The organism is Collinsella aerofaciens, assembly GCF_040926265.1.
In the GTDB taxonomy this organism is placed as follows: Bacteria; Actinomycetota; Coriobacteriia; order Coriobacteriales; family Coriobacteriaceae; genus Collinsella; species Collinsella aerofaciens_BB.
Map to the genome: position 1 here is coordinate 1 of NZ_JBCOIL010000008.1, position 41,609 is coordinate 41,609.

42 protein-coding genes and 1 riboswitch are annotated in these 41,609 nt (G+C 60.6%); of the genes, 6 read left to right on the plus strand and 36 right to left on the minus strand.

The features are described 5' to 3' along the window. Positions 1-107: 107 nt before the first annotated feature. Both tyrS and AB5767_RS03485 read right to left on the minus strand, forming a co-directional pair. A complete protein-coding gene (gene tyrS, locus AB5767_RS03480; RefSeq protein ID WP_195503621.1) occupies positions 108-1,319 on the minus strand; it encodes a tyrosine--tRNA ligase in 1,212 nt (403 codons plus the stop codon). Positions 1,320-1,415: 96 nt separating this feature from the next. Continuing rightward, the gene (locus AB5767_RS03485; protein ID WP_368131305.1) at positions 1,416-3,374 is read right to left on the minus strand and encodes a U32 family peptidase; all 1,959 of its coding nucleotides are present in this window, start codon (positions 3,372-3,374) and stop codon (positions 1,416-1,418) included. A 162-nt stretch (positions 3,375-3,536) separates the two neighbouring features. Here AB5767_RS03485 and AB5767_RS03490 point away from each other — a divergent pair, with 162 nt between their 5' ends. Then, a complete protein-coding gene (locus tag AB5767_RS03490) occupies positions 3,537-5,759 on the plus strand; it encodes a transglycosylase domain-containing protein (protein WP_368131304.1) in 2,223 nt (740 codons plus the stop codon). A 189-nt stretch (positions 5,760-5,948) separates the two neighbouring features. On the opposite strand, the gene AB5767_RS03495 is transcribed toward AB5767_RS03490, so the two are convergent. The 24 genes from AB5767_RS03495 to yqeB all read right to left on the minus strand — a co-directional run bounded on the left by AB5767_RS03495 (position 5,949) and on the right by yqeB (position 22,159). Beyond that, positions 5,949-6,386 (minus strand): arginine repressor, encoded by a 438-nt coding sequence (locus tag AB5767_RS03495; protein WP_006235280.1) that lies wholly within the window; start codon positions 6,384-6,386, stop codon positions 5,949-5,951. Positions 6,387-6,518: 132 nt separating this feature from the next. Next, positions 6,519-7,517, minus strand: a complete 999-nt coding sequence (locus AB5767_RS03500; RefSeq protein WP_138375096.1) for a glycosyltransferase family 2 protein — start codon at positions 7,515-7,517, stop codon at positions 6,519-6,521. A gap of 203 nt (positions 7,518-7,720) precedes the next feature. Beyond that, positions 7,721-8,545 carry a tRNA pseudouridine(38-40) synthase TruA gene (gene truA, locus AB5767_RS03505; protein WP_368131303.1) on the minus strand — a complete coding sequence of 275 codons (825 nt, stop codon included), beginning with the start codon at positions 8,543-8,545 and terminating at the stop codon, positions 7,721-7,723. A gap of 92 nt (positions 8,546-8,637) precedes the next feature. Continuing rightward, a complete protein-coding gene (rplQ, locus tag AB5767_RS03510; RefSeq protein ID WP_055287451.1) occupies positions 8,638-9,105 on the minus strand; it encodes a 50S ribosomal protein L17 in 468 nt (155 codons plus the stop codon). Positions 9,106-9,135: 30 nt separating this feature from the next. Next, on the minus strand, positions 9,136-10,077 hold the full coding sequence (locus AB5767_RS03515; protein WP_006235276.1) for a DNA-directed RNA polymerase subunit alpha: 942 nt from the start codon (positions 10,075-10,077) through the stop codon (positions 9,136-9,138). A gap of 32 nt (positions 10,078-10,109) precedes the next feature. Continuing rightward, positions 10,110-10,706 carry a 30S ribosomal protein S4 gene (gene rpsD / locus AB5767_RS03520; protein ID WP_006235275.1) on the minus strand — a complete coding sequence of 199 codons (597 nt, stop codon included), beginning with the start codon at positions 10,704-10,706 and terminating at the stop codon, positions 10,110-10,112. Between the two features lie 19 nt (positions 10,707-10,725). Then, complete coding sequence (gene rpsK / locus AB5767_RS03525) at positions 10,726-11,130, minus strand: 30S ribosomal protein S11 (protein WP_006235274.1); 405 nt, start codon at positions 11,128-11,130, stop codon at positions 10,726-10,728. A 14-nt stretch (positions 11,131-11,144) separates the two neighbouring features. Further along, complete coding sequence (gene rpsM / locus AB5767_RS03530; protein WP_022094275.1) at positions 11,145-11,519, minus strand: 30S ribosomal protein S13; 375 nt, start codon at positions 11,517-11,519, stop codon at positions 11,145-11,147. Between the two features lie 14 nt (positions 11,520-11,533). Continuing rightward, positions 11,534-11,647: a 50S ribosomal protein L36 gene (gene rpmJ / locus AB5767_RS03535; protein ID WP_006363204.1), complete on the minus strand. Its 114-nt coding sequence runs from the start codon at positions 11,645-11,647 to the stop codon at positions 11,534-11,536. A 150-nt stretch (positions 11,648-11,797) separates the two neighbouring features. Beyond that, positions 11,798-12,016, minus strand: coding sequence for a translation initiation factor IF-1 (infA, locus tag AB5767_RS03540; RefSeq protein WP_035137443.1), 219 nt, complete (start codon positions 12,014-12,016; stop codon positions 11,798-11,800). A gap of 232 nt (positions 12,017-12,248) precedes the next feature. Beyond that, positions 12,249-13,037: a type I methionyl aminopeptidase gene (map, locus tag AB5767_RS03545; RefSeq protein WP_271737717.1), complete on the minus strand. Its 789-nt coding sequence runs from the start codon at positions 13,035-13,037 to the stop codon at positions 12,249-12,251. Continuing rightward, on the minus strand, positions 13,034-13,660 hold the full coding sequence (locus AB5767_RS03550) for an adenylate kinase (protein ID WP_368132412.1): 627 nt from the start codon (positions 13,658-13,660) through the stop codon (positions 13,034-13,036). The genes map and AB5767_RS03550 overlap by 4 nt, the downstream gene beginning before the upstream one ends. Before the next feature lie 18 nt (positions 13,661-13,678). Beyond that, positions 13,679-14,965, minus strand: coding sequence for a preprotein translocase subunit SecY (secY, locus tag AB5767_RS03555; protein ID WP_368132411.1), 1,287 nt, complete (start codon positions 14,963-14,965; stop codon positions 13,679-13,681). After that, positions 14,959-15,408: a 50S ribosomal protein L15 gene (gene rplO / locus AB5767_RS03560; protein ID WP_006235267.1), complete on the minus strand. Its 450-nt coding sequence runs from the start codon at positions 15,406-15,408 to the stop codon at positions 14,959-14,961. Before rplO ends, secY begins: the two co-directional genes overlap by 7 nt. A 3-nt stretch (positions 15,409-15,411) precedes the next feature. After that, positions 15,412-15,594 carry a 50S ribosomal protein L30 gene (gene rpmD / locus AB5767_RS03565; protein ID WP_006235266.1) on the minus strand — a complete coding sequence of 61 codons (183 nt, stop codon included), beginning with the start codon at positions 15,592-15,594 and terminating at the stop codon, positions 15,412-15,414. Between the two features lie 2 nt (positions 15,595-15,596). Continuing rightward, complete coding sequence (rpsE, locus tag AB5767_RS03570) at positions 15,597-16,121, minus strand: 30S ribosomal protein S5 (protein WP_006235265.1); 525 nt, start codon at positions 16,119-16,121, stop codon at positions 15,597-15,599. A gap of 14 nt (positions 16,122-16,135) precedes the next feature. After that, positions 16,136-16,504 (minus strand): 50S ribosomal protein L18, encoded by a 369-nt coding sequence (gene rplR / locus AB5767_RS03575; protein ID WP_006235264.1) that lies wholly within the window; start codon positions 16,502-16,504, stop codon positions 16,136-16,138. A gap of 75 nt (positions 16,505-16,579) precedes the next feature. Continuing rightward, positions 16,580-17,116, minus strand: coding sequence for a 50S ribosomal protein L6 (gene rplF, locus AB5767_RS03580; protein ID WP_006235263.1), 537 nt, complete (start codon positions 17,114-17,116; stop codon positions 16,580-16,582). 33 nt (positions 17,117-17,149) lie between these two features. Then, positions 17,150-17,548 (minus strand): 30S ribosomal protein S8, encoded by a 399-nt coding sequence (gene rpsH / locus AB5767_RS03585; RefSeq protein ID WP_006235262.1) that lies wholly within the window; start codon positions 17,546-17,548, stop codon positions 17,150-17,152. 119 nt (positions 17,549-17,667) lie between these two features. Further along, complete coding sequence (locus AB5767_RS03590) at positions 17,668-17,853, minus strand: type Z 30S ribosomal protein S14 (protein WP_022094280.1); 186 nt, start codon at positions 17,851-17,853, stop codon at positions 17,668-17,670. A 79-nt stretch (positions 17,854-17,932) separates the two neighbouring features. After that, complete coding sequence (gene rplE / locus AB5767_RS03595; protein ID WP_006235260.1) at positions 17,933-18,490, minus strand: 50S ribosomal protein L5; 558 nt, start codon at positions 18,488-18,490, stop codon at positions 17,933-17,935. A gap of 307 nt (positions 18,491-18,797) precedes the next feature. After that, positions 18,798-20,111 carry a uracil-xanthine permease family protein gene (locus AB5767_RS03600; protein WP_368132410.1) on the minus strand — a complete coding sequence of 438 codons (1,314 nt, stop codon included), beginning with the start codon at positions 20,109-20,111 and terminating at the stop codon, positions 18,798-18,800. 200 nt (positions 20,112-20,311) lie between these two features. Next, positions 20,312-21,355: an XdhC family protein gene (locus AB5767_RS03605; protein WP_368132409.1), complete on the minus strand. Its 1,044-nt coding sequence runs from the start codon at positions 21,353-21,355 to the stop codon at positions 20,312-20,314. 9 nt (positions 21,356-21,364) lie between these two features. Beyond that, on the minus strand, positions 21,365-22,159 hold the full coding sequence (gene yqeB, locus AB5767_RS03610; protein ID WP_368132408.1) for a selenium-dependent molybdenum cofactor biosynthesis protein YqeB: 795 nt from the start codon (positions 22,157-22,159) through the stop codon (positions 21,365-21,367). A 102-nt stretch (positions 22,160-22,261) separates the two neighbouring features. Between yqeB and yqeC the strand changes: the two genes are divergently transcribed. Beyond that, positions 22,262-22,996 carry a selenium cofactor biosynthesis protein YqeC gene (gene yqeC / locus AB5767_RS03615; protein WP_368132407.1) on the plus strand — a complete coding sequence of 245 codons (735 nt, stop codon included), beginning with the start codon at positions 22,262-22,264 and terminating at the stop codon, positions 22,994-22,996. A gap of 125 nt (positions 22,997-23,121) precedes the next feature. Here the strand turns inward: yqeC and hydA are convergent, their stop codons facing one another. The 5 genes from hydA to dpaL all read right to left on the minus strand — a co-directional run bounded on the left by hydA (position 23,122) and on the right by dpaL (position 29,507). After that, positions 23,122-24,489, minus strand: coding sequence for a dihydropyrimidinase (gene hydA / locus AB5767_RS03620; RefSeq protein ID WP_368132406.1), 1,368 nt, complete (start codon positions 24,487-24,489; stop codon positions 23,122-23,124). 9 nt (positions 24,490-24,498) lie between these two features. Next, positions 24,499-25,113, minus strand: coding sequence for a nucleotidyltransferase family protein (locus AB5767_RS03625; RefSeq protein WP_368132405.1), 615 nt, complete (start codon positions 25,111-25,113; stop codon positions 24,499-24,501). Positions 25,114-25,263: 150 nt separating this feature from the next. Next, complete coding sequence (gene ygeW / locus AB5767_RS03630) at positions 25,264-26,466, minus strand: knotted carbamoyltransferase YgeW (RefSeq protein WP_055252229.1); 1,203 nt, start codon at positions 26,464-26,466, stop codon at positions 25,264-25,266. 201 nt (positions 26,467-26,667) lie between these two features. Continuing rightward, positions 26,668-28,053, minus strand: coding sequence for a YgeY family selenium metabolism-linked hydrolase (locus AB5767_RS03635; protein WP_368132404.1), 1,386 nt, complete (start codon positions 28,051-28,053; stop codon positions 26,668-26,670). A 239-nt stretch (positions 28,054-28,292) separates the two neighbouring features. Next, complete coding sequence (dpaL, locus tag AB5767_RS03640; RefSeq protein ID WP_117583046.1) at positions 28,293-29,507, minus strand: diaminopropionate ammonia-lyase; 1,215 nt, start codon at positions 29,505-29,507, stop codon at positions 28,293-28,295. 277 nt (positions 29,508-29,784) lie between these two features. On the opposite strand from dpaL, the gene AB5767_RS03645 reads away from it, so the two are divergent. The 3 genes from AB5767_RS03645 to AB5767_RS03655 all read left to right on the plus strand — a co-directional run bounded on the left by AB5767_RS03645 (position 29,785) and on the right by AB5767_RS03655 (position 32,304). Next, complete coding sequence (locus tag AB5767_RS03645) at positions 29,785-30,438, plus strand: helix-turn-helix transcriptional regulator (protein ID WP_349091912.1); 654 nt, start codon at positions 29,785-29,787, stop codon at positions 30,436-30,438. 124 nt (positions 30,439-30,562) lie between these two features. After that, on the plus strand, positions 30,563-31,549 hold the full coding sequence (locus AB5767_RS03650) for a hypothetical protein (protein ID WP_368131885.1): 987 nt from the start codon (positions 30,563-30,565) through the stop codon (positions 31,547-31,549). A 233-nt stretch (positions 31,550-31,782) separates the two neighbouring features. Continuing rightward, a riboswitch (SAM riboswitch) is annotated at positions 31,783-31,873 on the plus strand. An 8-nt stretch (positions 31,874-31,881) separates the two neighbouring features. Further along, complete coding sequence (locus tag AB5767_RS03655) at positions 31,882-32,304, plus strand: hypothetical protein (RefSeq protein ID WP_368131884.1); 423 nt, start codon at positions 31,882-31,884, stop codon at positions 32,302-32,304. A 110-nt stretch (positions 32,305-32,414) separates the two neighbouring features. Here AB5767_RS03655 and AB5767_RS03660 read toward each other — a convergent pair whose 3' ends face one another. From AB5767_RS03660 to AB5767_RS03670, 3 genes are all read right to left on the minus strand, one after another. Further along, a complete protein-coding gene (locus AB5767_RS03660; RefSeq protein WP_368131883.1) occupies positions 32,415-33,149 on the minus strand; it encodes a 3'-5' exonuclease in 735 nt (244 codons plus the stop codon). A 457-nt stretch (positions 33,150-33,606) separates the two neighbouring features. Next, a complete protein-coding gene (locus tag AB5767_RS03665) occupies positions 33,607-34,812 on the minus strand; it encodes an ATP-binding protein (protein ID WP_368131882.1) in 1,206 nt (401 codons plus the stop codon). Positions 34,813-35,087: 275 nt separating this feature from the next. Continuing rightward, complete coding sequence (locus AB5767_RS03670; protein WP_368131881.1) at positions 35,088-36,479, minus strand: ATP-binding protein; 1,392 nt, start codon at positions 36,477-36,479, stop codon at positions 35,088-35,090. A 468-nt stretch (positions 36,480-36,947) separates the two neighbouring features. On the opposite strand from AB5767_RS03670, the gene AB5767_RS03675 reads away from it, so the two are divergent. After that, positions 36,948-37,946 carry a hypothetical protein gene (locus AB5767_RS03675; RefSeq protein WP_368131880.1) on the plus strand — a complete coding sequence of 333 codons (999 nt, stop codon included), beginning with the start codon at positions 36,948-36,950 and terminating at the stop codon, positions 37,944-37,946. A 419-nt stretch (positions 37,947-38,365) separates the two neighbouring features. Here AB5767_RS03675 and xdh read toward each other — a convergent pair whose 3' ends face one another. Together xdh and AB5767_RS03685 are read right to left on the minus strand one after the other, a co-directional pair. Continuing rightward, complete coding sequence (xdh, locus tag AB5767_RS03680; protein WP_368131879.1) at positions 38,366-41,143, minus strand: selenium-dependent xanthine dehydrogenase; 2,778 nt, start codon at positions 41,141-41,143, stop codon at positions 38,366-38,368. A gap of 12 nt (positions 41,144-41,155) precedes the next feature. Further along, positions 41,156-41,609: 4Fe-4S binding protein (locus AB5767_RS03685; RefSeq protein ID WP_368153305.1), on the minus strand; the 454-nt coding region annotated here is incomplete at its 5' end.

A 41,609-nucleotide genomic window follows, 5' to 3' on the forward strand; every position in this document is an offset into this window, starting at 1 on the left:
ACGAAAGGGCGCTGACCTTCTGGTCGCGCCCTTGAAGTTGAACGTCAGATTGTCCAAATGCGGCCCGCGCAGCGTCGGCCGGTCCGCCGTTCGGTAGAACGGCGGAACTAAATCAACTTGAAGCCCTTGCGCTTACCCACAGAAAGGGTGTCGCCCAGCTTGAGGGCGCTGGGATCGATGTTGTAGCTCTTGGGAGCCACGGCCTTGCCGTTGATCTTGACGCCACCGCCGTCGATATCGCGACGAGCCTGGCCGGCGCTCGCCGAAAGGCCCAAGTTCTTGAGCAGGCCGGCGAGGTAGATCTGGCCCTCGTCGTTGACGGTCAGCTCGACATGCTTCTCGGGGAAGTCGGCAAGCTGGCCCTCCTTGAACACGCGGTCGAACTCGGCCTGAGCCTCGTCTCCGGCGCCGGCGCCGTGGTAGGTGTCGCACAGGTCGCGGCCCAGAGCGCGCTTGAGCTCGTAGGGGTCGGCAGAACCATCGGCCAGGGCGGCGTCGATCTTGTCGACCTCGGCCGGGGTGAGCGAGCTGGCCAGACGATAGTACTTGCCGATCATCTCGTCGGGGATGGACATGGTCTTGCCGAACATATCCTTGGGAGCGTCGGTCAGGCCGATGTAGTTGCCATAGGACTTGGACATCTTGCGCACGCCATCGGTGCCCTCGAGCAGCGGCATGGTGAGCGCGATCTGCGGCTCCATGCCCATCTTCTCCATGAGCTCACGGCCAGCGAGCAGGTTGAAGAGCTGATCGGTGCCGCCCATCTCGACGTCGGCCTTGATCTGCACGGAGTCGAAAGCCTGCATCACGGGATACAGGAACTCATGCAGGGCGATCGGCGTCTGAGACTGGTAGCGCTTGGTAAAGTCGTCGCGCTCGAGGATGCGGGCGACGGTGAACTTGGAGCACACCTGCAGCAGACCGGCCAGATCCATCGAAAGGATCCAGTCACCGTTGTGCACGATGGTGGTCTTCTCGGGATCCAGGATCTTCATGGCCTGGCTCACGTAGGTCTCGGCATTGGCCTCGATCTGCTCCTGCGAAAGCTGCGGACGGGTGGAATTCTTGCCCGAAGGGTCGCCAATCAACGCGGTACCGTTGCCGATGATGAGGGTGACGTTGTGGCCCAGGTCCTGGAACTGACGCATCTTGCGCAGCGGCACGGCGTGGCCCAGGTGCAGGTCGGGGCTGGTGGGGTCGACGCCGAGCTTGATGTTGAGGGGCTCGCCCTTCTCAAGCTTCTTGCGAAGGTCGGCCTCGGGAACGATCTGCGCGGCGCCCGAGGTGATGATACGCATTTGCTCGTCAACAGACAGCATTGGGTATCCTCCTTTTGCTATAGCACCCTCGCCGAAAACGGCGGTGCTGGAAGTCCATAAACTCTCTTATGATAACAAACTGACGCGACGCAGCACCTACGACAGGAAAATCCTCGTCCTGCCGCATGCGTCAATGGCAACTGGCAGACGTGTACCGTCACGCTTGACCAGATAGCGTACCTGCCGACGACGCAAGCAGTCGCGGCAACGAACCTGTCCCGTCGCATCGGTGGCGCAGACGCCCTCGGCGGTCAGCAGGCAGTGCTCGCACACCATAAGCTCGGGACGGTCGGCGTCGACCGGACCCAAGACGCCGGGTTCAGCGGCCAGTTCGGCAATACGCTCCGCATCATTGCCGAGCAACTCCGCCGGCAAGCACACCCGCCCCGCACCGAGTCCGCGCAGCCAGGTAAGCGTGGCCCGATTCGCGCAGAACACCGGCGCCGCCACGTCAAACGTCACGCCCAGCTCGCGAGCGATCACCACCTGTCCCAGGTTGCGGCAGACGACGCGCCCGGCACGCTGTATCAGTGAGCGGGTCCAGTCAGCGTCACCCGTGCGGCACACCTCGTCAAGCACCACAACGGCGTCGGACAAATCAAGTTCTCCGCGCGGGTCGGCATCCATCAGCTGCCAAGCAAAAACCATGCGAGTGGGAACCGCGCACTCCACCAACTCCGTGGACGCACCGCCATCCACCGCAACGTCCTCAAAGGGCAGCACCTCAACGGCACGCGCAACGGGCGCAATCGCATCCGCCTCGGCCCGCATGCGCTCCAACACCGCCGCCGTCTGATCCAACACGCCGGCGCTGCGAATCAGGTACACCTCGCAGCCCGTGTCAACCTTACGCTTGCAATGCACGACGACGCGCTCCCCCGCTGCGGCATCCACCGGACAGGGCACCTGCGGCCAGCGCTTGGGCACATCGGGACGCGCGTCGGCACCCGGATAAAACCGGATCTCGAGCGTGTCACCCGCCGCCACGGCGGCGTCGAGCTCAACGGTCACCTCTTCGTGGCCCACAGCGACCAAGCGCCCCACGCGCACGCCCTGGTTAATCGCACGCTCAAAGCTCATCAGCTCGGCACCCGAACGCCCTCGCAGGTACGCATCGGTAAACCCACGGTTAAACGACCTTCCCAGCTCGCGCTCAAGCTCTTCCACGGCACCGGGGTCCCACGCGCCGTCGTACAGCATATCGAGTGCCCGGCGCCACACCCGCACCACGTTGAATACGTAATCGGGGTTCTTCATGCGCCCCTCGATCTTGAGCGACGCCACGCCGGCATCTACAAGCTCGGGCAGATGTGCAATACCCAGATAGTCGCGCGGGCACAGCAGGCGATCTCCCTCGACGGCGACAACGCTCTGCCCCGCCTCGTCCACCAGGTCGTACGCCAGACGGCACGGCTGCGTGCAGTCGCCGCGCATCGCCGAGCGCCCACGCCGCAGGGCCGAGAACTCGCACGCCCCCGAATAGCCGATGCAAATCGCACCGTGGCAGAATACCTCGATGGGCACGCCCGTGGCACATAGCGCCGCAATCTCGTCGACCGTCAGCTCGCGTGCCGTCGTCACGCGCTCGACCCCCAGCTCATCGGCGGCAAGTCGCACGGCGCCTTCGCTATGAACGCCCGCCTGCGTGGACAGGTGAATCTCGACCCCGGGAATCGCCGCGCGCAGCGCGCAGGCCAGCCCGGCATCGGCGACAATCAGAGCATCGGCGCCCAGCTCCAGTGCATGAGCTCCCAACGCCACCGCGTCGGACAACTCATCGTCAAACACGAACACGTTGAGCGTCACGTACACACGCACGCCATGGGCATGCGCCACGGCGCAGCCGCGCGCAAACTCGTCGTCGGTAAAACCGTGCGCACTCACACGGGCGTTAAAGCCGCCCAACCCCGCATAGATGGCATCGGCGCCCGCGGCGATGGCCGCAAACATCTGGTCGAGCCCGCCCGCCGGCGCCAGCAGCTCGGGCAGCGCCGCACCGGCAGCATCCAATCCAGTCTTGTGTTGTCCGCTCGGCCCCATCGCCCGAATCGCCATCGGCAAACTCCTTACCAAGGTATGCATTCACTCTGAAAAATGCCGTCTTCCAGCATACACGAGGCCTCGCGCGCCCCGTTTGGTTTATCGTGTAATAACTTATGTCCATCCTGCCCCGACGGCACATCCGCCGTCCGGCACGACATACCTGGAGGTCAATATATGGGTCCTCGCCAACGACAGGGACGCAGCCGTTCAAAGACGCATGCCCTGCCCATAATCCTGCTCTCGTTTTTGGGCTTTTTGCTGATTGCGGGCGTGGCATTTGGCATCGGCATGGTCGGCAACGTCAACCGCTGGCTGTCCGATCTGCCCGACTACACCGACGCCAACGCGTATCTGGTGAGCGAGCCCACCGAGATCGTCGACTGCAACGGCAACAAGATCGCGAGCTTCTACACGCAAAACCGCAAGTCCATCACCAAGGACAAGGTCTCCCCCTACGTGCTACAGGGCACCGTTGACGTCGAGGACGAGCGCTTCTACGAGCACGGCGGTATCGACCTGTGGGGTATCGCGCGTGCTGCGGTGGCAACCCTCGGCGGCGGGCACGAAGGCGCCTCGACTATCACCCAGCAGCTGGTGCGCAACACCATCCTGCAGGAGGAGCAGTTCGACTCGACCATCGAGCGTAAGGTGCGCGAGGCCTACATCGCCGTAAAGATGGAGGACATGTACTCCAAAGACGAGATCCTCATGATGTACCTCAACACCATCTATTACGGTCACGGCGCCTACGGTATTGAGGCCGCCGCCGAGACCTACCTGTCCAAGAGCGCCGCAGACCTCACCCTGAGCGAGGCCGCGCTGTTGATCGGCCTTCCCAACTCGCCCTCGCAGTACGACCCCACGGTCAACCCCGACCTGGCGCTGTCCCGTCGCAACAAGGTCCTCGACAACATGCTGCGCCTGGGCCACATTACGCAGGAGGAGCACGATGCCGCACAGGCCGAGCCCATCACCCTCAACGTGACCGAAATCTCGGGCAGCGGCGTTGACGTATACTCGCAGCCCTACTTTGTCGCCTATGTTAAGCAGCTGCTGGAGCAGGAGTTCTCGACCGACGTGCTCTTTAAGGGCGGCCTGACCGTCAAGACCACCATCGACCCCACGATGCAGCAGGTGGCAGAGAATGCCGTTCGCGAGCAGCTCGACACGCTCTCGCTCGACGGCCTGGACATGGGCATGGTCGTCGTCGACCCCAAGACCGGCTACATCAAGTGCATGGTGGGCGGCTACGATTACAACGCCGACGAGAACCACGTAAACCATGCCACGGCCAAGCGTCCCGTCGGCTCCACCTTTAAGGCCTTTACGCTGGCAACTGCCATCCAAAACGGCATGAACCCCAACGTCACCCTCAACTGCAACTCGCCGCTCAAGGCCAAGGGCACCACGACCGAGGTCCAAAACTACGCCAACCATAGCTATGGCAACATCACGCTTAAGCAGGCGACGGCATACTCCTCCAACACCGGCTACATCCAGGTGGCGGAAGCCGTCGGCAACAGCAAGATCATCTCGCTCGTCAAAAAGCTCGGCATCGATCCCGCCAAGGACAACATCGAGGACGTTCCCGTCATGACCCTCGGCACCGGCTCGATCTCGCCGCTCGAGATGGCCGCCGCCTACGCGACGTTTGCCAACGGCGGCTACTATCGCCAGCCGATCGCCATCACCGAGATTGACTCTCGTACCGGTTCGGTGCTGTACCAGCACACCGACAATCCCTCACAGGTACTTACCGAGGGCGAGGCCGCCGCGGTCACCGATGTTCTGTCCGGCGTCATGAAGGGCGGCGGTACGGGTGCTGCCGGCGCCCTGAGCGTCAACCAGCCCTATGCCGGCAAGACGGGCACCACCGACAACACCACCAACCTGTGGTTCTGCGGCTATACCCCGCAGCTGGCGTGCGCCCTGTGGACCGGCTATTCCGCGGGCGAGATTCCCATCCAAAAATACGGCACAGACCTGCTGGGCGACAGCACCAACCTGCCTGTCTTTAAGCGGTTTATGAACACCGTTCTGACCGGTACCGAGCGCGAGGAGTTTGCGACCGGAACGGCGCCCACCTACAAGAACAACAGCGTCTGGAAGTTCTACGGCACCAACAACACCAAGAAGACGGAGAACGACGACAAGGACGAGAACGAGGACGAAGAGGAAACCACCACAACGACTACCACGACGACCACGACCACCGAGACCACGGGCGGCGACACCACCGGCGGCACCGGTACGACCGGTGGCTCGACGGGCGGCTCCACTGGTGGTTCGACCGGCGGCGATGGCGGCACGCCTACGCCTACGCCTACGCCTACGCCTACGCCTACGCCTACACCCACTCCCGACCCCTCGCCCACGCCTGACGATACGGTTGGCTAGAAATTCATCCGGCCATTAGCAACAAGGCCCCCGAGCAGCTTATTAAAGTGCTCGGGGGCCTTTTAGTTTAAAGCGACCTGGTGGACGGCCTTTATACCGGCAAACAATATAGGGGGTACCGACCAACGTCGATACCCCCTTACAAGCCACCATGTCACGCACACAGTGCCGAGCGCACGACCCGCACGCCTACTTGCGAGAATTGCTCAGCTTATTGATCAGCGCCTCGAGACGCTCGCCGTCCTCGGCCGTCTGGGCAATAACCAAAATCGTATCGTTGCCGGCAAGCGAGCCAAGCACATCGGGCAACTCTGCCGCATCAACGGCGGCGGCGATGCCGGAAGCCGTACCAGGCTGAGCCTTGATCATAACCAGATTATCGGTGCGCAGAACGCCCGTTACGAGCTCGGAAACCATACGCTGCAGGTGCAGGTCCTCTGCCAGAACATAGATACCCTCGGGGAGCTTACGCAGCCCCATATCGGCAATATCGCGAGAGACAGTCGCCTGCGTGCAATCAAAGCCCATAGCGCGGAGCTCATCGACCAGCACGCGCTGCGTGCGGACGTCCTTATTGCGCACAATATCTCTAATGGCATCCTGGCGCCCATTGCGTTTTTTAGCCATACAAACCCTCTCTCCAAAAGATGGCGGAGACAATCAATCAGTGACTGAATAGTTTAACGCTATTTGAAGGCTTTTGTGTATAAGAACGCATTTCGAAACAATTCTATGCAAATTTGTTTCGAAATGAGCCGTTTAGGCGGTTTTTGCGCCCGTCCGGTTAAGAAAAGCTGCCAGATGCGTACACATCACGCAGCGCGCGGGCTTGGCGCTGGCGATCGGCCCAAACAACAAACCGAGTCCCCGATGGTTATCCTTGAGCGCGGCGACCATCTGACGGGTTCGAGGCGCCTCGAGCATATCACGCATGCGGGCGGAACGCTCGATTGACGACACTCCATGCGGGCTAAGACACAAATTCTCGATGCAGGCGACCAGTCCGGCAAAGTAGAACTTTTGGCTTGCCAGCTTGAGCCGACCACCGCTATCTGCTTCCGAGAGTGAGTCCGCAAGCTCGTCGAGCGCTCGAGTGTCATCGGATATCCTGGCATACATGGTGGGATCAAAGGCATCTGTAAGCTTAGGTGCCACCGCGTGGAAACAAGCGTCGCCGCAGCCGGACACGAATCGTGCCTGCGAGAGCGCATAAGCCATAAACTCAACCGTACGGTACGCCTTGCCGCGCGACAGGCATGCCTCAAACAGCGGACGGCTATACATCACGCCAGAGGTCTGAGCGACTAGGCCGCCCAAAATCAACTGGGGCAGCCCAGTCACCATAGAAGACTCGTCTTCTATGGCAATAGAGGCAGCATCCAAGACGCGCGAATGGCGTTCTCGATGTGCATCATAGCGGTCGAGCGACACCGTGGGGAACACTATGTCTGCCGCAGTATCGCACGCGATATCGACCATCTTGGAAAGGGACTGCGGAGCAAACCACTCATCGGCGTTCATAGCGATGATTTGAGAGCCGCGCGAGACAGCAAAACCGGCACGAAGGCAAGCGCCGCGCTTCGCGTCCTCGACGTCAATCAAATCAATATGGATGTCCCTGTCGGCAGCAACTTGAAGCGAATGGCGCACACCGGGCGCAGCATCGCGGCAAACAACGACAATCTGCAAATCGTAGAGGTCTTGGTTCTGGATACTCTCGAGCGCACGCATCGCATAGCTGGGCGAACCTTCTACCACAAGGATCACCGAAAGTCGCGGATGCGAGCCACGTCGAACCAAGTTATCCGTCCTCTCGACAGCAATGAATCAAACCGTGGTTCATGGTACACCCCGGCAATAAAAGCAATGAGACACCGGTTGTATTGCACGCCAAGAACAGATGTTGCACACGCGCAGCCCACAGATAATGGGTGTCGACGCACGACGCGTCGAGCCCTCCCCTAGTCGAGCACGACGAGCTCGGCGGGATCGTAATCCACGCCCATAAACGTAAGGCCGCAGGCAGGAGCCGTGGGGCCCGCAGCGGTACGGTCGCAAGCATCGATGACCTCGCGCATCCACTCGGGTTCACGGCGATGCATGCCAATCGCGACAAGCGTGCCAACGATCGTACGGACCATCGAATGCAGAAACGCATTGCCCTCGATGGTAAACGTCAGGATGTCCTCGCCAAACGCAACCTCATGGCCAAACTCGGCGCGCATTACGCAGCGGTGCGTAGGTTTGCCCACGGCAGAAGCAACCTTGCAAAAGCTTTTAAAGTCCTGCTCGCCCAGCAGCGCGGGGCAGGCAGCAGACATAGCCTCAACATCCAAGGGATAGCGATGCCACCACACCGCACCGCGGGACAGCACGGGGCGCGCATCCCGATCGGCAATACGGTACGTATACGTACGGGAACGCGCGTCAAAACGTGCAGAAAAGCCTTTACGGGCCTTGTAGACCTCGTTGATGGCGATATCTTTGGGCAGCAGGGCATCCATAGCCCGCAGCCACCTACGGCGCGTTAGGGCGAGCTCAGCGTCCGTTACGGGCACGCTGACGTACTGAGCCACGGCATGCACGCCGGCATCGGTGCGACCCGCGCACGTCAGATCGATCGGACGGCGAAGCAGCGTCTCGATGGCTCGACGCAGCTCACCCGCAACCGTCGTCTGTCCCGGCTGCTCGGCAAAGCCGCTATAGGACGAGCCATCGTATGCCACGCGGAAAACGAGCGTGGCATCGAGCTCTGGAATCGAATTGAAATCAGACGGCGCGGTCATGGGCGCTCCCAACAAACAGGCAATGGCATTTCGACAAAAAAAGAGGGGTACGCGAACGTACCCCTCGAATATAGCCTATGCAGACGGATTGTCTACTCAGCGGTCTCCTCAGCAGGAGCCTCCTCGGCAGCCTCGACCTTCTTGGGAGCAGCGGCCTTCTTGGGGGCCGGAGCAGCCTTCTTGGCCTTAGGCGTGCAAGGCTCGGTGACGAGCTCCATGATAACGATGGGAGCGTTGTCGCCCTTGCGGTTACCGAGCTTCATGATGCGGGTATAACCGCCGTTGCGATCCTGCCACATACCCTGGGCAGCCTTGTCGAAGATCTCGGCAACGAGCTGCTTATCGCCGAGCTTGGCGATAGCCAGACGACGAGAGTGCAGGTCGCCCTTCTTGGCCCAAGTGATGATCGGATCGACGACCGAACGCAGCGCCTTAGCGCGGGTCTCGGTGGTCTTGATGCGGTCGTTCTCGAAGAGGGCCTTAGCAAGGCTCTTCTTCATGGCCTTGGTGTGGCTCGCATCGGTGCCGAGCTTCAGGCCCTTCTTAACGTTGTGACGCATGGTCTAGTTTCTCCTCAAATATGCGAAGCATTAAGCCTTCAGGCTCAGGCCCATGGACTCAAGCTTGTCCTTCACTTCCTCGATCGACTTAACACCGAAGTTACGGATGTTGAGCAGATCGTTCTCCGAGAACTCAACGAGCTGACGGACCGAGTGAATGCTGGCGCGCTTAAGGCAGTTGTAGGAACGGACGGAAAGGTCCAGATCCTCGATCTGCTTGTCCAGCTCGGCGTTGTCGTTGGTGACCTCGGGAGCGAAGATCGAAGCCTCCTCCTCGACCTCGGGGGTCTCGGCAAGGTTCATAAAGGCGGCCATATGCTGGTTGATGATATTGGCAGCCTGGACCACGGCGTCGCGCGGGGCGATGGAGCCGTTGGTCTCGATCTCGAGGACAAGGCGGTCGTAGTCGGTGTGCTGACCGACACGGCAAGCCTCAACGAGCTTGGCGCAACGGGAAACCGGCGAGTACAGCGAGTCGACGTGGATCACACCGATGGGATCGTTGTCGCGCTTGTTGGCCTCGCCAGAAACATAGCCGCGGCCATAGCCGATGCGCATGCTCATGGTGAGATGGCCACCCTCGGTGAGCGTAGCAATGTGCTGCTCGGGGTTGACCAGCTCAAACTCGGACGGAATAAAGAAGTCCGCACCGGTGACCTCGCAGGGGCCGTCAACCGAGATGGTGGCGGTCGCCTCGTCGGTCGTGCCGAGAGCCCTGAAGACAAGCCCCTTGACATTCAGGACGATGTCGGTGACATCCTCGACCATGTTAGGGATGGTCATGAACTCGTGCTGCGCACCATCGATCTGAATAGCCTCGACGGCGGCACCCTCGAGCGAGGACAGAAGAACGCGACGAAGGGAGTTACCCAGCGTATCGCCGTAACCACGCTCGAGCGGCTCGACGGAGACACGAGCAGACGTCTCGTTGATCTCTTCGACCTGAACCTGAGGCCTAATGAATTCTGACATGTATTACCTCCAGCCTCAGCAGCCCGGATGGACTACTTAGAGTAGAGCTCGACGATGAGCTGCTCGTTGATATCACCGCTGATCTGCTCACGCGTCGGCAGAGCGAGCACGTTACCAGACAGCTTCTCGATATCGACCTCGAGCCAGCCAGGGACCTCAAAGCGCTCGGAGGAAATCAGGGCCTCCTTGATGGGGAGGAGGTCACGGAACTTCTCGCCGACAGCGACGACGTCACCGGCCTTGACGCGGTAGGACGGGATGTCCACGCGCTTGCCGTTCACGGTGAAGTGACCGTGACGGACGGACTGACGAGCCTCTTTGCGGGTGCGGGCGAAGCCAAGACGGAAGACGACGTTGTCGAGGCGAGACTCAAGGATGATCATGAGGTTCTCACCGGTGACGCCGTTCATCTTGCGGGCCTTGTTGAAGTAGCCGTGGAACTGCTTCTCCAGAACGCCATAGATGAACTTGACCTTCTGCTTCTCGCGCAGCTGCATGCCGTACTCAGATTCCTTGCGACGGCGCTTGGGCTGACGGATAGATTCCTTCTTGCTGCTGTAACCGAGCTCAGCGGGATCGATCCCGAGCTGACGGCAGCGCTTAAGAACAGGAGTCCTGTCGATTGCCATATTGATACGATCCTTTCAGTTACACGCGGCGACGCTTCTTGGGGCGGCAGCCGTTGTGCGGAATGGGGGTCTTGTCCTGGATGCTCGAGACCTCGAGGCCAGCAGCCTGGAGGGAGCGGATGGCGGTCTCACGACCGGAGCCGGGGCCCTTGACGAAGACGGAAACCTTCTTCATACCGTGCTCCATGGCCTGCTTGGCAGCAGCCTCGGCAGCCATCTGGGCAGCGAACGGCGTGGACTTACGGGAGCCCTTGAAGCCCACCTGGCCAGCCGACTTCCAGGAAATGACGTTGCCCTGGGGATCGGTGATCGAAACGATCGTGTTGTTGAACGTAGAACGAATGTGAGCCTGGCCCACGGAAATGTTCTTACGGTCCGCGCGCTTCAGACGGGCAGCGCGAACGTTCTTCTTAGCAGTAGCCATCTATCTAGCGCTCCTTATTTCTTCTTCTTAGCACCGATCTGACGCTTCGGGCCCTTGCGGGTACGAGCGTTAGTGTGGGTGCGCTGGCCGCGGACCGGGAGGCCCTTGCGGTGACGAAGGCCGCGGTTGCAGCCGATGTCCATAAGGCGCTTGACGTTCTGGTTGCGCTCACGGCGGAGGTCGCCCTCAACCATGATCTGGTTCTTATCGATATAATCGCGGATGGCGTTAACCTCATCCTCGGTGAGGTCCTTAACGCGCGTATCCACGTTAACGTTGCACTCGACGCAAATCTTCGTCGCAGTGGTGCGGCCGATGCCGTAAATGTAGGTCAGACCGATCTCAACGCGCTTCTCACGCGGGAGGTCGACACCATTAATACGGGCCAACGTAGTCTCCTCTCTTAACCCTGACGCTGCTTATGACGGGGGTTCTCGCAAATGACGAGGACCTTGCCATGGCGCCTAATGATTTTGCACTTATCGCACATCTTCTTGACCGAAGGACGTACCTTCATCGTTCTTCCTTTCGGTAGCGCTCAAACTACTTCCCTACTATCTACTCGCCCAGCCGCAGGCGTTTAAAACTATGGCTGGTCTTCACACACAATCCGACCGTAGGTTGAGCTAAGCCTGCAGTCGGAAATGGAGTGCGTGTATGCGTGCCGCTATTTGTAGCGATAGGTGATGCGGCCGCGGGTCAGGTCGTACGGGGAAAGCTCCACGACAACCCTGTCACCGGGGAGAATACGGATGTAATTCATTCGGATCTTGCCAGAAATGTTGCACAGAACCGAATGACCGTTCTCGAGCTCGACCTTAAACATGGCATTGGGCAGCGGTTCCTTTACCGTACCCTCGAGCTCAATTGCGTCTTCCTTCTTCACAAGCAATCATCTTTCTCTAGAAAACGACAGCGATTGAGTATTCTACAACACGTATGCACGCATCGTAATAACTTCGTAATGGCTCCACAACTAAGTGGAACTTGTTACATTTGAAATGTAAAACAAAGCCGTTCCCTGATGCCCAAGATCGCCTTGAAATGAGAAGGCATAGACCTTGGGGTCATGCCTTCGAAATTGAAAGGCGAGGTTGGGCATCAGGGGGCGGCGACTTTTACATTTCTCCGCCTTGGAGCGAACACCAAGCACCTTGGGCATCCGTGGTGAGAATCACCGGGCCGTCATCGGTAATGGCGACGGTGTTCTCGTAGTGCGCGGCGGGCAGGTGGTCGTTGGTCGTAACAATCCAACCGTCGGAGCCCGTGCTCACATGGTTGGAACCCATCGTAACCATCGGCTCGATGGCAATGACCATGCCGGCCTGGAGGCGAACGCCTCTCCCCTTCTTTCCATAGTTAGGAACGTTGGGGTCCTCGTGCATCACGCGGCCAATGCCATGGCCCACATAGTCACGAAGCACGCCGTAACCGTGAGACTCGGCGAGAGACTGAACGGCATAACCAACATCCCCGATATGATTACCGGGAACAGCCTGCTCAATGGCAGCCTTAAGGCAATCACGCGTAACCTCGCACAGGGCCTTGGCCTCGGGCGTGGGGGTGCCGACGAAAAACGTCCAAGCGTTATCGCCGACCCAACCGTCGACAACGGCTCCCGTATCGATGGAGATGATATCGCCATCGCGCAGGATCATGTCGGGGTTGGGAATACCGTGGACCACGGCATCGTTGATCGATGCGCAAATGGTCCCCGGGAACCCGCCGTAGCCCTTAAAGGCCGGGGTGCCGCCATGCATGCGGATAATCTGCTCCGCGAGCTGATCGAGCTCAAAGGTGGAAACGCCGGGGCGCACCATGGCTCCAACGTGGCGGAGCGCCATCTTAGATAGCGCTCCTGCCTTCTTCATCTGCTCGATTTGCGTTGCAGACTTAATCTTGATCATAGACCGAGAGCCTCTTTGACATCCCCGTACACGGTCTCGCGAGCCTGGTCACCGTTGACCGACTTGAGCAGACCCTGGCCACGATAGTAGTCGACGAGCGGGCTCGTGGACTTCTCGTAGACGTCGAGACGGTTCTTGATGGTCTCGGGCTTGTCGTCGTCGCGCTGATACATCTCGCCGCCGCACTTGGGGCAGGTGGCATCGGCAGCAGTGCCGGTGTAACCGCAGGCGCGGCAGGTGCGACGCGAAGACAGACGATTGATGATGACCTCGGGGGCCACGTCGACCAGAAGGGCGCAGTCGATCTCGCGACCCATAGCGGAGAGCTCGGAATCGAGCGTCACAGCCTGGGCGGTGTTGCGCGGGAAGCCATCGAGGATGAAGCCCTGCTGGGCGTCATCGGCGGCAAGGCGCTCCTTGACAAGGTCGATCACGAGCTGGTCGGGAACGAGCTCGCCAGCGTCCATGTACTTCTTAGCCTGAATACCAAGCTCGGTGCCACCCTTGACGGCAGCACGCAGCAGGTCGCCCGTGGAAATGTGGGCGACGCCAAACTCGGCGACGAGCTCCTGTGCGACGGTACCCTTACCGGCACCCGGAGCTCCGAGCAATACGAGGTTCATGAGCAATCCTCCTCTAGCCTATTTAAAGAATCCATCGTAATCATACATCTTGATCTGGCCTTCGAGCTTATCGACCGTGTCGAGCACGACGCCGACCATGATGAGGATGGACGTGCCGCCAAATGCCTGGATCAGATGGTTACCCGTGAAGGAGAAGATGATCGAAGGCACGATGGCGATGAGCGCCAAAAAGACAGCGCTGGGAAGCGTGATCTTGTTGAGCGCGTTCTTGATGTAGGCCGCGGTAGCCCTACCCGGACGCACGCCCGGAATAAAGCCGCCCTGCTTCCTAAGGTTGTCGGCCGTGTCATCGGGGTTGAACACCATGGAGGTGTAGAAGTACGCGAAGAACACGATGAGGACAACATTAAGCACCCAGTTGAGCCAACCGGTCGAAAGCGCAGAGGCAACTGCCTGAATCCAGCCGATGCCGGGGAAGAACACGGCAATCTGAGCCGGGAAGTACAGCAGCGCCGAGGCGAAGATGATCGGCACGACACCCGCGGTGTTGACCTTGATGGGCAGGTAGGTGGTCTGGCCACCCATCATGCGACGGCCCACGACGCGCTTAGCGTAAGAGACCGGAATGCGGCGCTGGCCGCGCTCAAGGAAAACAATCAGCGGGATAACCAGCAGGATGATGGCGCAGATGATCACCATGGTGATGATGCCACCGGCATTGCCCTCGGTGCTGGAGAAGATAGCCTGCGGCAGACCGGCCATGATGTTCGCAAAGATGATCAGCGACATGCCATTGCCGATACCGCGCTGGGTGATGAGCTCACCAATCCACATGATCAGCATAGCGCCCGCAGTGAGCGTGCCGACGATCATGAGGTCGAAGATGATCTCGGGAGCGCCGGCACCATTAAAGCTGATGCCGAAGCTCTTAAAGAGGAAGAGGTAACCCACGGAGTTGAGGATTGCCAGAGCCAGGGTGAGGTAACGCGAATACTGCGTAATCTTGGTCTGACCGACCTCGCCCTCGCGGGCAAGCTCATGCAGGGAAGGCACAACGGCCTGGAGCATCTGGAGGATGATCGAGCTGGTGATGTAAGGCATGATGCCCAGCGAAAACACCGACACATAGCTCAACGCGCCGCCAGAGAAAAGATTCAGGAGGGCCATAGCACCTGCGGCGACCGAATTGTTATCGGTCGAGAAAAGGCCCAGCATCCCCTGGAAGGGAATGCCGGGCACAGGAACGTGCGCACCAATGCGGTACACGACGAGCATAGCTATGGTAAAAAGAATCTTTTCGCGCAATTCTTTGATGCGGAAAGCATTCTTAAGACCATTTAGCACGGCAGCTCGACCTTTCCGCCGGCGGCCTCGATCTTGGCCTGCGCAGAAGCGCTGACCTTGTCGACCTTGACCGTGAACTTCTTGGTGAGCTCACCATTGCCGAGCACCTTGACGGGCTCGAACTCGCTCTTGGTGATGCGAGCGGCCTTAAGAGCGGCACCGTCGATCACAGCGCCATCCTCGAACTTACGCTCGAGACGCTCAACGTTAACGGCGGTGTACTCGATACGACGGGGGTTGCGGAAACCCGGAAGCTTGGGCAGGCGCATAGCCAGCGGAGTCTGGCCACCCTCGAAGCCGGCACCCTTGGTGCCGCCAGAGCGGGAACCCTGGCCCTTCTGGCCGCGGCCAGAAGTGGTGCCGTGACCCGAAGAATTGCCACGGCCGACGCGCTTGCGGTTCTTGGTGGAACCGGGCGCGGGAGTAAGATCGTGAAGCTGCATTTGCTACTCCTCTACAATCTCGACAAGGTGCTTGACCTTGAAGATCATGCCGCGGACGGACTCGTTGTCAGCAATCTCGCGAACCTCGCGGATCCTGTGGAGACCGAGGGCACGGACAGTACGGACCTGGTCCTGCTTGCAACCGTTGGTGCTGCGGACCTGCTTGATCTTGATGGTGTCAGCCATGCTTAGTTCTCCTTACCGACGAACATCTCGGAGACCGTCAGGCCACGGCGAGCCGCGACGTCCTCAGGGCTGGAGAGCTCCTTGAGGCCCTCGACGGCAGCCTTGATGATGTTGAGGCCGTTGTCGGTACCGAGGGACTTGGACAGGACGTTCTTGATGCCAGCAAGCTCAAAGAGGGGACGCACAGCGCCGCCGGCGATAACGCCGGTACCCTCGACAGCGGGCTTGATGATGATGCGGCCGGCACCAAAGTGGCCGAGAACCTCGTGCGGGATGGTGCCCTGCTCGGTCACCGGCACGTGGAACATGTTCTTCTTGGCATCGAGAGACGCCTTGGAGATGGCCATGGGCACCTCAGCGGACTTGCCCATGCCAACGCCGACGTTGCCCTTGCCGTCGCCAACGACGACGAGAGCGACGAGGCTCATGCGACGACCACCCTTGACGGTCTTCGACACGCGGTTGATGTAAACGACGCGCTCCTCGAACTCGGAGGCCTCGCGCTGCTGCTTCTGATTACGAGCCATGTGCTACATACCTCCTAGAACTCGAGACCGGCGGCACGAGCACCGTCGGCGAGGGCCTTGACGCGGCCATGGTAGATACGGCCACCGCGATCGAAGGCGACCTTGGTGATGCCGGCCTCGATGGCGCGCTTGCCAACGAGCTGACCGACCTTCTCCGCAGCCTCCTTGTTCGAGGTGTGGGTGCCCTTGAACTCGGCCTCGAGGGTCGAGGCAGAGACGAGAGTCAGGCTGGAGCCCTTGCTGTCGTCGATGATTTGGGCATAGATGTTGGCGTTAGTACGGGTCACGCGAAGACGCGGACGCTCGGAGGTACCCGAGACCTTGCCGCGAACACGACGCTGACGACGCTTGAGGCCTTCCAGCTTCGCCTTATGCTTGTTCATACGTAAACTCCTAAAAAGGTTGATCTTGCCAGCACCTGACAGGGTGCTGGTCTTATGCGAGTGAGTCGGTTACGACTACTTGGCGGCCTTACCCAGCTTGCGGCGGATGTGCTCGCCAACGTAGTGGATACCCTTGCCCTTGTAAGGCTCGGGAGGACGATGGCCGCGGATCTCAGCGGCGATCTGACCGACCTGCTGCTTGTTGATACCCTTGACGTTCACGTGGGTGTTGTCGGGAACCTCGAAGGTGATGCCCTCGGGAGCCTCGACGATCACGGGGTGCGAGAAGCCCAGGGAGAACTCGAGGTTCTTGCCCTTCTGCTGCACGCGGTAACCGACGCCGGCGAGCTCGAGCTTCTTCTCGAAGCCCTCGGAAACGCCAACAACCATGTTGTGGATGAGGGCGCGGGTGAGGCCGTGGCGGGCACGGGTCTCACGCTCGTCGTCGGGACGGGAAACGGTGAGGACGTTGTCCTCGACGTTGATAGCGAGCTTCTCAAAGACATCGAGCTCGAGCTGGCCCTTGGGGCCCTTGACGACAACGTTGTTGCCGTTGACTGCCACTTCGACTCCGGCGGGAATCTGGACAGGCTTATTACCGATACGAGACACGGTGATCTCCTTTCCTTCTACCTACCGAGCGAATTACCAGACGTAAGCGATGATCTCGCCGCCGACGTTGTGCTTGCGAGCATCGCGGTCGGTCATGACGCCATGGCTGGTGGAAATAATAGCGGTACCAAGGCCACCGCGGACGCGGGGCATGTCGGCAACGCCGGTGTACTTACGCAGGCCCGGCTTGGAAATGCGGCGGATGCCGTTGATGACCTTAGCCTTCTTGGGACCATACTTAAGCGTGATGTGCAGAGTCTTCTGGGGAACGGTGTCCTCGACATCGTAGCCCTCGATGTAGCCCTCCTCGTGCAGAACACGAGCGATCTCGACGAGCTTCTTGCTGCTCGGCATGGAGACCGTGGCCTTGTTCACAGAGTTAGCGTTACGGATGCGCGTAAGCATATCTGCGATCGGGTCTGTAAGGTTCATACAGATTCTCCTTCGTTCTTGATGAACACGTGCTCTTGGTTCTTCGCCGCCCTTAACGGCAAAGCCTTTTTAGCGCGTTTTCCCTGTTCCAAACTGATGCTTGAAACGCTGGTAGTGACTTACCAGCTGGCCTTCTTAACGCCGGGAAGCTCGCCCTTGAGTGCAAGCTCGCGGAAGCAGACACGGCACAGGCCGAACTTGCGGTACACAGAGTGCGGACGGCCGCAGCGCTGGCAGCGCGTGTACTCACGAGTAGAGAACTTCTGCTTGCGATTGCACTTGACGATCATCGATGTCTTAGCCACTTATATCCTCCTCACATAGAGTATTGTTCGCCCCAAGCGCCGCCCCCTTGTGGGAACGGCGCTTATAGGGCAGGTGAACCTATTTCTTGAACGGGAAACCGAAGGCGTCCAGAAGGGCCTTGGCCTCCTCATCGGTGTTGGCGGTGGTCACGAAAGTGATGTCCATACCACGCTGGTGATCGACGGAGTCGAAGTCGATCTCGGGGAAGATGAGCTGCTCGGTGACGCCCATGGAGAAGTTACCACGGCCGTCGAAGCTCTTGGCGGAGATACCGCGGAAGTCGCGGATACGAGGGATCGCGACGGAGGTCAGACGATCGAAGAACTCCCACATACGGTCGCCACGCAGGGTAACCTTGCAGCCGATCGGCATACCAGCGCGCAGGCGGAAGGTAGCGATGGACTTGCGGGCACGGGTGATCATCGGCTGCTGGCCGGTGATGGCGCGCAGGTCGCGCACGGCACCGTCGATGGCCTTGGAATCGGTAGCGGCCTCGCCGACGCCCATGTTCACGACGATCTTCTCAAACTTGGGGATCATCATGACGTTCTCGTACTGGAACTTGTCCTGAAGCTGCTGCTTGACCTCGTTGTTGTACTTGGTCTTCAGACGCGGCACATACTTCTCTTCTGCCATTGTTCACTCCTTCTTGGGGTTTTAAGCACGGGGCGTGGCCACGATGGGTTGTCCTCGTGCCTCCTGGCTGCATCCGCGCCGCTCATGGCATTTCGCGGTTTGGACTCGACGCAGCAGGAGCCGACAAAACAATCGGTACTATACGCGCATCGGGAGCGTATTTCCAGAAAAACCTCGTCTGCCTGCACAACTCCACAACTCCCCCGCACAAATGGGTCCCAAAAAGCAGTTGCGGTGAAATAGGGACTGTTGGGCGGCCTAACAGGCATAAACAATCCCTATTTCACCGCAACTTATATATGGGGCGTTATTTTTGGCGAGGCAGGACCAGGTTGAGGACGACGGCGACAAGTGCGGCGACGGCAATGGAGGAACCACCAAAGACGGTGCCGACCCAGGCGGGGAATCCAGCGCCGGCAAGCGCGCCGGCCGTGCGCTCAATGCCCGTGCCAAAGGCGATAGAGAGACCCATGAGTGTGGTATCACGCTGAGACAGGCCGTGGCGGGCAAACATGACCACACCGTTCATGCCGATGGTAGCGAACACGCCAATGGTGGCGCCGCCGATTACCGGCTGCGGAATGGACGTGAGCACTGCCGCACACTTGGGCAGCAGGCCTGCGATGAGCAAAATAGCCGCCGCAAGCGTAAAGACCATGCGGTTGACGACCTTGTTCTCGGCGATAATGCCTACATTCTGGCCAAACGTAGCCGTGGGGACGCCGCCCAAAAAGCCCGAGAGCATGCCGACCAGACCGCTGGCGATCAGACCGCCCGAGATCTGGCCATCGGTCGCAGGGGTATCCAGCGCGGCGGACGACACGGCGGCAAACTCACCCATAACCTGCACGGCGTTAACAATGGCGACGACGCCCACGACGGCACACGCTGCCGGATCGAACACCAGACGATGGGCGCCAAGTGCCGGCGGAGCAAACCAGCTGGCGGTCGCGATGGCCGAGAAATCGACCATGCCCAGCACCGCAGCCAAAACAAAGCCCGCGCAGATGCCGGCCAGGATGCTGCCCAGCCTAAGCGCGCCCTTACCGTAGTTGCCGGCCATAAAGGTGACGACAAACGTCACAAGCGCGACGGCCCAGTTGGTGACACTGCCGAAATCGGCCGCGCCCTCCCCGCCCGCCATGGAGGCAACTGCCACCGGGCATAGCGACAGGCCAATGACAAAGATGACGGTGCCGAGCACCGGGGCCGGGAACAGAAAACTCAAGCGCCTAAACAGCAGGCCGAAGAGCACGACGAGCGCGCCGCCGATTACCTGGGCGCCCAGCACGGCCTCAAAGCCAAGCTCAAGACCGACTGCCTTGAGCGCCGGCACGAAGGTAAAGCTCGCACCCATTACAATGGGCAGGCCCGAACCGACGACGCCCTTTATGGGGAACTGTTGAAGGAAAATGTCGAGCGCCGAGAGAACCAGCGATGCCTGGATGACGGCGGCCTCCTCTTGAGGGGTAAAGCCGCAGACCGACGCGATGATAATGGCGGGCGTGACGATACCCGCGAACGCCGCCAGCACATGTTGCAATGCATGGGGCAATACCTGCACAAACGATACTTTTCCCGTACGCTCGAACAGGGCATCCCCTGCTGCCGACTCTGCCATTTGCGCCTCCCATACCCTAGACAGCGGCCCTATGCCGCCCGACGGGCGGACATTATAGGGCATATGGCACAGGTAGCATTTTGATCCACAATCCTGCATCCCCGGGGTCAAACAGCAGTTGCGGTGAAATAGGAACTGTTTGGCAACCTAACAGGCTTAAACAATCCGTATTTCACCGCAACTCATATATGAGGATACGACTAGCGCTTGCGGGGGACGAGTTTGGTGCGGCGCAGGTGGATCATCTCGGCGGCGATGGAGATGGCGATCTCCTCGGGGTCCTCGGCCTGAATGGCAACGCCGATCGGCAGGTGCAGCTCGTCGATCCGCTCCTGCGTAAAGCCCTCCTGCTCCAGGCGGGCGCGCACAAAGGCCGTCTTGCGGCGCGAGCCCAAGCAGCCCAGATAGGCGGGCTTGGCGCGCATCGCCTGAATCACCACGTCGATATCGGACTTGTGGCCTGCCGTGGCCACGACCACCAAGTCGCGCGGACCAATGGGGCACTGCTCGCCCAGGTTCTTGTAATCGATCAGGCGACGATCGTAGACACCGGGCACCCATTCGGGCGTCAACGTGCCGGGACGGTCATCGCAAGCCACGACGGCAAAGCCCGCCGCCGTGAGCACCCGTGCCGTCGCAGCGCCCACGTGGCCGCAGCCAAAGATATAGGTTAGGCCCTCGGGGCAGAGCGTCTCGATGTGCGCCGGGGGAATCTCGGAGGCGGCGTTAGTGTAGGTGACGTTACTCCCCTCCTCCACCAGCGAAAGCCCGGGGCAGCCTGCAATGGTGCGGCGCGATTCCTCGCCATGGTACTCGGCCACATCGCCCTCGAGCGCGCTCGCGATAAACGGCTCAAAGTCGATGACGAAGTCGCCGATGCGCCGATAGACCAAGACGTCGGCAATTTCCTGAAACAACGGTGCCTTGGTCGCGTCCAGGTGCAGATAGCACAGGCAGATGGCTCCGCCGCAAATCATGCCGGTATCGGAGTTCTCGCCGCCCATGGTGTAGCGGACCAGACGCGACTGCCCCGCGGCCAGCAGCTCGCGCGCCTCATCGAGCGCAAAGAGCTCGATCTTGCCGCCACCGATGGTGCCCGCTTGGCTGCCATCGGCAAAGGCAGTCATCCATGCGCCCACACCGCGCGGTGACGACCCCGCCGTACCGGTCACGACCACGAGCTCGCACGTCTCGCCAGCACGCAGGGCGGCAAGCGCCGCATTTACAACATCGAGCTTTTCCATTGCCGCCTTCTATCTTCTAAAGACATCGGTGAGCATAGCGAGTGCCTCAAGCACGCCGCCGCCGACCGACGTCGCCTTGTCCGAAATATAGTTGATATAGTTGGCATCACCGCGCGGATCGACATCGGCGCATTTAAAGCCCTCAGTCACTTGCACGCCGTTCGCCAAAAGCCCGCGCAGACAGCCATCGATCTGCGTGCACATGGGCGTATCGCCCGCGTAGCCAATCACGTCTCCGGCGCTCACGATGTCGCCGATTGCGCGGTCGGACCGAAACACGCCGGCGGCGGGGCTGTGGATAACGCGCTCCCTGCCATAGCCAGCGATAATGCCCGGCACGCCCGTGTTGGGCTGGGGCGAACCTTGGGTAATGACACGGCCCAGGAAATGCCCGCGCATGGTCTCGACCACGGCGTCGCAATCGACCGGCGCGGTAAAGCCCGGCCCCACGGCGATGACGGTAGGCGCCATGTCGCGCGTGGTGCCCAGGTTGCGCTTGGCCAAAATCGCGTCGACCACAGCCGCGGGTTTAAGCTCATCGAGCATCTTGGCCTGAGGGTCCACCACGACGGCAACATCCCCCGCTTGGGTAATCTCGAGCGCCTCTGCCGGCGTCTGCGCTAAGCGAGCGCGAATGCCCTCGACCTGGACCTCGCCCAGGCGAATAGCCTCGCAAAAACTGATTGTGCGGCGGATGCACGTGGGAACCGCGATATCGGCCATAACGACCGACACGCCGGCGCGCACCAAGCGAGCGGCGACACCCGTGGCGATATCGCCGGCGCCGCGAACATAAACGAGCATTCCCGGGGCACCTCCCTGTGCTACGGTTTGAGCAGAGCAAAAGCGGTTCGACCGCTACTCTGATGATTATTTATTATCACAGTATTATACGGCGGTGAACAGATGGAAACGGTTAGCGGCAATCTTGCCTCGGCGCTCAGGATCGAGCCGGGCATTACCGCGATTATCGGCAGCGGCGGCAAGTCGACCTTGCTAAAGACGCTGGGCCTTGAGCTTATGCGCGCTGGCGGCCGCGTGCTCCTCTGCACCACCACGCATATGTTCCCCGTCGCCGGCGTGCCATGGGACGGGTCGAGCCGTCGCCTGGACGCCGCGCCTTGGAAGCCGGGCGCCTCGCATGTCCCCGGTTGCACCTGCAAGGCCTGCGCGGGCCTTGCACGCGGAGGCATCTGCCAGGCAGGCGTCTTGGACCCGGAGACGGGCAAGCTCTCCTCCCCTGCCGAGCCGCTCGACCAGCTGGCGCAGCGCTTTGACTATGTGTTGGCCGAGGCAGATGGCAGCAAGCGACTCCCGCTCAAGGCGCATGCCGCCTGGGAGCCGGTAATTCCCGCCGCCACGGCAAACGTTGTCTGGGTCGTCGGCGCCTCGGGACTGGGCAAACCCGTCGCCGAGGTTGTCCACCGCCCCGAGCTCTTTTGCGAGCGTTGCGGCTGCGAGCTCACCGACATCGCCACGCCCGAGCGCGTCGCCCAGGTGCTCAATGCCGAGATGCAGGCGCTGGGACTCAGCACCGCACGCGTCATGCTCAACCAAGTCGACACGCTCAGCGACCCAACGATGGCAGATCGCTTCGAGGCAGCCCTCGACCGTTCCATCATCACCACCAGCCTCAAGTAGCCGGCCCCATCTCGTCAGTTGCGGTGAAATACGGACTGTTTGGCCGCCTGACGGCCGCAAGCAGTCCGTATTTCACCGCAACTGCGGAGGGGAATCCGGCGGCCTTCCTGCTTGCGTCGTCCCTGTTAACGGGGCACGTAGCGGCCGGGCTGGGCTCCGGTGGGCTCGCCGTTGCGCGCCGCCAGCACGCCGTTGACGTATACGGCCTTGGCGCGACCATGCGCTTCAAAGCCCTCGAGCGGCGTGTAGTCCACGGCCTGATGCTGTGTCGCCGCGCGAATGGTCCAGCGCGCCTGGGGATCCCACACGCACACGTCGGCATCGGCGCCCTCGGCAAGACAGCCCTTGCGCGGATACATGCCAAAGACGCGCGCCGGGTTCTCGCTCATCAAGCGGCAGAGATCCTCGGGGCCCAGTTGCCCTTCAAAGCTCGTGGCAATCGCGACGGGACGATGCTCCACACCGGGCCCGCCGTTGGGAATCGCACGGAAATCGTCGCGCCCACGGTCCTTTTGCCCGTGCAGGTTAAAGCTGCAGTGGTCGGTCGCAATCGTATCGATCTCGCCGGCCACAAGCGCCTCGCGCAGGGCTGCACGGTCACCGGCATGGCGCAGCGGCGGGCTCATCACATACTTGGCGCCCGCAAAGCCGTCCTCGCCCTGCTCCAGATAGCAGGTGTCGTCGAGCATCAGATACTGGGGGCAGGTCTCAACATAGATATTCTTCTGCCCGCGCGCTTTGGCAGCACGGATGGCCTCGAGCCCCAGCTTGGTCGAAAGGTGCACCACGTTGACCGGAGCGTCCCCGGCCAAGTGCGCCAGATACAGCAGGCGGCTCACGGCCTCGGCCTCGCACACATCCGGACGGCTGAGCGCATGGCCCTCGGGCCCGTGGATGCCCTGCTCAAACACGCGCTTCTGCAGCTCATTCACCAGCGTACCGTTCTCGCAATGCACGCACAGTATGCCGCCGAGACGCTTGAGCTCCTCGTGCACCTCGAGCGTCTCGGCATCGTCCAAGCGCAGGTGGTCGTAGGCAAAGTAGGTCTTAAACGACGACACGCCCGCCTCGCGCATGGCCGAAAGATCGGCGCGGTTGCGCTCATTCCACTCGGCGAGTGCCATATGAAAGGCGTAGTTTGCCGTGCAGGTTCCGTCGGCGCGGCGATGCCACTCGGCAAGGGCATCGGGCATGGTCACGCCGCGATCGGCCGTCGCGTAGTCCACGATGGTCGTCGTACCGCCGCAGGCAGCCGCACGCGTGCCGGTCTCAAAGCTATCGGCCGTCCAATCCATGCCAGTCCAGCACTGCATGTGCGTGTGGCCGTCGATAAAGCCGGGAAACACCCAACAGTCGGTGGCGTCCTGGACGGTATCGCCCTCGGCAGGCTCAATCGCCGCGGCAATCCGCACAATCTTATCGCCATCCATGGCAAGATCAGCGCGGCGAAGCCCCTGGGGCGTCACGAGGGCGCCGTTTTTGATGATGATCATAATTGCTCCTTATTGATTGATGCAGTTGGCCACGCGATCAAAATACGAGCAGGCGGCGATATGCTCCGTTATGCGTTGCTGCCCCTTGGCGGTATCGACGTCCCACAGCTCGTAGGCACGCGCCTCGACCAGCACCGCGTCGACGCGACCTTTGAGAATCGAGCCCCCGCCGTCCTTGCCCTCAAGACGTATGAGCGCATCGAACAGTTCCGCCGGAAAGAGCACCGGACTCGAAGGCTCACCGTTGCACGCAAGACGCACCGGATGCTTGCGGCCACGCTCGTCAAATGCACGAACCATAGCCTCAAAAGAATCCGAACTCACGAGCGGCTGGTCGCCCGGCAAAAAGAGGCAGCCTTTCCAGTTGCGTTCGACTCCCCACGAAAGGCCCGCACGGACGCTTTCGCTGCGCAGCTCGCCATCGTGCAGTACACACGGGCAATGCTTGTCCTCGCAAATCTGGACGACCTCGGGCCAACGCGTCGAAACCACAACGTCAAAGCCCCGGGGAACCGAATCGATAGTCCGGGCAATCAGCGGCTCGCCATAGATATCGGCAAGCATCTTGTTAGAGCCAAACCGCTTGCCCTCGCCCGAAGCCATAATGACGCATCCAAGTTTCATGGTGATACCTCCCCTGAAACCATCGTACCCATAACTCGCGCCGCGGGCATCCACATCGAAAGCGCTTATCCCGCACGCCCGCGATGCAAAAAGGGGGCACCCCGCCGGTTGGCAGAGCGCCCCCTTTACATGGCTTACCTCAATCCGGCTTTAGGCCTGGAACCAACGGGCGGTATTGCGCTCGTCGAGGGCCTTGAGGGTAGCAGCGGGATCGGCAACCTTCTGCAGGAACATCATGGCTGCGATGGCGTACGGCTTGTAGCTGGCCTCCTTGTACATGCCCACACGGTGCATATCGAAGACGTCGGCGTTGACCTCGCCGTGCTCGCAGGAGACACCGGAGATGTCGGCGGGCAGCGGATGCATAAAGATGGTGTCCTGGCCGTTGGCGGTCTTTTCCATGAGCTCGGTCGTGGAGCACCAGTCCTGATGGGTGGCGTTCTGGGCGAGCAGCTCCTTCTCGAGCGCTGCGATGCCGGCGTCGTCGCCCTCGGCGTACAGGTTGGTGCGCTTCTCCATGGCGGCAAACGGAGCCCAGCTCTTGGGGATCACGATGTCGGCGCCCTCGAAGGCCTCGGCCATGGTGTTGACCTGCTTAAAGGTGGTGCCGGACTCGGCGGCGTAGCCCTTGGCGCGCTCGACGACCTCGGGCATGAGGTCGTAGCCCTCGGGGTGGGCCAGGGTGACGTCCATGCCAAAGCGGGGCAGCAGGCTGATCAGCGACTGCGGGCAGGACAGCGGCTTGCCGTAAGAGGGCGAATAGGCCCAGGTAACGGCAACCTTCTTGCCCTTAAGGTTCTCAAGACCGCCAAACTCGTTGATGAGGTAGAGCATGTCGGCAGAGGACTGCGTGGGGTGGTCGGAGTCGGACTGCAGGGAGATGAGCGTGGGACGGTGATCCAGAACGCCATCCTCGTAGGCCTGCTGGACAGACTCGGAGACCTCGGCCATGTAGGCGTCGCCCTTGCCGATGTACATGTCATCGCGGATGCCGATGACGTCGGCCATGAAGGAGATCATGGTAGCGGTCTCGCGGACGGTCTCGCCGTGAGCGATCTGGGACTTCTTCTCGTCCAGGTCCTGCAGCTCAAGGCCGAGCAGGTTGGCGGCCTTAGAGAAGGAGAAGCGCGTGCGGGTGGAGTTGTCGCGGAACAGGGAGACGGCCAGGCCCGAATCGAAGATCTTGGACGAAACGTTGTTCTCGCGCAGCTCGCGCAGGGCGTCGGCGACGATGTAGAGCGCCTTGAGCTCATCGGTGGTCTTATCCCAGGTGTGCAGGAAGTCGCTGCCGTACATACCCTTAAAATCGAGGCCGTTCAGCTGCTCGACGAGCTCGGTAAACTTGGCGTCCATGTAAATGTCCTTTCTAAAGGTGAAATAATCGCAATGAGTAGATGTGCCCCGGCATGCGCGTGTGGCTAGAACATGCCGAGCACTATGACGAGGACCCGCTACCGTTGAGGAAGCATGGGAGATAACGACCGCGGGCCCCAAGTCAACAGAAGGTGCCGGGGACACGATCGGCCCCCGGCTCAACAAGATCGAGGAATGGGACTAGTCGATCTTGTTGTTGGTCAGACCGGCGCGGAACACGGTGGCATCGCCATCGGCCTGGCTCGGATCGTAGAGGTTCAGGGCAGCCACATACATGGCGGCAGCGGTGACCAGGTCGTCCTTGTAGGTGACCTCGTTGGGAGCGTGAGCCTGAGACTCGGCACCCGGGCCAAAGCCGACGCAGGGGATGCCATAGCGGCCCTGGATGGAAACGCAGTTCGTGGAGAAGGTCCACTTGTCGCACAGCGGACGACCGGTGCGCTTGTCCATGCTGGGCTCGCAGCCGATGCGCTCGTCACCAAACATGGCCTTGTGGGCGTCGACGAGAGCCTTGACGTGCGGAGCGGTCTCCTTGTTGATCCACGTGGGGAAGTAAGCCTCGGTCTCGTAGACCTCGCCGGTCCAGGACGGACGGTCGTACATGTACATGGAGACCTTCACGTCGTCGCCGTACTTCTTGGCGGCCGGCAGGTTGCGGATCTCGTCCAGGCAGGACTCCCAGGTCTCACCAGCGGTCATACGACGGTCGATGGAGATGGCGCAGGAGTCAGCGACAGCGCAGCGGCTGGGGCTGGTGTAGAAGATCTGGCTGACAGTGCAGGTGCCGCGGCCCAGGAAGCGGGCATCCTCGTAGTGCTCGGGGTTGTACTTGGGGTCGAGCATCTTGACGAGACCCTTGATGTCGGTCGACTCGTCGCAGCCGTTGTTGTTGAGGGCGCGAACGTCGGCGATGATGTCGGCCATCTTGTAGATGGCGTTGTCGCCGCGGTCGGGAGCGGAGCCGTGGCAGGAGGTGCCGTGAACGTCGACGCGGATCTCCATGCGGCCGCGGTGACCGCGATAGATGCCGCCGTCGGTGGGCTCGGTGGAAATGACGAACTCGGGCTTAATGCCGTCCTTGTTGTAGATGTACTGCCAGCACATGCCGTCGCAGTCCTCTTCCTGGACGGTGCCGACGACCATGATCTTGTAGCCCTCGGGGATAAGACCCATGTCCTTCATCATCTTGGCAGCATAGGTAGCAGAAGCCATGCCGCCCTCCTGGTCGGAGCCGCCGCGGCCGTAGATGATCTCGTCGGTCTCGTAGCCCTCATAGGGATCGGCATCCCAGTTCTCGATGTTGCCGATGCCGACGGTGTCGATGTGGGAGTCGATGGCGATGATCTTGTCGCCCTCGCCCATAAAGCCCATGACGTTGCCCAGGCCGTCGACCTTGACCTCGTCATAGCCAAGGTTCTCCATCTCGGCCTTGATACAGGCAACAACCTCGCCCTCCTCGCAGGACTCAGAGGGATGGCTAATCATTGCGCGAAGAAAACGCGTCATATCAGCACGGTGGGACTCAGCAGCGTTTTTAATTGCCTCGAAATCGAGTTCCTTAGTCATAACAGTCAACCTTTCTACAAGGGTTTACCTACAGGTGGATTTCTTTCAGATAGATCACTTGTGCCAAGCAGCGTGAGGTCGAGTACCCGGCAAGCAAGTAAACGTAGGGTGGCGGAGCATATGTTTGCTCCGTCGCGAGTTCCGCACGAGCCGGAGAGCACTTAATGTGCTCTCCGTGCGAGCAGGACTGTCCGAGCAGGGAGCAAACATATGCTCCGTCACCCGGACAGGTCATCCTGCTAGCAAGTGGGATACTCGCCCTCCCAGACGATGCGACGGTACTGATCCGGGTCCGTGTCGCCCTCGGTGGAGAAGCAGAGCACGGAGCTCGTCTTGTCCAGGCCGATGAGCTCCTTGAGCTCGGCGTACTCGGGATCGAGCATGAGAGTCTCGACCAGGCCGGTGGTCACAGCGCCGGACTCGCCGGAGATGACGCGCGGGTCGCCCTTCTCGGGAGCGCCCAGGGTGCGCATGCCGCGAGCGGTGACCCAGTCGGGGCAGGACACGAAGGCGGTGGTGTGGTTGCGCAGGATATCCCAGCCCAGGATGTTGGGCTCGCCGCAGCACAGGCCGGCCATGATGGAGGGCATGTCGCCGTCCACGATGCGCGGATCGCCGTCGCCGGCGGCAGCGCCCTTGTACAGGCAGGCGGCAGGAGCGCACTCGACCACGACGAAGGTGGGCGGGTTATCGGGATACAGGTTGGTGAAGTAGCCCACCACGGCGCCGGCAAGCGAACCCACGCCAGCCTGGACAAAGACGTGCGTCGGACGGTTGATGGCCATCTCGCGCAGCTGCTCGGCAGCCTCGGAAGCCATGGTGCCGTAGCCCTCCATGATCCAAGACGGAATCTTCTCGTAGCCCTCCCACGCGGTGTCCTGAACGATGACGCCGCGCTCGCAGGCGTCGGCCTCGGCGGCGGCCATGCGCACGCACTCGTCGTAGTTGACCTCTTCGATGGTCACCGTGGCGCCCTCGGCGGCGATGTTATCGAAGCGGGGCTTGGTGGAACCCTTGGGCATGTGCACGACGGCCTTCTGGCCCAGCTTGTTGGCAGCCCATGCCACGCCGCGGCCATGGTTGCCGTCGGTGGCGGTAAAGAAGGTGGCCTGGCCAAAGTCCTCGGCCAGCTGATCGGAGGTCAGGTAATCGAAGGTGCAGTCGGCAACGTCCTTGCCGGTCTCGTCGGCAATGTAGTTGGCCATGGCAAACGAGCCGCCCAGAACCTTAAAGGCGTTGAGGCCAAAGCGATAGCTCTCGTCCTTAACGCACAGGTTGGAAAGGCCCAGGCGCGCAGCCTGACCATCCAGGCGGGCAAGCGGAGTGACAGTGTACTGGGGGAACGACTGGTGGAAGGCACGGGCCTTCTTCACGTGGTCGAGGCTCATGATTCCCAAGTGCTTGTCATCGCTCTTGGGCATCGTGTTACCCGCCCACTGGATCTTATCGGCCATACGGTGAACTCCTTAAGTCCTCTCTTGCCGGCCCCCGCATACGCGTTTCAGCCCATTCCCATTCATACGACTGAACTTTTATGTGGATGCCAAACAAAAAGTTTGTTAGTAATGTTCTATCACACTTTTTGGTTGGTATACCTAACGAATTGTTTGTTGCCGCAATCGGTACTTTTTCGCCGCCGAACGGTCATGAATTGCCTTGTTGATGGATTTGTTTGCGGTCATGTGTGGTTTATGGCACAGTGAGCCCAAACTAATTTTTAGGAAGGCACCTATGACCCCCGCACAGATTGAGTTTTATAAGCGCCTTGCACACGGCCTGGCGCTCCAATTTGGCCCCAACTGCGAAATCGTCGTCCACGATCTGGAGACCGAGGATGTGGACCACTCCATCGTAGTGATCGAAAACGGCCACGTCAGCGGACGCAAACTGGGTGACGGCCCCAGCCATATCGTGTTTGAGTCCATGCACGAGGGCGCCACCGACGTACACGACCGCGAGCCATACCTCACCAAAACCACCGATGGCAAGCTGCTCAAGTCCTCGACGATCTTTATCCGCAACGATGAGGGCAAACCCGTCGGCATTTTGGGCATCAACTTTGACATTACGCTTATGAAGGCTTTTGAGCGTTCGCTCGACGCCTTTACCGGCACCGGCGGCACGGGCTATACCGAGCCCGAGCCTATTACCAAGAACATCGGCGACCTGCTCGAGGACCTGCTGCACGAGTGTGAGCAGTTTGTGGGCAAGCCCGCGGCACTCATGACCAAAGACGAGCGCATTCGTGCCATTGGCTACCTCGACCGTCGCGGCGCCTTTCTCATTTCCAAGTCGAGCGAGCGCGCCTGCGAGTTCTTTGGCATCTCCAAGTACAGCTTCTATAGCTACCTCAATGAGGCCAAGGCGGCGGCCGGCGACAAGTAGGTACTCGCCCGGATTGCCCCTCCCCCTTTTGGGTGCGAGTTCTGGAAAGCACGAATCCAAGACCGGGCCGCTTGGGAAGTTCCATATAATCGATGTCATTAGTATTTCGAAAGGATGGAACAGAATGGCGTTGAGCAAGGCATCATGCACCGGTCGCGGATTGATTCCGGCAATTGGTGGACATGTGCACCGCATGTTCGATGAGGGTGAAGACGACCTGTTTTCGCTAAGCCTTGACGACGTGATGGATGATCGCCCGTGGACCGCCGACGAACTCATGGGCGGCGGGGCTCGCCCGTCAAGCCCCGATCCCACACTTGCGCCTAAGCCCGTATCTGTGCCGACTCCTGCGCAGTCGCCTGTTTCGACGCCAGCGCCTACGCCCGCACCCACTTCGGCGCCCACGCCCGCTCCCCGCCCCGCAAGCGACCCGTCCGAGACTGCGGCATTTCTCGCTGCAGCGACGCAGGGCAAATCGGCCGACAGCACCGTTATGTACAGCGCCCAGCAGTTGCCTGTTCCTGCGGCACGCAAGCCTCCGGTCGCAAGGCTCGATGAGCCCGTTGCCCATCAGGTTGCCTACGATTCCTGGGCTGCAGCCGATCTGGATGAGACCTCTACCGGCATGCCGGCGCTCGATGTTCCAGTTAACCCGCTTTTTGCCGCCAACACGAGCGCCGCGGACTATGAGGGCGGTGCGGCATATTCCGATTATTCCGATGGCTATGCTGGCAACGGTCGCATCGAGACCGAGGATTATGACACCGCATCGAGCGATTATCTCAACGATCCGTACGCTGCCACGCCTGCACCGGAATATGACCCGGAGGCCGCGCCCGCACCGGCATATACCAAAAGCACGGGCGAAGAGCGCTTCGCCGATTATTACGCCGAGGAAAAGGCGCTGCGTTTCTCGGAATTTCCGCAGGCAGTCAAGGTTGCCTTTATCGCCATTATCATTGCCCTGCTCGGCGTCATTGCGTTTGAGGGATTCCAGCTGTTCCGCGGCCCCACCCAAGCGGAGTCGGAGACCCAGCAAAAAGAGGACGATAACCAGTACCTGGACATCAACACCCTCAAGGGCGACCCCAACGACGGAGACGACGAGTAGCGAGAGCTGAAGGCGGCCGCAGGATCCCGCATCCAGCACCGGCTTCTAAGTGCTGTTTTGTCATCCAGCCACACTTTTCCGAAGTTTTAAGGTGCCTATTTCGACACTTTTCCGGATGAAAGCCGAATAATCACTTGGGAAACTAACGCCGTTCACACGTCATTTCACAGGCGGCGTTTGATTTCCGTCCGTACACGCCGATAGACTTCCTCTTGCCCGCAAAGAGCGGGCGCGTTTTATCCAGAGTCGGGGTAGAGAGTTGGCTCCACGATCCCGACGCCAACCGGCCAAGAGGCACGGTGGCCCTGCCAACATCGATGAAAGGAGTCCGTATGGACAATTTCTCCGTGCGCAGCGAGCGCAACTTCCACAACTTGGACGCACAGCCAAAACCCATGCATCTTCTGGACAAGCCGAATGGCTACGCCTCGGCCATGATCAAGAGTAGTCTCTCCCACCAGATGCGCTTTACGGTGCAGGTGCTCGAGAAAGAGCTCTGCGACGCCGGCGACCCGCACGTGCTGCAGATCAAGCTGCTCGGAGACGACTTGCGTGAGCCGTCTAGCTGGAAGCTCTTTGCCGACGGCGCGTGCGTCGCAAGCGGCTCGGGCGACTTTGCCCGCGAGTGCTTCTGTGAGGGAGCTGAGGTGTTCCTGGACCTGTGCCGTGACGCCGTACGCGCGGCCGAGCTGCGGCAGTGGAGCGAAAGGGAGTATGAGCTGTTGAGTGCGGCCCGCGGGATTGCGATGGTGTAGGCAGACAGACCAGACAGCTCGTCATACTGGTTGACGCTTCGATTCAAACAGCAGTGCGAAGTCGCGCTTACAGCCCTGCCATGCCAAACCGAATGGCGTTCTCAAAAGGCCTACCTCCCCTCCGCCTTCAGCCTCAGCAGCAGGTCGCCCAGCTCGGGGCACTTGCTAGAAAGGCGCGTCTGAGCTCGCTCGCCCATCCCCCACCGCTGGCGGACTTCCTGGGCGCGCGGGCTCACGCGGTAGTCCCCGTCCATCACCTGCTTGAGCAGCTTGGCGGTCACGCGCGCATCGGCAAGGGCGCTGTGGGCGTGACCCGTCGACTCGTCGAACTCGATGCCAAACCACGTCGCCGCGTCACTCAAAGAGACGCACCCGTGGCTGCCCACGTCCATGATCGAGGTGTAAAACGCCTGCAGGTCGGCCCAATCCGTAGGAAATGCGGAAAGATCGATGTGCTTTGCCTGGCACTCGGTCAAAAGCTGTCGACGGTCCGCCCCGCTCCAGCAAACTACCTGTGCGGAGTAGCGACCGATCCAATCGCTGAGCCTTTTGATTACCATGTAGAGCGGATCGGCCATCGCAGTGTCCACGGCCGATATCCCCGTAAGCTCGCGGACGGAAAACGCAACGCCTTCGGTAAATTCCGTCTGCACAAACTGCGAGAACTCGCCCATAACGTTGCCGTGGTAATCGAGCTTGACGGCGCCGACCTCGATAATCTCATTACGCAGCCCACGTCGCTGGCGCTGCTTTGGCACCGGCGCAAACTCAAAGTCCAGCACAATCTGGCGCGCAAAGTTCGTCGTATCGATAGCCGAGATACACGGCGTCTTTTCAGCTGACACGGTTAGGGCCTTTCTCCGTTGCTTGCCGCTTGTTACATAAGCGGCTACATTGCCGTAAGGTTAGGCGCTCGTGCGGACATGAAATCGGAGCGCAATGCCACGCGCGCCAGGCACACGCCATGCAGACGGCCCCAAGAGAGTCGCCCGCTCTATTCAAATGCATGAAAAAGATTTAGGCCCGGTGACTTGAATCAGCGGTCATCCCGGGCCCATCAGAGCTCGTAGAGCTCTTGGTTGCTTTGGTCTCGCTCTTCACGGCGCTTATCGAACTTTCCGAGGCACTCAAGCAGCATTCGAAGCATAACAAGTCGCTGCCATTAAGGCACTGACCTCTTGACCAAGCAACGGCGCTGCCCAGCTATCACCCTTGGGCTGCCGTCAACTTTATTCTATCCGCGAGCATCTGGTTTACCAAATGGATTTTCGGTAAAGGAAGCACGGCACGCCCGCAAAACCACTACGCCCCAAGTGCCGCCATGGGAATCACCGCCACGCCGTCGTCGCGTGTGTAGGCAATGCTCCCCTTTCCAACCACGACCGCCAAAAACGCCGGCGCGGCATTCTGGGCGGCAGGATTGGAGAGCACTTTCCTCTCCAGCGCCTTGAGATTTCTCGCTCCATCGCCTGCTTTCGCATCACTCAGCTTGACCTCGATGGCTCCCCAGCGCCCGTCGTGCTCAACGATCAGATCGACCTCAAGGCCCTTCTCATCTCGGAAATAATGGACACTGTTGTCGACACCGCCGTAGGTGGAAAGGAACACGCGCACGTCGCGCAGGACGAGATTCTCAAAGAGCATCCCCAGCGTTTGCATATCGCCAAGCAGCCGCTCAGGGGTAGCCCCCAGCAACGCCGCCGCAAGTGACGGGTCACAGAAGTAGCGCTTGGGGCGCACGCGAACGCGGGCCTTCGAGCGCATGGGCGGCTCCCATCCGCACAGGTCCTCGGTCAGCTTGAGCCTGTTGAAGAGGTCCAAGTACGCAGCGATGGTCCTCTCGTCGGGGCCCGCCTCACCGTACGAGGCGTCCTTTACGAGCGTCTTGTACGTGACAGCCTGGCTCTCGTTCATGGCAAGAGCTCGCAAAAGGCCGTGTGCAAGCTCGGGCGACATACCCTCGTCCAGCACGTTGACGTCGAGCACCGAGTGCACGTACTGGCTTGCCGTCTCTCGCGCAAGATCTTCCGAAAGCCCAAGATTTGCAGGCCAACCGCCCCTGCAGCACCAGCGGGCGACGTCATCCACCGTGCTCTCGCGACGCTGAGGGGCAAAATCCTCGCCCTTAAAGAGGCTTGCCAGTGACACGAGCGGCTCGCCGTCGCCCGACTCACACAGGGCCATGGGGCGCATTGACAGACGGGCGATCCTACCCGTGCCGGAATGACGAACATGGCTGCGCTCCTCGCTTTTGAGCGCGGTCGAGCCCGTGAGCAAAAGTGTCCCCCGTTCGTTGCCGCTCGCGTCCACGAAACGCCGGGCGGCATCCCAAACCTCGGGCACCTCCTGCCATTCATCGACCAGGTGTGGCGCATCGCCGATGAGCGCCAGGCTTGGGTCGACCTCTGCCGCCGCACGCTGCGCAGGCTCATCGAGCCTGGAGACGCTCGCCGAGCGAGAGAGCGCCGTCCAGGTCTTGCCGCACCATTTGGGGCCGTTGATCTCCACACAGCCAAACGCCCGCATAAGGGTGTCGAGGCGCTCCTCTATGAGCCGGGGCCTATATCCCTTTTGGGTCAATCTCTTTGGTGCATCCATAGACGGCCGTCCCTCTCTATCACGCGATATGCGAAATTACGCCATTCTCAATGCTGATTTTACGCTACTTTCAATGTAGTTTTTACGCCATGACAGATGTAGTTTTTACGCCATTTTCATTGAAGGTTTTACGCTTGGCATCCTTAGCGCGACCCATTCCGAGCATCACATCAGAGCGTGCTTGGTTATCTCCGCTCGCACATCTCGGCAAACGAAATCAGCTTGGCATCTCCCCTGCTCGCCGCAGCTTCCTGACATCCTTGCGTAAAGCCTCGCTTCGAGAAGATCGCATAGCTTTTGTGCTGCCGTCTAAAGAGCTCGCTGCGGTGCACGAGCTTTTGCAGCACGTCTTCGCCCACCGGTTCATTGCGCCATTTGCACTCCGCAAACAGCGCAGTGCCCTCGCCATCGTCAACAATCAAGTCGATTTCTTCCTGCGTATGCGTGCGATTATCCGTCCCCCACCAGCGCCCGACGCTCGCCGGAACCACATCGAGCTGGCCCGCTCGCGCGAGTTCGTACACGTATTGTCTGCATATAAGCTCAAAGACCGTACCCATGTAATCCGATACGTGTGGCTCAATGCGCTTATACGCCATCTCGGCCATATCGTTTTGAATCAGCCCGATGTTCTGCGGAACAAACTTGTACCAGAACCTAAACATCTGGTCGCTCAGCAGATACACGGCTCGCTTATTGCTCGTCTCGTTTAGGGGCAGCTCGCGCTCGACAATCCCAAGCGACGCCAGCTTATCCACATAGCTCTTTACGTTGCTCGCAGGGATTCCCGTAGAGCTCGCAATCTCCGAGATCCTCGAGCGCCCCTGGGCAATTGCCTGCACGATCGCATCATATTGCTCGGGATTGCGGCACTCTTGCAACAGCAGGTTACTCGGCTCCTCAAAGAGATAGCCCGTAGGAGTAAGAAAAAGACGTTTGATGTTGTCCTTGAGCGATACGGCAGGATCGACTTTCTCGATATATGCAGGAATGCCGCCCGTCATGCCATAGCAAACTGCAGCGTCTTCGCGACTCATGCTCTGCCACAGGCCGAGGGTCGTCATAAAATCGAGCGGCATGATCTTAAACTGGGCCGTACGCCTACCGTATAGCGGGCTCTCGTAGCCCAACACCTGTTCCTCCATAAACGAAAGAGACGAGCCGCATAGAATCAGCATGAGCCTGGTCTCTTTGTACAGGTGATCAATCTTGTCTTGCAGCAACGAGCTGATCTCGGGATTCGATTGGGCGAGATAGGGATACTCGTCAATCACGACAATCAAACGTTCCGTGCGAGCCATGGTGGCCAATGCATCAAACGCCTCGTCAAAACTACGAAACGACACGCCAGCAACACCAACGGAGCCCGCAAGTATCGCCTGGCTAAAGCCATGCAGGTTTGCCTCTGCATTGGTACGACGAGCTTGAAAGTAAATAGCCTTCTTGCCTTGGATAAACTCTGTGATAAGACGCGTTTTACCCACGCGACGGCGGCCGTAGATTACGGGCATCTCAAAGGAGCCCGTGCCATACAGTCGATTGAGCTCGGACATTTCCGCCGTTCTTCCGATAAACATAGGGCCATCCTTCCTTTACGTTATAGCTAGCTATATTATACCTTTCTATAATATAGCTAGCTATAACGTAATTCGACAAGCGGAGCACGCAAAAGGAGCGGTACACCAGCGCACGTGGACCGTTCCGGAAAGCGCGTCCCGTTCCGAGCGGCAATTCCGGGTCACGGTTTCCTCAGGTACAAGACGACGATCCGCAGCCCTTATCACATGCCTTCAAACATGCAATCCAGAAACACAAAACAGCAGATAGATTGCTCTTTTTCAAAAAAGTACACGTCCCAAAACTTACCAAGACTTCATATCTAGCTACCGTTCAAGGTCGCCGATTACCGCCCACCGATTCGGATGTAAAAATGTCGCCGAAAACAGGCCATCTACCTGCATGGTTAGATTTTGGTCAGCTTTTGGTCAGCTGAGCGGCAAGTTCCAGCTGATACGTTTTTGCTACCCAAAAGGAGGCGGTAGCTCATGACCCATTGCAATGACCAACTCATCGATCAACTGCTCACCCAAGCCGAACAAGAGGGGCGCTGTCTGATTCCCCCGAGCGCGGCGATCCGAAAAGCGCTCCTTCGGCGCATCGGCAGCACGGTCGTCTCCCCCATGCCGGGATTGTTCGCGCGCAAAATGCGCTGGGATGAGCTAAACCGAGCGCAGCGTCATTGCGAGATTATTCGCGCCCTTGCGATCATCCACCCCAATTGGACGTTCTGCTCGTTTTCGGCAGCTTGCCTGCTGGGGCTCGAGGTCTCGTGGCGACACCTGAATGTCGTGCATGTTTGCAGCTCGACAAAGCCGTCGGCTCGCCCGGGCGCACATATTCAGCGGCACCAGATTGAGCCAGCCGGAGCAATACGCAGAGCCGGCATATCGGTAACGCCGCCCATCCAAACGGTCACAGATTGCCTGCTGCAAACTGGTTTCGCCGATGGCATGCCCATTGCCGATTCGGCGATCCTAAAGCTCGGCCTTGCGCGGGAACAGCTGATGGAGGCCGTTGAGCAACGAGCGACTGCCCGCAATGATCGCGCGATTCGCACCGCCCTCACAACGCTTCGATATGCCGACGCCCGCGCCGAGAGCGGCGGGGAATCGGTCACCCGAGCCGTCATGATCGAGACGGGCTTTGCGCCCGACTGGCTTCAATACGAGTTGACGGACCCCTTCGATTCGGCCAAGCCCATACGAACGGACTTTGCCTGGGAGCGCCAGGCGCGGGAACTCACGCTGGGCGAGCTCGACGGGCTCATCAAATATACCGACCAGACCATGCTGGCCGGACGCACCACCGCCGAGGCGCTCGTTGCCGAACGACAGCGCGAGGCGCACCTATCGCTCTACGGTCACCCCCTGCTGCGCTTTACCATGAACGAGGTCCGCTCGGCAGGAATGCTCGCCAAAAAGCTGCAGACGGCAGGCATCCGGCAGACCGCGCTGCCGACATGGCTCAACGACGTGGAGCTGTAGGGGCTGCTGAGCTTATGCCCGTCTGCTTGGCAAAGCGGGACACACTTTCCGGTTGGCAGCGCCCGCGGAAACCAGGACCCAGATTGAGTGCTCAAAACGGGATGCGCTTTCCATATGGCATGCCTAGCGGAAAGCACGACCCGTTCCGAGACCGAATTCCGGGACGCCGTTTCCGCTTGAGGCTTCAACCGGAAAATGCATCCCACGCTGGAGCCATATTCCGGGACACAGTTTCCGCCTGAGGCCGATCCGGAAGTTGCACCCCATTCTGAGGCATGATTCCGGGACGCAGTTTCCGTATGCGGAGGCGCTCCAAACAAAAGGCCCCGGCTCGCGATGGAGCTGGGGCCAAAGGCGCAGCATATGTAGTTGATGCTGAGCGCGAACAGCTCGTCAGTAATGACCGTCCGCGCTCCACCCTACCCGCGGTTGCGGACGCGGCTGTAGGGCGTATCCACCATGGGCAGATCCGGACGCAGCTTGCCGTCAAACGCGCGGTAGGCGTTCTGCACGGCGGGCGCCGTGGGAATCGTTGCGATCTCGCCGATGCCCTTGCCGCCGTATGCCACGGGCAGCAGCTCGTCCTTCTCCACGTAGATGGCATGGATATCCGGAATCTCGGGCGCACGGAACAACCCGAGCGTACCGTACCTTGCCTGGGGTACGCAGTCCTTGAGCGGCCAGTCCTCGGTAAGTGCGTAACCCATGCCCATGAGCACGCCGCCTTCAATCTGACCCTGGATGGAGATGGGGTTGACCACCTTGCCGGAATCGTGCGCGGCATAGACCTCGCTCACGCGACCGTCATCATCCAGAATGACCACATGCGTGGCAAAGCCGTAGCAGATGTGGCTCTTGGGGTTGGGAACGTCGGCGCCCAGCTTGTCGGTCGGCTCCAGGTACACGTAGCCAAACTCGCATCCCTCGAGCGCCTTGATGGCGGCCGCAGGATCCTGAGGATGCATACCCTGGCCGGCGACGAGCTCCTGCGTGCGCAACTGATAGACGCGGCCGTCGTCATACTCGATCTTGACGCCGTCGCCATGCGCACTCACGGGAGCGGCGGGCGCAGACTTGCCGGCCTCGATATCAAGCATGGCATCGCGCAGCAGGAAGGCGGCACCGCGCACGGCCTCGCCGGTCACGACCGTCTGACGCGAGCCAGACGTGGTGCCGGAGTCGGGAGCGTTCTCGGTGGAGCACTCGCCGTTGGCGATGCAGCGAAGCGGCAGGCCGCATGCCTCGGCAACGTCTTGCAAAAAGACGGTGTTACAGCCCTGGCCGATGTCGGACGTGGCGGCGTAGACCACGGCGCGGCCATCCTCGATGCGGATCTTGCAGCGGCCGGCATCGGGCAGGCCCACGCCCACGCCGGCGTTCTTCATGGCGCAGGCGATACCGGCGTGTCCGGGATGCGCGTAGTAGGCATCCTTGACCTCGAGCAGCGTCTCTTTAAGCGCCGTGGAGCAATCGGCAATCTGGCCGTTGGGCAGAACCTCGCCCGGCTCGATGGCGTTGCGGTAGCGAATCTCCCACGGATCCAGGCCGACCTTCTCTGCCAGCAGGTCGATCAGGCTCTCGAGCGCAAACTCGGACTGGCAAACGCCAAAGCCTCGGTACGCACCGGCGGGCGGGTTGTTGGTGTAGTAGCCAAAGCCGCGAATGTCGGTGTTCTGGTACTTGTAGGGGCCGACAGCATGCGTACAGGCGCGCTCGAGCACCGGGCCGCACAGCGACGCGTAGGCGCCGGTATCAAAGTTGATCTCGCAATCCAAACCGGTAAAGTTGCCCTCGGCGTCGCAACCCAGCGTAAAGGTGCCGTCCATGGCATGACGCTTGGGATGGAAAGCAAGCGACTCGGCACGCGTGAGCTTGCACTTCACAGGACGCTGGAACTTATAGGCAGCGAGCGCGGCCAGATGCTGAATGGACACGTCCTCCTTGCCGCCAAAGCCGCCACCCACGAGCATGGTCTCTACAACCACGCGCTCGGGTTCGCTATCCCAGCCAAACATGTGGGCACACTCTTTGCGCGTATCGTAGGCACCCTGATCGGTCGACTGCACCTTGACGCCGTTCTTGTACGGGAAGGCCACGGCGCACTCGGGCTCCAAGAAGGCATGCTCGGTAAAGGGCGTGGTAAAGCGCTGCGTCACGGTAAACGCGCTCTCCGCCAGCGCCTTGGCGGCGTCGCCGCGCGTCACGTGACGGCTCTGGCACACGTTGTCCTTGAGCTCCACCGTGTTGCCAAAGGCAAAGAAGCTGTCGTGCAGGCGCGGGGCGTCGGCAGCCCTGGCCTCGGCGATGTTGCGCACGGGCTCCAGCGGCTCGTAATCAATCTTTACGAGCTTCTTGGCCTTCTCGAGCGTCGCTTCGTCCTCGGCAACCACCAGCACGATGGCATCGCCCACGCAGCGGGTGATATCGCCCTGAGCGATCATGACATCCCAGTCCTGGATAAGGTGGCCGACCTGGTTGACCGGCACGTCCTCGGCGCGCAGGATGCCCACCACGCCGGGCAGGGCCTCGGCCTTGGAGGTATCGATGGAGAGCACGCGGGCGCGCGGATACTTGGAGCGCACAGCGCTGGCGTAGGTCAGACCCGGCTGATCGAGCTCGTCGATGTCGTCGGGATACTTGCCCTCGCCGAGCACCTTCTTGCGCACGTCAATACGGAAGGCGCGCTTGCCCACGCCGTAGTCGTCGCCGCGCTCCAGATCCTCGTCGATCTGCTTTTCGCCACGGAGCACCGCAGCTGCCAGCGAGATGCCCTCGATAATCTTCTTGTAGCCGGTGCAACGGCATACATTGCCGCGGATGGCGTACTTAATCTGCTCCTCGGTGGGCTCGGGGTCCTCGGCGATGAGCGCTGCACCCGCCATGACCATGCCGGGGATGCAAAAGCCGCACTGCACGGCGCCCACGGCGCCGAAGGCGTACACGAAGGCCTCGCGCACGTCCTCGGGCAGGCCCTCGACGGTCACGATGTTGCGGCCGGCGGCAAGCGCGGTGGTCAGCACGCAGGCCTTGACGGCCGCACCGTCCACGTGAATGGTGCAGGTACCGCAGGCGCCCTCGGAGCAGCCGTCCTTGGCGGAGTGAATGTGCAGGTCGTCGCGCAGGTAGCGCAGCAGCGGTTTGTTTTGGGTCGTCGTGCGCTCAACGCCGTTAACGGTAAAAGTGAATTCCTGTGCCATGGTGATTCCCTTCTACACGCCGGCGGCGATGCCGGTGCGGTCGTGGATAGCGCCATGCGGGCAGACGACGGCGCACATGCCGCACGACAGACAATCCGCGCCATCGATATGGGCGCAGTTGTCCTCGATGCGGATAGCGCCGGCGGGGCACTTTTTGGCGCACATGCCGCAACCGATGCAGCTCGTGTCGCAGATCTTGCGGGCAATGGCGCCCTTATCGGTGTTGTTGCAGCGCACCAGGATGTTCTGGTAGCCGGGAACGAAGGCAATCACGCGCTGCGGGCACGCCATGCCGCACAGGCCACAGCCCGTGCACTTGGAACGATCCACGCGGGCGATGCCGTCGACCAGTGCAATGGCACCGTGGGGGCAGGCCGTGACACAGGCAACACAGCCAATGCAGCCTTCGCTGCAGCGGGCGTCGCCGCCTGCGGAAGCACAGCCGCTTCCGCAGGCAACGTAGGCC

Excerpts from the sequence above, each read along its gene's own strand:
- tyrS (WP_195503621.1), bottom strand. The coding sequence starts at position 1,319 with ATGCTGTCTGTTGACGAGCAAATGCGTATCATCACCTCGGGCGCCGCG.
- AB5767_RS03485 (WP_368131305.1), bottom strand. The coding sequence starts at position 3,374 with ATGGCGATTCGGGCGATGGGGCCGAGCGGACAACACAAGACTGGATTG.
- AB5767_RS03490 (WP_368131304.1), top strand. The coding sequence starts at position 3,537 with ATGGGTCCTCGCCAACGACAGGGACGCAGCCGTTCAAAGACGCATGCC.
- AB5767_RS03495 (WP_006235280.1), bottom strand. The coding sequence starts at position 6,386 with ATGGCTAAAAAACGCAATGGGCGCCAGGATGCCATTAGAGATATTGTG.
- truA (WP_368131303.1), bottom strand. The coding sequence starts at position 8,545 with ATGACCGCGCCGTCTGATTTCAATTCGATTCCAGAGCTCGATGCCACG.
- rplQ (WP_055287451.1), bottom strand. The coding sequence starts at position 9,105 with ATGCGTCACAACGTTAAGAAGGGCCTGAAGCTCGGCACCGATGCGAGC.
- AB5767_RS03515 (WP_006235276.1), bottom strand. The coding sequence starts at position 10,077 with ATGTCAGAATTCATTAGGCCTCAGGTTCAGGTCGAAGAGATCAACGAG.
- rpsD (WP_006235275.1), bottom strand. The coding sequence starts at position 10,706 with ATGGCAATCGACAGGACTCCTGTTCTTAAGCGCTGCCGTCAGCTCGGG.
- rpsK (WP_006235274.1), bottom strand. The coding sequence starts at position 11,130 with ATGGCTACTGCTAAGAAGAACGTTCGCGCTGCCCGTCTGAAGCGCGCG.
- rpmJ (WP_006363204.1), bottom strand. The coding sequence starts at position 11,647 with ATGAAGGTACGTCCTTCGGTCAAGAAGATGTGCGATAAGTGCAAAATC.
- map (WP_271737717.1), bottom strand. The coding sequence starts at position 13,037 with ATGATCAAGATTAAGTCTGCAACGCAAATCGAGCAGATGAAGAAGGCA.
- AB5767_RS03550 (WP_368132412.1), bottom strand. The coding sequence starts at position 13,660 with ATGAACCTCGTATTGCTCGGAGCTCCGGGTGCCGGTAAGGGTACCGTC.
- rplO (WP_006235267.1), bottom strand. The coding sequence starts at position 15,408 with ATGCAGCTTCACGATCTTACTCCCGCGCCCGGTTCCACCAAGAACCGC.
- rpmD (WP_006235266.1), bottom strand. The coding sequence starts at position 15,594 with ATGGCTGACACCATCAAGATCAAGCAGGTCCGCAGCACCAACGGTTGC.
- rpsE (WP_006235265.1), bottom strand. The coding sequence starts at position 16,121 with ATGGCTCGTAATCAGAAGCAGCAGCGCGAGGCCTCCGAGTTCGAGGAG.
- rplR (WP_006235264.1), bottom strand. The coding sequence starts at position 16,504 with ATGAACAAGCATAAGGCGAAGCTGGAAGGCCTCAAGCGTCGTCAGCGT.
- rpsH (WP_006235262.1), bottom strand. The coding sequence starts at position 17,548 with ATGAACCTTACAGACCCGATCGCAGATATGCTTACGCGCATCCGTAAC.
- rplE (WP_006235260.1), bottom strand. The coding sequence starts at position 18,490 with ATGGCAGAAGAGAAGTATGTGCCGCGTCTGAAGACCAAGTACAACAAC.
- AB5767_RS03600 (WP_368132410.1), bottom strand. The coding sequence starts at position 20,111 with ATGGCAGAGTCGGCAGCAGGGGATGCCCTGTTCGAGCGTACGGGAAAA.
- AB5767_RS03605 (WP_368132409.1), bottom strand. The coding sequence starts at position 21,355 with ATGGAAAAGCTCGATGTTGTAAATGCGGCGCTTGCCGCCCTGCGTGCT.
- yqeB (WP_368132408.1), bottom strand. The coding sequence starts at position 22,159 with ATGCTCGTTTATGTTCGCGGCGCCGGCGATATCGCCACGGGTGTCGCC.
- yqeC (WP_368132407.1), top strand. The coding sequence starts at position 22,262 with ATGGAAACGGTTAGCGGCAATCTTGCCTCGGCGCTCAGGATCGAGCCG.
- hydA (WP_368132406.1), bottom strand. The coding sequence starts at position 24,489 with ATGATCATCATCAAAAACGGCGCCCTCGTGACGCCCCAGGGGCTTCGC.
- AB5767_RS03625 (WP_368132405.1), bottom strand. The coding sequence starts at position 25,113 with ATGAAACTTGGATGCGTCATTATGGCTTCGGGCGAGGGCAAGCGGTTT.
- ygeW (WP_055252229.1), bottom strand. The coding sequence starts at position 26,466 with ATGGACGCCAAGTTTACCGAGCTCGTCGAGCAGCTGAACGGCCTCGAT.
- AB5767_RS03635 (WP_368132404.1), bottom strand. The coding sequence starts at position 28,053 with ATGACTAAGGAACTCGATTTCGAGGCAATTAAAAACGCTGCTGAGTCC.
- dpaL (WP_117583046.1), bottom strand. The coding sequence starts at position 29,507 with ATGGCCGATAAGATCCAGTGGGCGGGTAACACGATGCCCAAGAGCGAT.
- AB5767_RS03645 (WP_349091912.1), top strand. The coding sequence starts at position 29,785 with ATGACCCCCGCACAGATTGAGTTTTATAAGCGCCTTGCACACGGCCTG.
- AB5767_RS03650 (WP_368131885.1), top strand. The coding sequence starts at position 30,563 with ATGGCGTTGAGCAAGGCATCATGCACCGGTCGCGGATTGATTCCGGCA.
- AB5767_RS03655 (WP_368131884.1), top strand. The coding sequence starts at position 31,882 with ATGGACAATTTCTCCGTGCGCAGCGAGCGCAACTTCCACAACTTGGAC.
- AB5767_RS03670 (WP_368131881.1), bottom strand. The coding sequence starts at position 36,479 with ATGTTTATCGGAAGAACGGCGGAAATGTCCGAGCTCAATCGACTGTAT.
- AB5767_RS03675 (WP_368131880.1), top strand. The coding sequence starts at position 36,948 with ATGACCCATTGCAATGACCAACTCATCGATCAACTGCTCACCCAAGCC.
- xdh (WP_368131879.1), bottom strand. The coding sequence starts at position 41,143 with ATGGCACAGGAATTCACTTTTACCGTTAACGGCGTTGAGCGCACGACG.